This window comes from Verrucomicrobiia bacterium, from assembly GCA_035629175.1.
GTDB lineage: Bacteria > Verrucomicrobiota > Verrucomicrobiia > Limisphaerales > DASXHY01 > DASXHY01.
The window spans coordinates 1-57,671 of record DASPIL010000047.1 but is presented as its reverse complement, the minus strand read 5'-3'; the positions used below and the strand labels follow the sequence as shown (position 1 = coordinate 57,671).

Annotated in this window: 47 protein-coding genes and 1 pseudogene (1 of these 48 running past the window's edge); 16 read left to right on the top strand and 32 right to left on the bottom strand. The window is 58.4% G+C overall.

The window, feature by feature from the left end; translation table 11 throughout:
- The 6 genes from VEH04_08095 to VEH04_08070 all read right to left on the bottom strand — a co-directional run.
- Positions 1-231: the 5' portion of a hypothetical protein gene (locus tag VEH04_08095; GenBank protein HYG22726.1), read on the bottom strand. The gene continues 1,002 nt to the left of window position 1, outside the view; the window shows 231 of its 1,233 coding nt (coding positions 1-231); it begins with the start codon at positions 229-231; its stop codon lies beyond the left edge, outside the window.
- 52 nt (positions 232-283) lie between these two features.
- Positions 284-907, bottom strand: coding sequence for a penicillin-binding protein activator LpoB (locus VEH04_08090; GenBank protein HYG22725.1), 624 nt, complete (start codon positions 905-907; stop codon positions 284-286).
- A gap of 27 nt (positions 908-934) precedes the next feature.
- Positions 935-1,498 carry a YMGG-like glycine zipper-containing protein gene (locus tag VEH04_08085; protein ID HYG22724.1) on the bottom strand — a complete coding sequence of 188 codons (564 nt, stop codon included), beginning with the start codon at positions 1,496-1,498 and terminating at the stop codon, positions 935-937.
- A 160-nt stretch (positions 1,499-1,658) separates the two neighbouring features.
- Complete coding sequence (locus VEH04_08080; GenBank protein ID HYG22723.1) at positions 1,659-2,228, bottom strand: hypothetical protein; 570 nt, start codon at positions 2,226-2,228, stop codon at positions 1,659-1,661.
- Positions 2,225-2,680: a transcriptional regulator NrdR gene (gene nrdR / locus VEH04_08075; GenBank protein HYG22722.1), complete on the bottom strand. Its 456-nt coding sequence runs from the start codon at positions 2,678-2,680 to the stop codon at positions 2,225-2,227. Before nrdR ends, VEH04_08080 begins: the two co-directional genes overlap by 4 nt.
- Before the next feature lie 227 nt (positions 2,681-2,907).
- Positions 2,908-3,837 carry an MBL fold metallo-hydrolase gene (locus tag VEH04_08070; protein ID HYG22721.1) on the bottom strand — a complete coding sequence of 310 codons (930 nt, stop codon included), beginning with the start codon at positions 3,835-3,837 and terminating at the stop codon, positions 2,908-2,910.
- 180 nt (positions 3,838-4,017) lie between these two features.
- Between VEH04_08070 and VEH04_08065 the strand changes: the two genes are divergently transcribed.
- Positions 4,018-4,617 carry a gamma carbonic anhydrase family protein gene (locus VEH04_08065; GenBank protein ID HYG22720.1) on the top strand — a complete coding sequence of 200 codons (600 nt, stop codon included), beginning with the start codon at positions 4,018-4,020 and terminating at the stop codon, positions 4,615-4,617.
- On the opposite strand, the gene VEH04_08060 is transcribed toward VEH04_08065, so the two are convergent.
- From VEH04_08060 to VEH04_08045, 4 genes are all read right to left on the bottom strand, one after another.
- Entirely contained in the window at positions 4,571-5,569 is a 999-nt protein-coding gene (locus tag VEH04_08060; GenBank protein ID HYG22719.1) for a phytoene/squalene synthase family protein, read from the bottom strand. The genes VEH04_08065 and VEH04_08060 overlap by 47 nt on opposite strands.
- A 90-nt stretch (positions 5,570-5,659) precedes the next feature.
- The gene (gene argH, locus VEH04_08055; protein ID HYG22718.1) at positions 5,660-7,060 is read right to left on the bottom strand and encodes an argininosuccinate lyase; all 1,401 of its coding nucleotides are present in this window, start codon (positions 7,058-7,060) and stop codon (positions 5,660-5,662) included.
- A gap of 105 nt (positions 7,061-7,165) precedes the next feature.
- The gene (locus tag VEH04_08050; GenBank protein ID HYG22717.1) at positions 7,166-7,705 is read right to left on the bottom strand and encodes a hypothetical protein; all 540 of its coding nucleotides are present in this window, start codon (positions 7,703-7,705) and stop codon (positions 7,166-7,168) included.
- Positions 7,706-7,712: 7 nt separating this feature from the next.
- Positions 7,713-8,366, bottom strand: a complete 654-nt coding sequence (locus VEH04_08045) for a hypothetical protein (protein HYG22716.1) — start codon at positions 8,364-8,366, stop codon at positions 7,713-7,715.
- 109 nt (positions 8,367-8,475) lie between these two features.
- Between VEH04_08045 and VEH04_08040 the strand changes: the two genes are divergently transcribed.
- Positions 8,476-9,318, top strand: a complete 843-nt coding sequence (locus VEH04_08040) for an alpha/beta hydrolase (GenBank protein ID HYG22715.1) — start codon at positions 8,476-8,478, stop codon at positions 9,316-9,318.
- A 42-nt stretch (positions 9,319-9,360) separates the two neighbouring features.
- On the opposite strand, the gene VEH04_08035 is transcribed toward VEH04_08040, so the two are convergent.
- The 10 genes and pseudogenes from VEH04_08035 to ubiE all read right to left on the bottom strand — a co-directional run bounded on the left by VEH04_08035 (position 9,361) and on the right by ubiE (position 17,470).
- A complete protein-coding gene (locus VEH04_08035) occupies positions 9,361-9,705 on the bottom strand; it encodes a histidine triad nucleotide-binding protein (protein ID HYG22714.1) in 345 nt (114 codons plus the stop codon).
- A gap of 101 nt (positions 9,706-9,806) precedes the next feature.
- Positions 9,807-11,087, bottom strand: a complete 1,281-nt coding sequence (locus tag VEH04_08030) for a 6-phosphofructokinase (GenBank protein HYG22713.1) — start codon at positions 11,085-11,087, stop codon at positions 9,807-9,809.
- Between the two features lie 361 nt (positions 11,088-11,448).
- Positions 11,449-12,234 carry an MBL fold metallo-hydrolase gene (locus VEH04_08025; protein ID HYG22712.1) on the bottom strand — a complete coding sequence of 262 codons (786 nt, stop codon included), beginning with the start codon at positions 12,232-12,234 and terminating at the stop codon, positions 11,449-11,451.
- A gap of 106 nt (positions 12,235-12,340) precedes the next feature.
- Positions 12,341-12,784, bottom strand: a complete 444-nt coding sequence (locus VEH04_08020) for a dihydrofolate reductase (GenBank protein HYG22711.1) — start codon at positions 12,782-12,784, stop codon at positions 12,341-12,343.
- Positions 12,770-12,967, bottom strand: a pseudogene (locus tag VEH04_08015) (dihydrofolate reductase). Before VEH04_08015 ends, VEH04_08020 begins: the two are co-directional and overlap by 15 nt.
- Positions 12,968-12,976: 9 nt before the next feature.
- Positions 12,977-13,771: a thymidylate synthase gene (locus tag VEH04_08010; protein ID HYG22710.1), complete on the bottom strand. Its 795-nt coding sequence runs from the start codon at positions 13,769-13,771 to the stop codon at positions 12,977-12,979.
- 52 nt (positions 13,772-13,823) lie between these two features.
- The gene (locus tag VEH04_08005) at positions 13,824-14,711 is read right to left on the bottom strand and encodes a TraB/GumN family protein (GenBank protein HYG22709.1); all 888 of its coding nucleotides are present in this window, start codon (positions 14,709-14,711) and stop codon (positions 13,824-13,826) included.
- Positions 14,712-14,788: 77 nt separating this feature from the next.
- On the bottom strand, positions 14,789-16,216 hold the full coding sequence (locus VEH04_08000) for an ammonia-forming cytochrome c nitrite reductase subunit c552 (GenBank protein ID HYG22708.1): 1,428 nt from the start codon (positions 16,214-16,216) through the stop codon (positions 14,789-14,791).
- A gap of 3 nt (positions 16,217-16,219) precedes the next feature.
- Complete coding sequence (gene nrfH / locus VEH04_07995) at positions 16,220-16,657, bottom strand: cytochrome c nitrite reductase small subunit (protein ID HYG22707.1); 438 nt, start codon at positions 16,655-16,657, stop codon at positions 16,220-16,222.
- Positions 16,658-16,696: 39 nt separating this feature from the next.
- Positions 16,697-17,470: a bifunctional demethylmenaquinone methyltransferase/2-methoxy-6-polyprenyl-1,4-benzoquinol methylase UbiE gene (gene ubiE, locus VEH04_07990; GenBank protein HYG22706.1), complete on the bottom strand. Its 774-nt coding sequence runs from the start codon at positions 17,468-17,470 to the stop codon at positions 16,697-16,699.
- Positions 17,471-17,664: 194 nt separating this feature from the next.
- On the opposite strand from ubiE, the gene VEH04_07985 reads away from it, so the two are divergent.
- Positions 17,665-18,084 (top strand): response regulator, encoded by a 420-nt coding sequence (locus VEH04_07985; protein ID HYG22705.1) that lies wholly within the window; start codon positions 17,665-17,667, stop codon positions 18,082-18,084.
- A gap of 14 nt (positions 18,085-18,098) precedes the next feature.
- Here VEH04_07985 and VEH04_07980 read toward each other — a convergent pair whose 3' ends face one another.
- On the bottom strand, positions 18,099-19,094 hold the full coding sequence (locus VEH04_07980) for a lysylphosphatidylglycerol synthase transmembrane domain-containing protein (protein HYG22704.1): 996 nt from the start codon (positions 19,092-19,094) through the stop codon (positions 18,099-18,101).
- 141 nt (positions 19,095-19,235) lie between these two features.
- Here VEH04_07980 and VEH04_07975 point away from each other — a divergent pair, with 141 nt between their 5' ends.
- Positions 19,236-19,439 carry a DUF3185 family protein gene (locus VEH04_07975; protein ID HYG22703.1) on the top strand — a complete coding sequence of 68 codons (204 nt, stop codon included), beginning with the start codon at positions 19,236-19,238 and terminating at the stop codon, positions 19,437-19,439.
- Between the two features lie 142 nt (positions 19,440-19,581).
- On the opposite strand, the gene VEH04_07970 is transcribed toward VEH04_07975, so the two are convergent.
- Positions 19,582-20,001, bottom strand: coding sequence for a BON domain-containing protein (locus VEH04_07970; protein ID HYG22702.1), 420 nt, complete (start codon positions 19,999-20,001; stop codon positions 19,582-19,584).
- A 123-nt stretch (positions 20,002-20,124) separates the two neighbouring features.
- Positions 20,125-22,356, bottom strand: a complete 2,232-nt coding sequence (lptD, locus tag VEH04_07965) for an LPS assembly protein LptD (GenBank protein ID HYG22701.1) — start codon at positions 22,354-22,356, stop codon at positions 20,125-20,127.
- A 205-nt stretch (positions 22,357-22,561) separates the two neighbouring features.
- Here lptD and VEH04_07960 point away from each other — a divergent pair, with 205 nt between their 5' ends.
- On the top strand, positions 22,562-22,789 hold the full coding sequence (locus VEH04_07960) for a hypothetical protein (GenBank protein HYG22700.1): 228 nt from the start codon (positions 22,562-22,564) through the stop codon (positions 22,787-22,789).
- Positions 22,790-22,823: 34 nt separating this feature from the next.
- Here VEH04_07960 and VEH04_07955 read toward each other — a convergent pair whose 3' ends face one another.
- From VEH04_07955 to VEH04_07930, 6 genes are all read right to left on the bottom strand, one after another.
- Entirely contained in the window at positions 22,824-23,828 is a 1,005-nt protein-coding gene (locus VEH04_07955) for an oligopeptide/dipeptide ABC transporter ATP-binding protein (protein ID HYG22699.1), read from the bottom strand.
- Entirely contained in the window at positions 23,825-24,850 is a 1,026-nt protein-coding gene (locus tag VEH04_07950; protein ID HYG22698.1) for an ABC transporter ATP-binding protein, read from the bottom strand. Before VEH04_07950 ends, VEH04_07955 begins: the two co-directional genes overlap by 4 nt.
- The gene (locus VEH04_07945; protein ID HYG22697.1) at positions 24,807-25,754 is read right to left on the bottom strand and encodes an ABC transporter permease subunit; all 948 of its coding nucleotides are present in this window, start codon (positions 25,752-25,754) and stop codon (positions 24,807-24,809) included. The genes VEH04_07950 and VEH04_07945 overlap by 44 nt, the downstream gene beginning before the upstream one ends.
- Positions 25,755-25,756: 2 nt before the next feature.
- Positions 25,757-26,674, bottom strand: a complete 918-nt coding sequence (locus tag VEH04_07940) for an ABC transporter permease subunit (protein ID HYG22696.1) — start codon at positions 26,672-26,674, stop codon at positions 25,757-25,759.
- Positions 26,671-28,326 carry a peptide ABC transporter substrate-binding protein gene (locus tag VEH04_07935; GenBank protein ID HYG22695.1) on the bottom strand — a complete coding sequence of 552 codons (1,656 nt, stop codon included), beginning with the start codon at positions 28,324-28,326 and terminating at the stop codon, positions 26,671-26,673. Before VEH04_07935 ends, VEH04_07940 begins: the two co-directional genes overlap by 4 nt.
- Before the next feature lie 133 nt (positions 28,327-28,459).
- Entirely contained in the window at positions 28,460-29,359 is a 900-nt protein-coding gene (locus tag VEH04_07930; GenBank protein HYG22694.1) for an AraC family transcriptional regulator, read from the bottom strand.
- A gap of 235 nt (positions 29,360-29,594) precedes the next feature.
- On the opposite strand from VEH04_07930, the gene VEH04_07925 reads away from it, so the two are divergent.
- From VEH04_07925 to VEH04_07885, 9 genes are all read left to right on the top strand, one after another.
- Positions 29,595-33,368, top strand: a complete 3,774-nt coding sequence (locus tag VEH04_07925) for an immunoglobulin domain-containing protein (GenBank protein ID HYG22693.1) — start codon at positions 29,595-29,597, stop codon at positions 33,366-33,368.
- Between the two features lie 62 nt (positions 33,369-33,430).
- Entirely contained in the window at positions 33,431-35,710 is a 2,280-nt protein-coding gene (locus tag VEH04_07920) for a GH92 family glycosyl hydrolase (protein ID HYG22692.1), read from the top strand.
- A gap of 147 nt (positions 35,711-35,857) precedes the next feature.
- On the top strand, positions 35,858-38,896 hold the full coding sequence (locus VEH04_07915) for a two-component regulator propeller domain-containing protein (GenBank protein ID HYG22691.1): 3,039 nt from the start codon (positions 35,858-35,860) through the stop codon (positions 38,894-38,896).
- Positions 38,897-38,904: 8 nt separating this feature from the next.
- On the top strand, positions 38,905-39,537 hold the full coding sequence (locus VEH04_07910; GenBank protein HYG22690.1) for a response regulator transcription factor: 633 nt from the start codon (positions 38,905-38,907) through the stop codon (positions 39,535-39,537).
- Between the two features lies 1 nt (position 39,538).
- Complete coding sequence (locus VEH04_07905; GenBank protein HYG22689.1) at positions 39,539-41,800, top strand: glycoside hydrolase family 2 TIM barrel-domain containing protein; 2,262 nt, start codon at positions 39,539-39,541, stop codon at positions 41,798-41,800.
- A gap of 183 nt (positions 41,801-41,983) precedes the next feature.
- Positions 41,984-46,414 (top strand): autotransporter-associated beta strand repeat-containing protein, encoded by a 4,431-nt coding sequence (locus tag VEH04_07900; GenBank protein ID HYG22688.1) that lies wholly within the window; start codon positions 41,984-41,986, stop codon positions 46,412-46,414.
- 239 nt (positions 46,415-46,653) lie between these two features.
- Positions 46,654-47,514, top strand: coding sequence for a prepilin-type N-terminal cleavage/methylation domain-containing protein (locus VEH04_07895; protein HYG22687.1), 861 nt, complete (start codon positions 46,654-46,656; stop codon positions 47,512-47,514).
- A 42-nt stretch (positions 47,515-47,556) separates the two neighbouring features.
- Positions 47,557-50,142, top strand: a complete 2,586-nt coding sequence (locus VEH04_07890) for a DUF4965 domain-containing protein (protein HYG22686.1) — start codon at positions 47,557-47,559, stop codon at positions 50,140-50,142.
- A gap of 64 nt (positions 50,143-50,206) precedes the next feature.
- A complete protein-coding gene (locus tag VEH04_07885) occupies positions 50,207-52,735 on the top strand; it encodes a beta-L-arabinofuranosidase domain-containing protein (GenBank protein HYG22685.1) in 2,529 nt (842 codons plus the stop codon).
- Between the two features lie 32 nt (positions 52,736-52,767).
- Here VEH04_07885 and VEH04_07880 read toward each other — a convergent pair whose 3' ends face one another.
- Both VEH04_07880 and moeB read right to left on the bottom strand, forming a co-directional pair.
- Positions 52,768-53,352 (bottom strand): YqgE/AlgH family protein, encoded by a 585-nt coding sequence (locus tag VEH04_07880; GenBank protein ID HYG22684.1) that lies wholly within the window; start codon positions 53,350-53,352, stop codon positions 52,768-52,770.
- 27 nt (positions 53,353-53,379) lie between these two features.
- Positions 53,380-54,528, bottom strand: a complete 1,149-nt coding sequence (gene moeB / locus VEH04_07875; GenBank protein HYG22683.1) for a molybdopterin-synthase adenylyltransferase MoeB — start codon at positions 54,526-54,528, stop codon at positions 53,380-53,382.
- A 148-nt stretch (positions 54,529-54,676) separates the two neighbouring features.
- On the opposite strand from moeB, the gene VEH04_07870 reads away from it, so the two are divergent.
- Entirely contained in the window at positions 54,677-56,176 is a 1,500-nt protein-coding gene (locus tag VEH04_07870; GenBank protein ID HYG22682.1) for an ATP-binding protein, read from the top strand.
- Positions 56,177-56,213: 37 nt separating this feature from the next.
- Entirely contained in the window at positions 56,214-57,095 is an 882-nt protein-coding gene (locus VEH04_07865; protein HYG22681.1) for a LysR family transcriptional regulator, read from the top strand.
- Positions 57,096-57,143: 48 nt separating this feature from the next.
- Here the strand turns inward: VEH04_07865 and VEH04_07860 are convergent, their stop codons facing one another.
- Positions 57,144-57,545, bottom strand: a complete 402-nt coding sequence (locus tag VEH04_07860; GenBank protein HYG22680.1) for an NYN domain-containing protein — start codon at positions 57,543-57,545, stop codon at positions 57,144-57,146.
- Positions 57,546-57,671: the final 126 nt, after the last annotated feature.

The window sequence follows — 57,671 nt, the reverse complement described above, 5'->3', positions numbered from 1 at the left end:
GGCGGCGGCGGCGGTGCGATACTGCCAGAGAACCTTGTCCTTGGCGGGTCCGCGTTCGATCGCATTCGGGCCGTCCACCATCAGATTGCCCGTCAGCACAATCGCGGGCTCTCGTGTCGTGGCACAACCCGTGAGCAAGCCTGCGGCAATTGCCGCAATGAACAACCTGCGGATCGGCAGACGAGCGATCCCGCTGGGTTCGCTTCCTTGACGTGCAATGTTGCCGCTCATAAAAGAAGCGCCAGGCCTTGGCCCGGCGCTGTTCGGTTCAAACGCGAAATGTTCAACGATACGCCGCGTCCTCGAGACCCTGCTTCTTAATCTCCGCGGCGTCTTCCCAAACGATGTCCGACGTGCGGGCATCGATCAGCTGGAAGCTATAGAGGATATAATCGCTCGTGCCTGCCGTGGTGCGGGTCGAGAGGCCCTGGAGCGTGCCCGTGAGGAAAAAGTCGGCCCCACGGAATTCAACCAGGTTGGGATCCGCGCTGGCGGTCACTTGTCCCGACTGTTTCATAGCGCGCTCCCGTTCCAGCGCCTGCATGCGATCACGTGCGAGGAAGAGCACCTTGCCTTGCGCCTTGCTGTTCAATTGCACTCGGATGCGCGTCAGGAAAATGTCCTTGTTGATTGGGAAACGCGTTTCGTTCTTCACGGGATCCAAAACGACGCGTGGCGTGCCCTGCGCATTGGCGATCTGGGGAATGCCCAGAATGCTGCGGGCCATCTTGTCGGTCACCATGACCAGATCCTGGGATTCCACGCCCGTGCCCGCGACGAATCCGCGTTCGTCCGGACGCATCTCGGTTACCGGGACGCCGGATGGATTCTTGACACCAGTGGAAGCACAGCCAGTGGCAATTGCGGCAATGGCCAGTGGAAGCAAGTAGGAACAATATTTGATCATAAACTTGGATTCGAGGAGTGGGCCCGATCACCGGCCGAAGAGGCTGTTCGCACTGGTCATGGATCCCGCCGGCGCATAAGCGGGAGCGCTCTGGATCCGAGGTGCGGCCGGAACTGTGGGCGCGTCGTTTATCGTTTGCGCGTCGGGAACGCTGTATGAAACAGAGGGCGCGGACTGGAGGTCGCGTTCGCGCGCACGAGCCCGGCTTTCCGCGACTCCGCCCAGGACGAGTCCCGCGGCTGCGCCAATACCGGCGCCTTCCCAACCCTGGCGATGCACGTTGTGGCCGATTATCCCGCCTGCAAGCGCGCCCAGCAGCGTTCCCGCGACCGCATAGTTTGGGCGGCTGTAAGAATAATCCGGGTAGGCGTAGCTGTATGTGTACGCGGGCGACACGGGATAAGCGTATGCCGGATAATAGGAATAATGCCGATAGGCCGGGTAGCCGAAGTGAACCGAAAACGAGGAATGTGAGTGATGCCGGTGGTGACGGTGCCCGTGCCCCCAATGCCGATGGCCAGGGCCGCCCGCATATGCACTTGGGCCGAGGCTCAACAGACAAACCGCCGTTAGTAGCTTGATTCTTTTCACAACGAACGTTGGACGCCGCTTTGCCCCTGAAATTCAAAGCACTGCAGACGCCTGACCGCAAGCAACTTAGCGCAGGTCGGCCGGAGAGCAATCACGGGGAAGGTGGCGAAGGTGGCGCAACGCGCTCGACCGCGTCTTTGGAGGTCGGCGCCTTGTGCGGCTAATCGACCAACAAGGCGCACTCGAGGTGCGGGGTTTCCGCGCTGAGACATTCGCGCAGGAACTCCAGAATCTTCGCTTCCAGCGATTGGCATCGCGGCGTCCACCTGCGGGCGCCCGTCAATTGCTTCACGCAAGGACGCAGCCTGTGAAAGCGCACGATCCGTGGCTCCTGCCGCAGTTGAACGCGCAGCTCGTCCCGCAGGCGCGGGAAGAAAAACAGTTCGCCGCCGAGCGCTGATTCCTGCGCCAGCTGGCAAAGATCGGCACCGGTTTTCGGCACGACTTCATCTTCACTCACAGGTTCGGCTGATTCCGTGTGAACCCTGTATCCGAAGCTCCGCAGCACTTTTTCCAGCGCATCTGCGAACTCAGCCACCGTGACAGTCTCGCGACGGAGTTCGTTTCGAAAATAGTGAAACACCGCCTGCGACGCTTGCTTTACGAAATCGGCATCCAACAATTTCGAGCTGCTGCCCATCAGTTCGATGGAAATGGCTTCCGCCGAAAAAGGGATGCTCTCGCCTTCGGGGGTTTGGAACAGCAGGCAGTCCGTTGAAAGTGCAATCATTGTTGAGCCTCCAGCTTTTTGACTTCGTGGACGAAGTCAGTGGCTTCCTGAAACCGGCGATAGACACTGGCGAATCTCACATAGGCAACTTCGTCGACCGGGCGAAGTCCTTCCATAACGAGTTTCCCGATCACCTCCCCAGGGATTTCCCGCTCATAGCGATTCGTCACCTCATCGACAATCCGGTCCACCAAATCCTCGATGATCTTGGGGCTGATCGGCCGTTTCTGGCATGCCTTGCGAATACCCGAGAGAAGTTTGTCGCGGGAGAACTCCTCATGCCTGCCGTCACGTTTGAGGACCATCAGGTTTTCCCGTTCGATCTCCTCGTAGGTGGTGAAGCGATTCCCACACGCGATGCATTCACGGCGACGGCGGATTGTCGCTCCCTCCCGGGAGGCTCTGGAATCGACAACTTTGTCGTCCTGGCAACCGCATTTCGGACATCGCATAACGCTACACCGCTAATTGTGGCACGCCGGTTTCTAACACACTAAATGTTGAGGCGTCAAGGGATTCGCCTCCGGACCGCGGGCGTCAGCCTGCTTCAGCGGGAAACGTGCGAAACGGTTGGAACTCGCCCCATGCCGGATCCGCTTTCGACATCGTGAGGTGTGAACGCCGCGGTCCGACGCGCAGGATTCCTGGAAGCGTCCTGATCTTTGCGTTCTGTGCCGCCTTAAAACACGATTGGGACTCCTTCATCAAGGATGCGCACCTTGTCGGAGACCTTTTGCTCGCCCGCCAATTCCATCAGCCATTGCGGCGGTTCGTCCATGTCCTCAAATGAAAGCCGGAATGTTCCGTAATGCATTGGCACCAGCTGCTGGGCGCCGAGATCCTTGAACGCCTTCATTGCCTGGTCGGGACCCATGTGGACGCGGCGAAACGTGTCTGGATAATAGGCGCCGATCGGCAGGAGGGCGATTTCCGGGGGCATGCGCCGTCCGATCTCCTTAAAGCAGTGCGAGTAGGCGCTGTCGCCCGCATGATAGATGCGGCGGCCTTGGTGCTCCAAAATGAAACCGCCGTAGCCGCGATGATCATCGCGCAACGTTCGCGCGCCCCAGTGCTTGCTTGGCGTCAGCGTCACCTTCCAATCCGTGTGCGAGAAGCTTTCCCACCACGCGAGCTCGATTACACGTTCAAACCCTAGGTCAAGCGCGAGGTCGCCAACGCCCCAAGGCATGACGCCAATCTTCGGATGCGGAAGCCGCCGCAGGGATGGCTTGTGAAAGTGATCGAAGTGGGCGTGCGTCAGAAGAACCAGATCAATCGGCGGAAGATCCTCGATGCGCAAACCCGAGCGTTTGATTCGCTTCAGGAGAAAAAGCCAGTTCGCGAAATTGGGATCGACCAGCACATTTAAATCCGTGAACTGAATCAGGAATGACGCGTGCCCGATCCACGTGATCGCGACCTGGCCGTCTTGCAATTTCGGAAATGCGGGCTGCCGATGTTCTCCTTTCCTGCGCGTGAGCAGGGTTTTCCAAACCATTTCATGAAAGAACGTGCGCGGATTGAAGTGGTTCGAAGGAGTCAGTTCCTTGAACGAACGCGGCAGACGCTTTCGTTTTGCCGGCGATCGCTTGGATGGCTTTCTCGTCATACGTGCCGCTTCATTCTCAACCACTCTGAATAAATTTCAAACTTTGACGTCGGAAACAACACCTGCCGTCTTTTCGGGTTGGGTTCTAAGACGGCGGGCGGAGGAACTGAGGTTAAGCCCGCCGGGTCAAACCGGCGGGTTTTTTGTTTCCAACGCGCTTCTCGTGTGTAATGAACAATCATGTGCAAGCTTGAAGAACAATTGCAGACCTACCTCTGCCAACCGCCCCGGCTTGGTAAAGACGTTTACATTGCAAAAGGAGCCATCGTTGTCGGCGATGTGCAACTGGGCGATCACTCCAGCGTCTGGTACAACGCCGTGCTGCGCGGCGATATCAATCGCATCGTTGTGGGCCATCACTCCAACATCCAGGACAACGCCGTTCTGCACCTTGCCGATGATTTCCCCTGCATGCTCGGCAACTACGTGACTGTTGGCCACTCCGCCGTGGTGCACGCGTGTCACGTTGGCGACGAAGTGCTGGTGGGCATGGGGGCGATCATTCTCGATGGCGCCGTTATTGGCGAGCAGTCGATCATTGGCGCGCGGGCTCTTGTCACGCAGGGAACCCGGATTCCTCCCGGATCAATGGTCCTGGGCGCGCCCGCCAAGGTGACGCGGGCGCTCACACAGCAGGAGCGAGATGGATTGAAATATTGGGCGGAAAAATACGTGGCGAATGCGGCATATTGCTTGAAGCGCCAAATTGGCGTTGGCGGCGTGGTGCCAGGGCCTAAATCGAACGCGCAAGGTTCCGCCACCGTGCCAGCGGATAGGTGACCAGGGATCGCACCAGAATTTGACGCACTTCAGCACGGCTGATTTTTATTCGCTGACTGGCATCCAGCACGTTGGCGGCGCGCAACCGCTTGAGCGTCTTCATTCCAATCAAAATGGGCCACGCGCACGCCAGTCTCAATCGAAGCTCGGATCGTGGAATCAGGTTTGTATATCGCCATCCCGCTTCCAAATGCGCCTGGGCGTCGTCCACCAGCTGATGGAACACGGGACGCAAACGGGGTGCGGATTGGGGGTCCAGCAAGTCGCTGGGTGCAAGTTGAACCAACTGCAACATGTCGGACGGAATATAGCAGCGCCCCGAGCGCAGGTCGGCGGGCAGGTCGCGAAGGATGTTCACCAGCTGCAAACCCTTGCCGAAGCGGACGCCCAGCATTTCGTAATCAGTTTGCGAAATTCCCTGGTTGGTGAGGAATTGCGATCCTCGAAAATGATCCTGCAAACAGATCTTCGTCCAAAACTCGCCGACACAACCGGCCACGCGATACGTGTAGTCATCCAGCTCCTCGCGCGTGCGGAGTGCCACAATCAAATCCGCGTTCGCGCCTGCGAAACGTTTCAGGTCCAACACCTGGCCGCTCGTAATGGTGTCGAGGACCTTGCGGATCAAGGCACGATCCTCCGCGGAACTCTGCGCAAGAATGGCGAGAGACGTTTCGACATGCTCGAGGAGTTTGCGTTCTGGCTGCGACTCCTGGTTCCGGGAAAGGTCCATTACGGACAGGGCATCCGTGCGCGTCCCAACAATTCTGCCTCGCAATTGTTCCAGCAAATCCAGCCGCTGTTCCAGGGAAACCAGGGTGGTGTCCGCAACGGTGTCGGTGGTGCGTGCGAGCAAATATGCGAGGCCGATCTGTGGACGGATGTCGGAAGGCAAGACCCGCAGCGTCAGGTAGAATGAACGCGAAACCTGTTCCAACAGGTTTGTGAGCATTTCGCGTGACGTCGGCGGATTCGGCACGCCTGAATCATCGCGAACTCCCCCGCACAAATCCAGCTTGCAGCCGATTCACTCCAGCTCAGCTCAGCTCAAGCGCTTGCGCCACGCTGCAATCTGCCGGGCCACTTCCTTTGATCCGGGAGCGCCCGTCAGCTCGCGTCGTGTCATTGCCTTGTCCAGATCAAAGCTTTTCAGCACATCAGCCTCGAACAAGGCGTCAACCGATTGATATTCCTGAAGGCTGAGAGCGTTCAATGGTTTTCCGCTTTTTTCCGCCAATGCGACCAACGCGCCCACGGCATGATGCGCCTGCCGGAACGGCATGCCCTTGCGCACGAGATAATCCGCCAAATCCGTTGCCAGCAGCGTGGAATCGGCGGCCGCAGCCCGACACGCCCGCGCGTCGACTTCGATGTTTCCCAGCATCGCGGCGACGATTCGAACCGTCGCGCGAACGGTGTCGACGCTGTCGAACAGGCGCTCCTTGTCCTCCTGCAGGTCGCGGTTGTAGGTCATTGGCAGACCTTTGAGCAACGTGAGCAGCGACACGAGATTGCCAATGACGCGGCCGCTCTTCCCGCGCGTGAGTTCCGCGATATCCGGATTTTTCTTTTGCGGCATCAATGACGAACCGGTGGTGTAGGCGTCGGAAATGCGAATGAAGCTGAATTCGCTGCTCGCCCACAGGATGAGATCTTCAGCCAGCCGGGACATGTGCACTGCAAGCAGGGCAGCGTGCGCGCAAAACTCGACGGCGAAGTCGCGGTCGCTTACGGCATCCATTGAATTCTGGGAGATGCGCGGCTTGCCTTTGTTGTCAACGAATCCGAGTGTCACCGCAACGAGCGCGCGGTCGAGTGGAAGAGTCGACCCCGCAAGCGCGCCTGCGCCGAGCGGACAGACATTCAACCGTGAGAAGCAGCCGCTGAGGCGATCGACGTCGCGATCGAACATCTCTACATACGCGAGAAGGTGATGTGCGAAGTAAACGGGCTGAGCCCGTTGAAGATGTGTGTAGCCCGGAATGATGACGGACCGATTGTCGTCTCCGAGTTGAACAAGCGCCGTTTGCAGGGACTTGAGCTCGCCTACGAGCTGCAGCAGCTGGTCGCGCAGCCAGAGCCGAATATCCAGCGCCACCTGGTCGTTGCGCGACCGACCCGTGTGGAGCTTCGCGCCAGCAGGCACACGCCGCGTCAATTCGGCCTCGATGTTCATGTGAACGTCCTCGAGCTCTGGTTTCCATTTGAACGTTCCCGATTCAATTTCGCGTGCGATCGCGTCCAGGCCGCGGCTGATTGCCGCGAGCTCCTCGCCGGTCAGGATGCCAATTGACTTCAGCATGTTCGCGTGCGCGAGCGACCCGAGAATGTCGTAACGCCAGAGCCGCCAATCGAAGGAAATGGATTCCGTGAACTGCGCCACGTCGGAAGCCGGCCCTCCGGAAAACCGTCCGCTGCGTGAGACTGGAGAGGATTTTTTCATCGGTAACTTGTCGGCGAAATGTGCTGCGCACGCCGCTAAAAGTCACTTTAAAAGGCGGCTGAAAACGCGGTTGTTGCGCCTGCCGGGACGTAGCGCAGACAACGGTTACTTGCGGAAGAAGAAACTGATGATGCCGAGCAGCATGATGAAAAGGAATGCAACGAGGAAAATGAAACGATTGCGCGCAACACGTTTCTCATAACGCATCGGACGGAGTCCCTGAATGCCGCCAGCCGCGAGGTAATTGACGAGCTTGGGATTGCTGGCCGAAGGCCCGCTGAATTGATTCCGAATACGCCGCAGCAGCGCGGGCAGATCATATTTCCGCACTCCAAGGCCATTGAAATGTTCGGGCGTTGTCGGCGCTTCCGCGCGCGACTTCAAACGTCCCTGGTCGATTTGCTCGAAGATCGGCTCCGCAGTCGCCGACGGCGCGGTCGTGGAAACAGGTGGCGCAGCGGGGTCGTTATGGCTGATGGTGCGGCCATCGGGCAGCGCAGTGGAACGAAGCCCGGACGACTTGCGTTGCGGACTTTGCAACTGCGAATCGAGCTGCCGAATCTGCGCCTCGAGCGCGGCGATCTCATCGCTCAGCGCTTGCGCGCGCTCGGACACGGGATCAGATTTCTTTTTGAACAGCCCCATTTGTTCATCAGCGTTGCATCATCAGCACTGCCACGAGAATGGCGAATCCAATCACGAGGGCGACCGCGATGGGCCAGGTCAAAGCCAGCCCGTACTGGCACAGTGCCCCAAAACTTTGATTCGGCAGAATGGAGGCGGGAGCAGCGGCCTGTGGCGTCTCACGCTGCGCGGATTGTCCCGACAGGACGGGAAATTTCAGGCGGGCGCTGTTCCATTCCATGCGCGCATTCTCAATGGCCGTCAATGCCCGTGTCAGCTCCACTGCAAAATTATCCTTGGTCCAGCTGGTTTCGTTTGTCGATTCAACCCGGCCCAGTGCATTGCGGAATTCCGCAAGCGTGGCGGCCATCTGTTCAGCGTCACGCCGTGCTGCGAACTCCGATTCCTCAAGCAGGCCGATGCCGCGCGTGAGATTCTGGATCATCTCCTGGCGGCCTGTCTGGAACTCAATCTGGCGGCGGCGCGTTTCCTCCAGGCCCGCTCGTTCGCGCTCGAGATCCTCCTGTGCGCGCTTCAGTTCGGCGAGGCGTTGCTGCGCCTCCAAAACACGGCTGTCCACTTCCTCGCGCGTGGGCGCCCGCAGCGAACTCGCGGGGGCTGCGGCTTTGCGAACCTGGAAGTCGTTGTCGACGAAATCCGCCGGATCAAATTCTGAAGCCATGACTGGATTCTAATTTTGGTCGGCTCGAAGTAAAGCGCCGGTTGGTTGAAACTCAGGGGTAGAACCCTCCATGGTGGTCACGTCAGCAAGGCTGTGGCACAGTGCGGCGATGAAACATTCCCGCTTTGCGCGACGCACTCTCGTGCAGGCGATTGCCGGCTTGATTCTATTTCTTATGTTCTTCCGCTGGTTCGAACACAGTCAGGTTTATCATCCCACCCGCAGCCTGGACCCGGCTGAAAAGGAGTCCGCGCAACCAATTCAGGACGTTTTCTTCAAGGCGTCCGACGGTGTTCAGCTCAACGCATGGTTTTTCCCCGCCGCATTGAACGCGCCGCGCAGGGATCTCGCGCTGGTGCTATGTCATGGCAATGGCGGGAACATCAGTCATCGCGTCGATCTTTGTCTCCTGCTGCGTGAACTCGGCATTAACGTGCTCTCGTTTGATTACCGCGGGTATGGCCTGAGCGAAGGCCGGCCATCAGAAGAGGGCACTTACAAGGACGCCCAGGCTGCGCACGCATGGCTCGTGCAGAACGGTTTTCCGCATCAACGCATTATCGCTTACGGAGAATCGCTGGGCGGAGGAGTGGCGAGCGAACTCGCGGCCCGGGAACCCGTCGCCGGCCTGGTTCTTCACAGCACCTTTACAAGCATTCCGGATATCGGTTCGGAATTGTTTCCCTGGCTGCCCGTGCGACTCCTGTGCCGCATTCGATACAACACTCTGGACCGGCTGCCACGCATCAAGGTCCCGGTTCTCGTGCTGCACAGCCGCACCGATGAAATGATTGGCTTCGCTCACGGGGAGCGGAATTTCGCGGCAGCAAACGAGCCGAAACAATTTGCCGAAATCCACGGCGGACACAACGACCCGCTCGGCGCTGATCGCGATACCTTTGTGCGCGCGATCGAATCGTTCCTCACGTTCCTGCCCCAGGCGACTCCCTAATGCCTGAGTGGCGGGCCAGGGTTGCGGGACGACGCGGGTTTTTCAACCTGGTGGCCAGGCGAGTTTGCGTCCTCCGATGATATGGCAATGCAGGTGGGGAACGGCTTCGCCCGCGTCGGGGCCGTTGTTGAAGACGAGACGGAATCCGCCCTCGGCCAGTCCCAGGCTCCGTGCTACCTCGCCCGCTTTCACCATCAGATGACCCAGCACCTGATGATCCTCGGGTTTCGCTTCGGCAATTCGAGGAATCGGTTTCTTCGGAATGATGAGGACGTGAGTGGGCGCCTGGGGTTTGACGTCGCGGAACGCGATCACGAGTTCGTCTTCGTAGACAATGGTCGCTGGAATCTCACGCGCGATGATTTTCTCGAACAGGGTCTTACTCATGATTGCGAGAACTTGCTCGGAGAACTTTCAAACGTCAACGAAGCTGTAAAGCAAAAGGCCCGGGGGGAACTCCGGGCCTTTTGCGAAAACCGCGTTGTGAATCAGGCGCGCGGCGCCAGCTTCTTTTCCACTTTGGATTTTTCGAGCGAAACGTATTTCGGCAATCCGCCCTCCATGGGAACCTTCACTTCGCCTTCGATCAACGGACGCGCGTATTCCACGAATTTTTCGTTCGGCAGAAAACCGTCTTCGCCAATCCAATCCTTCGGGATGAAATGTTCGACATTCGCGATGTCTTCGAGCGGTTGCAAACCCGTTGACCATTTGATGGACCCGTCAGCTTGCACGTCGCGAACAATCTTCACCATGAAACCACTTTGTCCTTCGACCGCGGCCTTGACGGCGGCAACCCCGCAGGCATGCGCGTTATTTGCGTCGGTGGCGCTCGCAATGTGCGCGGCAGCACGCTGTGCATAGCCGAGCATGACGGTGCGCGTCTTCAGGTTCATCTTGCCCTGGATGATTTCCTTGAGCTTCTCAGCGGCGCCGGCGAGAACAGCGTGGCCGAAGGCGTCGAGCCGTGTTTTATCCGCGCCGATTTCCTCACCCTGCTCGTTCTTCAATCCTTCGCCGACCACGACTATGCAATATTTGTATGCCGCAACGGTTTCCTGCACCTTGGCGAGGAACTTCTCCTCGTTGAAGGGTAATTCCGGAAGAAGGATGATGTGCGGCGCGTTTGCAGGATTTCCCTGCTTTGCGACCACAGTTCCGGCCGCAATCCAGCCCGCAGCGCGCCCCATGACTTCAATAATGCAGCAGGATCCGTCATCGGTTGCCATGCTGCTGACGTCCGTCGCGACTTCGAGCACGGTCGTGGCGCAGTACTTCACGGCCGAGCCATAACCCGGACAGCTGTCGGTGTGGGGCAGGTCGTTGTCGATGGTTTTCGGAACTCCGATGACCCGCATATCCCAGGCGCGTTTGACGGCTTCGAGATGAATCTTGTGGGAGGTGTCCTGTGAATCGTTGCCGCCCGCGTAGAAGAAATAGCGGATGTTATGAGCCTGAAAGACTTCAAACAGGCGATCCATGTCCTGGGCCGCCTTTTCTGGCTTCTTCTTGAAATCGATCTTGTAACGGCAGGTGCCGAGGGCCGCGGCGGGCGTATAGCGCAGACCCTCGATTGTGCGAGCCTTCTCGTCATTGATATCGATCAACTCCTCATTAAGGATGCCGAGGATGCCATTGAGTCCCCCGTAGATTTCCTCGATAGACTCGTGCTTGCCGGCTTCCTGCAATACGCCGGCCACGCTGGCGTTAATGACTGCAGTCGGTCCGCCGGACTGCCCGACCAAGAGATTTCCAACCAATTCAGGCATAAAATTTCGTTTTCAATAATAACAACCGTTCCACTAAAGCGTCCGCCCCGACAAATTGGAGCGCACCTTGCCAATCCACACGCCGGGTGTAAAGGCGGAATTCCTCGAAGGATCGAGGCGCCGGCGTGGCACAGGTTTCCGAACCTGTCCTGTCTTTGCCTTAGCCTGCGATGCTGACCGGGCCATATCCCTGCCTCGCGGCGGCCGGACGCCTCAACGCCGAGCAGCTGATCCGACAGGCCGGGAGAACTCGGCAGCGCAGCACCGCGACGAATTTAAGTCCTTCAGAAAACCTGTCTGAACCTGCCTGCCCTGAACTTTACGAGGCAACGGCGTGTTTGCAAGGTGGAGTTGATGGGACCTATTCGATTGCGAAGGTTCCGCCGTCCCTGGCAAACGTGTGCCGCACCCCAGGCAGAAGCTTTTTCCCGAGTCGCTTCAGTTTCGGCACATCGTCCCAATTCTCGGAGCCCAGGTGCACGAAGATCACCTGTTTCACGGGCCGGGTGCGAAGGTATTCAAACATCTGCTCGGGGGCAAAGTGCGACATCTCACAAACGAGAAGGTCGAGCGGCTTTTCAAACAGGGGATCGAGATCCTCCGGTGTTCCGAGGTCGGCGCTGTGTCCCACGCGCATTCGTTTGCGCTCCAGCAGGAAGCTGAATGCGGAGAACACGTGCGGATGCTTTGTTTGAAACCGCGTCTTCAGCCCGTTCAAATGAGTGGTCGGAAACGGGGTGACCGTTACATCCGAGACCGAAAAAGGCTTCGCCGGCTGGAGTCCAAAGAACTTCCGCTTGAACGGCAGCAGTTCGTCAAACAACAGCCCCGCTTCGAACATCTGTTGCAGCGGATGGATGCCATGTGACGGCATGAAGATCGGCAGGTCACCCTGGCGTTGCTCGAGCCAGAAGCCCTGCATGAGCATGAAGAGTCCGCCAAAATGATCCGCGTGCAGGTGCGACAGCAGGATTGCATTGATCGAATCGTAACTGATCCCGCTCGCCTTGATGCTGCGATCGACGGGTTCGCCGCAGTCGATGAGGAGGGATGTCTTGCCGAAGCGGTAGAGGGTCGAGGCGTGATTGCGATCGGCGCAGGGCCAGCCATCGCCCACCCCGAGGCAAGTGACGGAACAGGATTTCATTTTCTGCGGCGCATTGTGGGGAGACCCTTCCAGGCAAACAAGGGAAGAAAGTGCAAGGATCGGGAGCGGCTTCTGTTGGGGAAAGAACGCCGGCAGGAGCTTGGAATCATCTGTTATTCAGCCTGCCGGTCCCGCTGGCTTTGCGCGCCGAAATGCGGGTCGAACCGCGCCGCACGTAATGAAGAATCCGAAACTCAGGGGTGTCGCGAACCTCTTCGGCAACGTCGAACAGGTGCTCGAAGGGGGGGAAGAAGGCGTCGCCGTGAACCTCCCGCTTCACCAGGGTGAGGAACAAATCCGAGCACATCGGCAGGGACTGTTCGTAAATCTGCGCGCCGCCGCAGATGAAAACGTCGCGCGCGAACTCGGCTGGATCCAGCTTGAGAAGGCTCCGTTGCAAACGCAATTCGGTTCCCTTGCTTCCTGGGACCTTCGGGAGGTGCAGTTGCTTGGGGCGACGAAGAGAACGCGCTCGCGTGCCCAGCGTGAAGCCGGCAAAAAGTTCCGGGAACTCCCGCCGCAAGCGTGCAGGATGCCGCGTCAGGACCACGTTCGTGCGCTGCGGCAATGGCTTGCCCAGGCTTTCGAACGTCTTGCGCCCCATCACCACCACATTGCCGAGCGTGAGTTGCTTGAACCATTTGAAATCCTCAGGCAGATGCCAGGGGATCCTTTTGCCATCGCCAATCACCCGGTTCAGCGACATCGCAGCGATGGCTTTGAAATGTTTCACGATGGTTGATCACACCGCGATTGGGGCCTTGATTCCCGGATGGGGATCGTATCCAAGGAGTTCGAAATCTTCGAAGCGGAAGTCGCGGATCTGTTTGACCGCGGGATTAAGTTTCATTCGCGGCAGGGGCCGGGGTTCGCGCGTGAGCTGCAGGCGGGCCTGTTCCAGATGATTGGCGTAGAGATGCAGATCGCCAAAAGTGTGGACGAACGTTCCGGGTTTCAAGTCGCACACCTGCGCCACCATGAGTGTGAGCAGCGCGTAACTTGCGATATTGAATGGCACGCCAAGGAAAAGGTCCGCACTCCGCTGATACAGCTGGCAGCTCAACTCGCCGTTCTGAACAAAGAATTGAAACATGGCATGGCACGGCGGCAGGGCCATTTGCTCAATTTCTCCAACGTTCCAGGCGCTCACAATCAGCCGCCTGCTGTCCGGGTTCTTCTTGATCTGTTCGATCACCTGGTCGATCTGATTGATGGATCGTCCGTCGGCGGTTCGCCAGTCGCACCATTGCGCGCCATACACGCGGCCCAGGCTGCCTTCGGCGTCGGCCCATTCGTCCCAGATCGTGACGCCGTTTTCGTTTAGATACCGAACATTCGTGTCGCCGCGAAGGAACCACAGCAACTCGTGGATGATCGATTTGAGATGCAGCCTTTTCGTCGTGAGAACGGGGAAGCCGCCGGAAAGCGGAAAGCGGGCTTGGGCGCCGAACACCGAGTAGGTGCCTGTGCCGGTGCGGTCGGGTTTGAACCTTCCTTCGTTGAGCACCAGGCGAAGAAGATCGAGATACTGCGTCATCGCTGGCGAGAATAAGTTCCGAGCCGCGAAATGCAATTCGGAACCCGAAGCGCTACAGCTGCTTGAGCTTCGCGCCGCGTTTCTGCAGCAGATCCACGAGCCCGTCAGGACCCACGAGGTGTCCCGCGCCCACGATGACGACACTGTTGGTGCCGCTATCGATCAGCTTTTGCACCTCGGGCAACCAGCGGCGATTCCGGTCAGTCAGGAATTTGCTGTAGATTCCCGGCGCGTCGCGCATCGATTCGTTGAGGACTTTCTCGAGCATTTCAGTGTTGCCGGTTTTCCAGGCGCTCACCATCTCATCGAACACCTTTTCCGTCTGGTCGATCTGCTCAAGCAGGCTCTTCATGAAATCTTCCCCTTCCGCTTTGCTGAAGCCCGTGATCAGGTCGATTTGAAACTCAACGGTTTCGAGCGGAACAATGGGCTTGCGGTCCTTGCGCGCCCGGTTGAAGAAGTGCTGGTCAATTCCGAGCTCAGGATCCACCCCAAGTTTTTGCAGCTCGACCACGGCGAGGGTCATCGCAGCCAGGCTTGGCTTGAGTTGATCAAACATCATGCCCGGCAAGCCTGCCGCCTCCACTCGTTTGCGAAAATCCTGGTACACCTTTTCGGATAATTGGTCCTTCAACGTTTCTCCAGGAGGAAGGGCTGCCTTCGACATCATTTCGAACTGGGTCGTGGGGCGTTGCATTCGTTCGATATCCGTTTCGAAAACAACAATTGTCGAATTGGTGTAGGCCAGTTCCAGCACTGGATCGAGCGGGTAATCTGACGGCTTCAACAGATGAACCGATCCCATCAGGTAAACCACATTGCTTTTTCCTTCAGCCCGCCACAGCGAATGCAGGTTTCCGGCAGGAGAATTCGTCTGCGAAAAGGCGTGGCCTGCCAGCCCGAGAATGGCCAGCGCGAAAACTAAAACCCTGGTGTGCATGGCTGCAAAATTACGCCGCTCCGAATCCCCAGGCCAACACTTTCGGACCTTGGTTCGGCCTGATTCCGTGGTTGAACCTATCGCGCTGCGGCTGCGCGTTCAGCACCTGGTGACGGGGAACCACGCAAGGCGTTCTGGCCCTTGCGCGAGAAATCGATGGACTCCGCGAGAATGCGCGCGGCTTCCTGTGGCGCATGAAAACCGGTCGAGTTCTCGGCCTCCACGTAATCGAGGTAAAATTGCGCCTTGCGCTGAAAATCCTGAGCCTGCGCCAGCTGATTGGTTGGAGTGCCCGCTGTGCGAGCGCCCTTGATGTCGTTGATCAAATCCATCAGCGCATCCATGGCAAGATTCCTCATGCCAAATGTCCGCGACTGGATGTTTTCGACGCGCTGTTTCAATTCCGCCTCGGGCCAGCGATGACACGTCTGGCAGGCCTTGTTGATATTCAGGAGAGGGCTGCGCACATGATGATCGCTCACTTTTTGGGCACCCATGCGTGTGTAGGGCATGTGGCAATCCGCGCAGGCGACACCTGACCTTGCATGCACGCCCTGGTTGTACATCTCAAACTCGGGATGCTGCGCCTTCAGCGCAGGAGCGTCGGTCTCGGCGTGCTGCCAGTCTTTGAATCCGATTTCATCGTAGTAGGCCAGGGCGTTCTCGACCTTCAGACCCTTCGACCACGGATAAACCAGGCGCTTTTCAGTGCCGCGAAAATGGTATTCAACATGGCATTGGCCGCACACAAAGCTACGCATTTCCTGCCGCGTTGCGTCGCGGTTCACGTCGTAATCCTTCACTCCCTGGCTCGCCTTGAGCGCCGCCATGCCTTCCATGAATGCTGGCCGCGTGATGCGAAGTTGCATGTTGGTTGGATTATGGCAATCGATGCACGCGACCGGGTGTTCGACGAGTTTTCGTGCCTCTGCGAAACTCAACTGGTTGATCTTCTCAAAGCCTTTGGTGATGTCGCCATCCCCCGCCTCTTTGTAAGCGGTATACATGGAGGAATGACAGTTCAGGCATGTGCCGGGTTGAGGGCGCTGTTGCCGTCCCGTGAAGGTCTGGTCGTTGAGCATGTGCGCGTGGCCCCGTTCCTCGCGGAAATCGATTGAGAACGCATAACCGGCCCACATGGTTTTCAGTCTCGGATCCTCCTCCAGTTTTGACTGGGCCACGACCGATCGGGGATCCGCCTCTGATGGGGTCCGCGGCAGTGCTTCGCTGCCGCCGTAGCGCGTGCGCACCTGGTCGACGGTTCGCAGATACTGATCATACTGAAAGGGGAAATTCTTGCCCCAGATCGCGGGATCCACGGTGTCGTCGGTCAGCTCCACGACGCGGAAGAAGGGGTTCTTCGCCTCCTGTTTGTGCTCCATGATATTCACGAGCAAGGCAAGGCCAGCGACGGCGACGAGGGCCGCAATGGCTGTCGCAGCTGCAAATTTTAGGAAGGGGCGGTCTGGCTTGCCGGGCTGGGATTCCGCTGGGTCTTTCTTCATAAATCAATGCATGTGGCCGACGCTTGCGTGGCAGCGTGTGCAGGAAGTCTGGTCCTCTTTTCCACCATGACCCTCGATCGTCTGCACAATGTCTGCGTGACATTTGCGGCATGCGTTTTCCGTCACCTGACGGTTCCGCTCCGTGATCTGTACGGGGTCGGGATGGTTGCCTGTCGTGAAATAAAAGGAATGCCAGAAGCCATTTTGGGCCTTGGTGTAATACTTGCCGATCAGGTTGCTGGGTGTGTGGCAGTCATTGCACGTCGCCACGTGACGATGACTGCTCTTGATCCAGGCGTCGTATTGATCCTGCATCAGGTGGCAATTGGTGCACGCCTCGGGGTTGTTGGTGAGGTATGACGCGCCTTTGGCGTAGATGAATGTGTATGCTCCCACTCCCAAAGCGAGCCCCATGGTTGCGCCGAGAACGATGCCTGCCAATGTTGATCGCTTTACCACGACGCGCGAGATTAACGAGTTTCAGCTGCGTTTGCCAAGGTGGGTCTTTAACGAGTGGGATGCGGCGGCGACTGCCGGTTTTTCGCCATAGTTGATGCTCATGACGCCACCCAGGAAGTTCACCACTCGAACATTGTGCATGCCGAGTTCGCGCATCTCCCGTTCAACACCCCGCTGTCCTGGATAATGTTTCAAGGACTCCAGGATGTAGGCATATGCGGCGGCGCTCCCCGCGAAGGCCCATCCGAGCAGTGGCACAACGGCCTTTAAGTAGGTGAAATAAATCCAGCGCCACGGCGGGCAATCCGGCTTCCCGAACTCCAATACCAGCAATCGCCCCCCTGGCTGCGCTACTCGCAACATCTCATGCAAGCCCACTTTCCAGTTCGAAAGATTTCTCAGACCATATCCGACAGTGACGACCGCAAACGACTGATCTTCGAAAGGCAGCTTCAGGGCATCGCCTTCAATGAAGGAAATTTTGCCGGCGCGGCGTTCGAACGAAGCCGGCCGATGACGCGCGACATCGAGCATTGCCGGGGTGAAATCGAGGCCAACCACGATCCCTCCGGCCGCGGCCGCCTGGATTGCGATGTCTCCCGTGCCGCAACAAACGTCGAGCACCTGCGTGCCCGGTTTAATTTGAGCCAGCTCGACCACGCGGCGTTTCCAGAATCGATGCAATCCGAAACTCTGCAGGTCATTGATGAAGTCGTAGCGTCTTGCGATGCGTGCAAACAAAGCGTTCACGCGCGCGCCGCGTTGATCATCCTGCCGATAAAATTCGTTGCCCATCCGGCGCGAGAGCATTGAAACAAAACAAGTCCAAGGCGACTCATTTCGGTACAGTGGTTGCAAGACCCGGAATTCCCGTTGTCGTGCGCCGCGGATGTTCTTCCGCGAGGGTTGAGTTATGCGGGGAGCTTTGGTAATTTTTCACCGCTGGCTTGGATTGTGCTAAAAACTGAAGCTCCGTTTTTGGGGAACCTATGAACCGCAAAAAGATTTTAATCGTCGACGACAACGAAGTGATCCTGAAGACGCTTTCCTTGAAGCTGAAGGCGAATTACGACGTCATCACTGCGGTCGATGGTTCCGAAGCGGTCGCGGCCGCGCGCACCAAGAAGCCGGACATGATCCTGCTCGACATTGGTTTCCCGCCGGAGGTTTCGGGCGTTCCATGGGACGGCTTTCGCATCATTCAATGGCTGAAGCGAATGGAAGAGGCCAAGGGCATTCCTGTCATTATCATCACGGGTGGCGACGCAGCAAAGTATCGGGACAAGGCGTTTGCAGAAGGGGCTGTCGCGTTTTTCCAGAAACCCGTGAACAACGACGATTTACTTGCCACGATCAAGCAGTTGCTCGACGCGCCCGCGCCCGCAGCCACACCCAATCCTGCGCCTTAGCCTCACGGCGTAGATCAACGGGGCACGGCCGCCAGGACGCTCCGGAAGGGCTGGCGCATTTCATGGCGCAAGGCCTGCCACCAAAGAAGCGCGGCTCCCGCGACGGCCCAGATTAAACTCACCGCTGCAGCAAGGAGTGAAGCGGCCACGGCTGTTGCAGGGTCGACATGATACAGGCTGAAAAGCGTTACCGCTGCGGTATCCCTGACTCCCAGCCCGGCGAACGTTATGGGCAATGCGCTGATGATTGAGATCAGGGGGAAAGTCCAGGCGAGCCGCGCCCAAGGAATCGGTTCGCTGCTCACTGCTGCGAGGCACAAAGCGAGCACGCCACTCAACGCCGCTTGAACGGCGATTCCGCACGCCACGCCGCTCCACAGATCCGCCCGCGAAGCCAGCAGCCGCCGGCCGCCGGCCTTCAGCGTTCGAAGGAAATGTCGTTGCGGCGAATCCTGCGGAGAACGTTTGAGCCAAAAAATGGCTGCCGCTGCAATCACGATCACACCGGCCAGCCACCCGGCGGACCAGCGAAGTGAAACCTTGCCCGCCTCGCCGAATCCGCCGCCGCTGAAGCCCAGCACCAGGGCAATACTCATGAAAAGCACGAGACCGCCCAGACCCAGGATGCGATCGAGCGACGAGGCCGCCAAGGTTGTGGTTACGGGAACGCGGTGCCAGCGGGAATAAAGAAGTGACTTTGCGGTGTCGCCCCCCGCTGCGCCCAGGAGAATCGTGTAAAAGAAATGCCCGATCAGGGCAATTAAAGCCGCTGCCACAAACCGAACGCTGGCGCCGCTCGCGCGAAGCGCAATGCGCCACCTGGCTGCAGCCGGAATAAACAGCGCACCGAAGATCAAGACGGCAAGTGCAAACCAGGTCCACTGCACGGAATGAAACTTCGCAGCAAGCGCCTTAGCCTGAATTTGCTGAACGATGAAAAAGAGACCAATGACTGATGCGCAAACGGCTGCGAATTTCAGCCGTGAGACCCATTTCCGCTTGAACGACATGGTTTCACTTTAGTCCAGCAACCCGGAATGCAAATGGGAAAGTTCCCCTGCCAGAAACGTTAAAATCCGCATCGATCATAACTTACGGTAGTGAAACTGCGCATTGAGCGGCGTGCAATGGCACGCGAATTTGGGCCACGTATGAGCAACATCCTGGGCCTTGCCGTATTCGCGACGGGCATTGTTCTTCTGATCATCGGCTTCAACGAATCACAGGCGTTTGCGGTCGAGGTGTCTCGCGCGCTGGCCGAGAATTCGTCAAACCGGTCCATGTGGTTGATCCTTGGCGGAGGCGCGGCCGTCATCAGCGGGTTAAGCCTGGCCGTGCGCAATCGGCCGATTTAAAAGTCTTTTCCGCTTTTCTCGTCTCGCTCGAGCGGGCCGTTCTTTTCGTTCCCGGCCCCGATTCGCCCGCTTGCAGGTTCCAAAAAGAAAAACGCGCAAGAGGAATCTCGCGCGTTCAGTTGGAAGTAATCTGTAATTTAGATTAGTCGTTTATCTGTCCGCTCTGCCCCGCGGGGATTGGACGGGGTTCATTCAGCTGGTTTGTCCGGCCTGTGGCGGTCAGACCTGTACCGGTGGTCGGCTTGAGGCTGATATTATTCACGACCTGAGTGACGCCAGTGACCTGCCGGGCAATGTCTCCCGCGCGTTGCTTCTGTTCGTCGGTGCTCACGAACCCACTCAGCTGGACAACGCCCGCGAATGTTTTCACATCAACGTCGGTGAACTTGTAAATGGGCTCCGTTTCGAGTCTGTCCTGAACATCGCGGGTGATCATTTTGTCATCCAACGTTCTGCCCGCGGTGCGGTCGGAGTGGCGGCTCGATTCGCAGCCTGTGAGGGCTGTAATTGCCATCAGCGCGCTCGCGCCGCCAATAAGTGCTAGCTTTTTAAGATTTCGCATAGTGCATTCCTTTCGCGTTCACCGTTGCCCACGGGCTATTGACGTTCCATGGGGTTTTTTACCCTGAATTGGCGCGAGATGTTGAAGGGAAGCCGCAACCTGTCCCAGTGAAGGAACGCGTGATCAGCGACCCAGCAAGGAGCGGCGCTCGATGGTGTCGCTGCCAAGGCCAAACCGCGGAGCCGCTTTCAGCGAGAATGTGAATGCGATGAGGAAGTCATCCGACTGCGCGAACTCATCGCGCATTCCGACGGTTAATGCGGCAGTCCAACTGCGCAGGTCGCGGTAGACGGTGTAGAACTGTTCCCGCAATTGGGATCGCGACACGTCATAATAATGGCTCGCTCGAAGGCCCCAGTTTTCGTTCACGCGATAATACAGCGTTGTCCGCATGATGTTATTCCCCTGGCCCAGCCACGTGCGCGCGTCCGGGTGATCCGAACGCAGGAAGAAGTGGCCGACGCTGAAACTCCAGCGGTCGTTTGGCTGCACCGAAACGTTGTGCAGTGCCATCGTCCAATCTTTCTCGTTGATGTCATACCGCGTCTGGGATTGCAGCGTCAGCCAGGACCGCGGCCGAAGAGAAAGGTCGGAGTAGATATCCGAAAAAGTGCTGCGATAGTTCTCCGCCTCTGTCGTGCGCGGACGCAGACGCCAGTCCGTGTAAAGCTGCCAATCCAGCACGTCAACCACTTCGGTTTCGCGATGCGTCTGCAGCTTGTTTCGAAGTCCGAAGCGGATGACGTTGCGGCTGTCTACCGCATCGATGGCGTTGTAATCCGGAAATTCATTTGGCAGCAGTCTCAGGCTCGGAAACTCGTAATCAAATTGCGGCAGTTCGCTCGGCCGGTAGTTGGGTTCCGACACAAAAACGTAATTGGCGGAAGGCACGACAATGTGTCGCAAACCGTCGAGATCGAGCGGCTTGCTCATGAGGGCCGGCCACACGCGGGAAGCCTTGAAGGACACCTCGGCGCCGGTGTTGAAGACGCCCCGGTAAACGTCTCCCTGCCGGCTGCCTGCAAGGGCGATGTCTTCACCCGGCCCGTTCACCTCCGAATAATAGGTGAGGCGCCCGCCGGCTCGCGGCGTGACGTTTAGCCAGCCGAAAAACGTATGAGGCAGCAGCAGTTGATGATACGTATCAGCGCGGGCTGCTTCGTAATTGAGCCCGCCGCCAATGTTGTTGGTTTCGGCCAACAGCCGGCGGTAGAAACCGGCTGAGCTTTCACTTTCATAGTAAATTGGCGTGGCGCCGAGTTGCTGGCGAAACCCACTGAGCCGGACGTCAGGCAGGCGCTCGACCGTTTCATAGAACGTGTTGATGCGCGGCTGTGCCAGCACATCAAGGCTGAAGTTCTGCCAGAAGCGGTTCACCTCCACAAACGTGTTCGGCTGAGGATTGTCGCGATAATCACTTTCGAAAAAGTCGCGAATGACACCGGGATCGTTCTGGTAACGCACCATCGACTTCACATTGAAGTTGGTGAAGGGGTTCGCCTGATAGGAGAAGTCGAAGCGCTGACGGTTGTCGCGCACAGGCGCAAGCAGGCCGTTGGTGCGCGGATCGTCGTCGCGGGTATAATAATAACGCAGCGCTGCATCGCCCCATCGTCCGAGATGGACATTCACGTCAGGCCCGACTCCGACTCCGCGCTTTTGGCGGTAATCGAGATGGAATTCGCCGTCGAGATGTTCGTTCGCGATCCACGTGTAGGTGCCCAGCAGGTAAGGTCCAAAGCGGCTTCGATAGCCGGGTGTGACATTCAGGTTGTTCGCGTCGGGACCAAGACTTCGAACGTAGAACGGAAAGTAGAAAATCGGAACCCCTCCCGCGTACAGGGTCGCATGGGTGGCTTCGATCCGTTTTCCGGGAACAATGCGGATGTGGCTGGCGCGAATGCCAATGGCCGGTTCCCAGACGTCATCGGCGGTGATCAAGGCATTGGTGGCTGTGTAGACCTGGTTGGTGAGATCTGCCTGCAATCCCTGGCCGCGCGCGAATACCGGCGAGCGTCCAGCCCGGAACCGCTCTGTCATCATCTGGCGAGTTTTGAAATTGTATTCGATGTGATCGCCGGTCCAGATCATGGCGTCCTGCTGGATCCGCACTTTTCCTGTGGCGGATACATCGCCCGTCCGCTCGTTCAAGACCACCCGCTCCGCGGTGAGCACGGCGCCCTGCGATCGGATCACCACGGAATTTGTCACCACGGCGATGCGGCGGGTCAGGTCGAACATGGCATCCCCGGAAACAATCTCCACCTGGTCCTCGGCAAGTTCGGCGGATGCTCCCCTGACTGTCAGAGCCGAAAGAAGGCAACAGAGCGCAATGAAAAGGCGGATTGATGTCATCAGCGGCGGCAGCTTTGCAAAAGGTGGTGTGAAAAAAAAGCGCAAACCGAGAAGTGCGGCTTCAGCAGCAACCACACGCGCCGATGTAATTCCGTGGCGCGAAAGGCAACGACGCGCTGCCGACCGCGGCCGATGCGGAATCGAACGGCGGCATTTGAACTGCAGTTGCCGGAACTGGAATTTTGCGATGGCTACCCGGATGAACATGCTGAAACTGCTGCAGGAGCTGCGGGGCTTCTCGGAGCTCAGCCGCCCCCATTCCAGCCCCAAGCCCTCTGCCCTTTATTTGATGCAACTCCGTCGTTCGCGTGCGCAGCGGCCAAAGTATCGCTTGGTCATCCAGATCGATCTCCAGGATGTCGCGACCTTGCCAACTCCTGTAAAGATCACGCACATCACTCCCAATCCCACCGCTGAACAAGCTACGGTTTGAGCAGCACGCCACAACGACGCTCTCTCACCTCGTTCTAAGCCACGGGAACACTTCCATTGATTTCCCGCATGCGAATGCACGCGGCTTCCTGGTTCTCATCGAACGCCTCCAGCTTCGGCACCACCTTCGAGCAATCATTCACCGCAAACGCGCATCGCGGATGAAACGGACACCCTGCGGGCGGATTCATTGGTGAAGGCGGGTCGCCTGAAAGAATGATCCGCTGACGTTCCCGTTCACGCTCGGGATCTGGCACGGGAACGGCGCTGACCAGCGATTTTGTGTAAGGATGCAGCGGCCGTTCCATCACCTGCATTGCGGGTCCCAGCTCCACGATTCGCCCGAGATACATCACGGCAATGCGATGCGAGATGTGCTTCACGACGGACAGGTCATGGGAAATGAAAATGAGGGTGAGCTGCATCTCGCGGGAAAGTTTCCCCAACAGGTTGATGATCTGCGCCTGGATGGAGACATCGAGGGCGGAGACCGGTTCATCAGCCACGATCAGTTTCGGTTCGACTGCGAGTGCGCGCGCGATGGCTATGCGTTGCCGCTGGCCGCCGGAGAATTCGTGCGGATACTTTCCCGCGCCGCGCGGCGACAAACCGACCTTGTCCATGAGTTCGCGAACTTTCCGCGGCAGGTCGGTTCCAGAAACGCGCCGATGCGAACGGAGCGCTTCCCCGAGAAGATCGGACACCGTCATGCGCGGATTCAACGAGGCGTAAGGATCCTGGAAGATCATCTGGAAGTCGGCGCGTGTCGCCCGCAAAGCGTTTCCCCGCAGCGCGGTCAGGTTTCGCCCCGCAAGAATGACTGCGCCTTCAGTGGCTGGAACCAGTTGCAGGATGGTTCTGCCAAGGGTGGATTTACCGCACCCCGACTCCCCGACGAGCCCCAGAATTTCCCCCTGCTGCAGGGTCAATGAAACGCCGTCCACTGCCCGCACCACGCCAAGTTTGCGGCGAAATATCAGGCCGCGTTCGACGGCGAAGTGCGTTTTGACATTCTCAAGCTGAAGCAGGGGTGTGTTCATCCCAGTTGGATTTCGTTGCGTTGTACGCGCACGCATGCGGAACTCTGCCGCGCGCGAACGGGTTCCAATGTCACGGGCGATTCACAAGCGGGTTGTGCAAAGGAGCAGCGCGGCACGAACGGGCAGCCGCGGTTCTCCCGGGATAAGTCAGGCGGCAGCCCGGGAATTGTGAACAGCTCTTCGCCTTTCTTCTGAAGCGCCGGAATTGAGCGTTGAAGCGCGCGGGTATAGGGATGCGCCGGATGCGAGTAAAGCTCCTGCGTCGGTGCCGTTTCCACAACACGCCCCGCATACATCACCATCACACGCTGGCAGAACCCCGCGACCACTCCGAGATCATGAGTAATCCAGATCACAGCCATGCCTCGCTCCTGCTGAAAACGGCGAACCAGTTCCAGAATCTGCGCCTGCACTGTAACGTCCAGGGCCGTTGTTGGTTCATCAGCGATCAACAGTTCCGGCTGCGTGATCAGCGCCATGGCAATCATTACCCGCTGCCGCATGCCGCCGGAAAATTCGTGCGGGTAACTCCGAAGCCGCCGTCCGGCATCCGGAACTCCCACTTCCGAGAGCGCCTGCGCCGCCCGCTTCAATGCCTCGCGCCGGCTCAGGCCTTCGTGAATCAGCAGCGGCTCAATCAACTGATCCTCAATGCGCAAATAGGGGTTCAGGGACGTCATGGGATCCTGAAAAATCATCGAGATCCGCTTGCCGCGGATCGTCCGCAGCACGCGTTCCGGGCAGCTCAGAAGGTCAACTCCGTCGAACATCGCGCGGCCGCCTTCGATTCTGCCCGGAGGTTGCGGGATCAATCGCATGAGTGAATAACAGGTGACGGATTTGCCTGAGCCCGATTCACCTACAATGCCAAGGGTCTCTCCTTTCTCTAGAGAGAACGAGACGTCATTCACAGCCCGCACCACTCCGTTGCGGAGGTGAAAGCTCGTTCTGAGATGGGATACTTCGAGCAGCATCAATTCAATCCTTGGAAGCCCGCACATCCAATGCGTCGCGCAAGCCATCCCCCAGGAAGTTCAGCGCGAACAGCGTCATCGCAAGGGCGACGCCCGGATACAGCAGCAGCCAGGGGTATTCCTCCATGACTTCCGCGCCTTCCTTGATGAGCAAACCCCATGAGCTCATGGGCGGTTGCACGCCCAGCCCAAGAAAGCTTAGAAAAGCCTCGAGCAGCATCACGGCTGGAATGGTGAGGGTGGTGTAAACAATGATGGGGCCAAGGATGTTCGGGATCATATGGCGGAAGATGATTCGTCCCGGACGCAGTCCAAGGGCTTGCGCCGCCTCAATGAATTCCTGCTTGCGGAGCGACATGACCTGGCCGCGAACAATGCGCGCCATCGTCAGCCATTCCACCGCGCCAATGGCTCCAAACAAAAGAAGCAGGTTGAACGGAATTCCCAGGCGGTCGAGCCATCGGAATTCAGCCTCGAGGTCGCGGAAAAAAACCATCAGCAGAATCACGAAGATGGTGAACGGCAGGGAATAGAGAATATCAACGACGCGCATCATCACGGCATCGAGCTTGCCTCCGACAAACCCCGCAATCGCGCCCCAGAATACACCAATCGTGAGCGATACGAACGTGGCACACAGTCCGACCATCAGAGAGACGCGTCCGCCGATCAACAGCCGCGCGAACTGATCCCGCCCGAGTTTGTCGGTTCCGAGCCAATGACTGGCACTGGGCGGGGTCGCTCCGAGTTCAAGGTTTTGGCCGTAGTAGGTTGTGGAAACGACGATCGGTCCGATGAAACACGCAATGCTGAGGATGATCAGGAACACGGCGCTGGCGACCGCGATCCGATTGCGCGCGAGCCGATGCCAGGCGTCGAGCCATAATGACGAACCCTGCTCCGCGGCAGGCGCTTCCCTCGGAGCAAGGTTGGGAATCTCAGCGGCGGGCATGCTTATTCAAATTTCAGTTTCGGATTCAGCCACACCAATACGACATCAACAATCAGGTTCAGGAGCAGAATGAGCGTCGCATAGAAGAGAACGGTTCCGAGGACCATTGTGTAATCCCGGTTGAAAGCGGAGAGCACGAAAAAGCGGCCGAGGCCGGGAATGTTGAAAATGCTTTCAACAACGAAGGACCCGGTGAGCAGCCCGGCTACCGCGGGTCCGAGGAATGAAATCACGGGGAGAAGGCCGCCCTTCAACGTGTGCTTGAACAGGATGCGCGAGGCCGTCGCGCCCTTGGCCCGCGCGGTGCGGATGAAATCCTGGTTGAGAATCTCCAGCATGCCGCCGCGAGTCAAACGAGAGACGTAGGCTGCGTAATAAAAACCAAGCGTAAGCGACGGCAACACGCGATCCTCGGGAAAAAACCATCCGCCTGGGTTGAACCACCCCAGTTTCAGCCCAAAGTAGTTGCTCAAGAGAGGCCCGGTGACGAAGGTCGGCACGCAGATCCCTATCATCGCAATTGCCATCGGAATGTAATCGCTTGCCGTGTTCGGCCGCAGTGACGCGATCAGTCCCGAGAGAATCCCCAGTGTGAGCGCAACCCCCAATGCGAAGGCTCCCAACTGAAGCGAGACGGGAAATGCTTCCGCAATCAGTTCGTTGACCGTGCGCTTGGGATACTTGAACGATGGCCCAAGGTCGCCGCGCAGCAGGTTCTTCATCTGGAGCACGTATTGTTGCCACAGCGGTTTATCGAGTCCGTAGTGCGCCTCCAGCTTGCGTACGATTTCCTCGGGCACCTTCTTGTCCTCGTCGAACGGACCCCCGGGCGCTAGGCGCAGCATGAAGAACGTCGCTGTCGCAATGATGAACAAAACTGGAATTGCCTGAAGCAGCCGCCTGAACACAAACTGGATCATCGCGCCGGAGCCTCCAGGTAAACGTGTTTCCACGGGTGCATGTCCAGGACTGTCGGAAAAAAGTTGCGGACCGCCGGGTGGATCAGCGTGGGCCGCGTGTAGAAGTACAGCGGAATGAACGGTAGCTCATCCAGGAATATCGCTTCAGCCTGTTGGAATATTTCGAATCGCTGCACTGGATCCGCGGTTTTCGCAGCTTCAGCGATCAACCGATCATACCCGGCATTGGACCATCCGGTTTCATTGTTCCCACCGTCGGTGACCACCAGTTCCAGAAAGGTGTTCGGATCGGGATAATCTCCTCCCCAGCCTGCGCGGGCAACGTCGTAGTCAAGTTTCTCAGTCGTGGTCAGAAAGACTTTCCATTCCTCATTTCGAAGATTGACCGAAATCCCGAGGTTCTGTTTCCACATCTGCTGTATCGCCTCTGCCACCGCCTTATGCCCTTCGTGAGTGTTGATGAGGATCGTGATGGGGCGGAAACCCTTTCCGTCGGGAAAACCAGCCTCGGCGAGCAGGCGCCGCGCATCGTTAAGGGTTCCCGAGAGCCGGGCCCGCGGCTGGTAACCCAGGATGCCAGGTGGCGTGAAGTGAAACGCGGGCACCTGTCCGCCCCGCGTGACACGGCGCACGATCAGGTCGCGGTCAATGGCGAGGGCCAGGGCTTTCCGCACGCGTTTGTCGTTCAACGGGGGCCGTGTCGTGTTCAAGCGGTAGAAGTATGTGGAAAGGATCGGTTCTGCGCGGAAAACTTCCGGCCGATTTTCACGATAGACCTCAATCTTCGTCTGCGGAACATCCTTTGTGAGATGCAGCATCCCCGCGCGAAACGCCCGCTCTTCCGCATCCTGGTTTTCTGTCGGATAAAAATAAATCTGACGCAGCTTCACATTCGCGGCGTCCCAATAATTGGTCGAGCGTTCCACCAGCACATGACTGTTGATCTTCCACTCCTTCAATCGGAACGCCCCATTTCCGACGAAGTTTTCCGGCAGTGTCCAGCGATTCGCACGGTCCACGATGCTTCCATGTCGCCGAATCGTTGGGAGATGCACCGGGAACCAGGAATTATGCATGATCAGGGAGAGGAAATAGGGGGCTGGGCTGTGCAGGGTGAGTTCCAGGGTAAAGTCATCCAGGGCACGGGCGCCGACCTGGCTGAAGTCCTTTATTTTGCCCAGGTTGAAAGCCTCGGCGTTCTTGAGCGGGAACAGCATGTTGGCATATTTTGCCGCGAGTTCCGGTTGCAGCATGCGCTCCAACGACCCTGTAAAATCATGGGCTGTCACGGTATCGCCGTTCGACCAGCGAGCGTTGCGCCGCAAGTGGAACGTGTAGATCAGGCCGTCGGGCGACACATCCCATCGTTCTGCAACTCCAGGCAGCGGACGCAGGTCGTCGGGCGCCTCCGAAACCAAACCTTCAAAGAGCGCCATCAGGATCTTGTGCTCTGGTTCGCCGGTGGTCAGATGCGGGTCGAGATCTTGCGGGTCTGTGCCGTTCCCGGCGTGGAGCACCTGTTCGGCGATGCCAGATTCAGCGCGTGATTCGCGTCGCGAGCAGCCGTTCGAGAGAAGCGCCAGCGTGGCCAGCAGCAGTGGAAAACCAAAGCGGCACATGACCAAAACTCGAATGCGGCGCGCGGACAGCATCAGGTGACTGCGATTAAAAGGCTGGAAATTTTTCAAATGTCAATGGCGCGGCGCGTTCGAGGCCATTGTCGTTGTTCGCGTGATGCATAGGCGCGCCGCGGAGCAGCGGGCGGTTTTTGAAACGCAGTTCGCGTCAGGGCGGCGTGCTGCCGTTGCCTTGCTTTGATGCCGCATCGAGCATCCGGGCACGATACTCAACAGGAGTGTTGTGCGTGATGCGCTTGAACACGCGGCAGAAGTACGGCCCGTCGCGAAAACCGCTGCGCAAGGCGACATCTTCAAGCTTCAAGTTGTAGTGGCACAGCAGGAACTTGCCCCGCGCGATGCGCACATGCGTGAGGTAATCGATGAAGGTCATGTGGCCATGCCGATGGAAGATGCGTGACAGGTGGTTCGGGCTGACCCCGAACTGGTGCGCGACGGAATCCCGTGTGATGTCGTTCTGGTAATTACTTTGGAGGTAGACGCAGATGCGCTCGAACAGGCCCTGACCTCGATTGTCGGTTGCCGGCGCGGGTTGCTCGCACACCAGCCGTTCCACGCATCGGACCAGTGCGCGGGCCAGCTCCGGGAAAGCATCGGCCGGCTCCCGCGAGGCCTGCAGTTCAAGCATGGCCTCCACGATGTAAGGAATTGGCCCATTCACTGGCGCGGGGACCGCGAACTTGTGCGCCAGCAGCTGCGGCGTCCCCGCCCCCTTGGCCGTGACGATGCTGACTCCCAATTGTTTCTTTCCGAACAGGAGCGAAAGGACTTCCCCCTTGCGTTCCCACGTCGGAAGGTTCCAGCAGTTGGGTGCCGCAAAGAGTGCGCTGCCCGGGCGCAACACAGTGGTCTCCACGTGGCCGTTTAACTCCATCTGGTTTTCGTAACACCCTGAAAGCGGGATTTCCAGGCGAGGGAAGGTGACAACGTGGCTGAAGGGCGGCGGATGGAGCTGGCGATCGCACACATACACCTCGTGAATCGGATGACGGCTCAACAGCTTCTGCGGCCAACCCTCAGGCTGCGAGTTCATCTTGATCGGTATCATTCTATTTCTGATTCAGTGCTGCGGCGCCGCAGTGTGCATTTCAGTTTTTTTTCCATCAAGCAACGCTCAAACAGTAACGGTTTGTTACAAAAGTGCCATAAAAGGTACATTATTATCCTTTGAGCACAAATGGATGCGGGTCCACGATTCTATCGTTTTTATGAGCCGTCCACCCGGTTTGTATCTGCTCATGTTTGTCTGCAACGCCTGACCGGCGTCCAATCCAGTTTAAGTTGTGAATCGAAATCGAATAATCTCATTTGCGGTCGGCCTCATCGGTGCGGGTTTTGTCAGTAATGCCTCCGCTGCATCCATCAGTCTCACCAACAACGATGCGGGGGGCACCACGAGTTTCAACCTTAAGGGACACTGGGATTCGGATGCTGCGCCGAATCCTGCGAACGATTATGTGGTCCAGAATCTTCTGCTCCGAACGCCGCAGGACAACAACTCCTACACGTTCCAGGGTCGCTCGTTGACGATCATCGGCGACGGGTTCAGCGGCTTGCTTGCGTTGAAGGGAACGGCGGGCGGCGGCAGCACGTACACCTTCGGATCCAGCGCTGAAACCGGGCTGACGCTCGACGGCGGAACGATCGGAATGTGGAACGGAACTCTTCAAGTGGTCGACGGGTACATTAATCTCACCGCGAATGGCGGCCAGCTTGATCCGCAGGCCAACGCCCCCCTGACGATTGCAGCAGATATCAGCGGCCCGGGAGCTCTCCGCATTGGCGCCGCGGCAGCAAACGGGGCAACGGGTGGACGTGTTCTGCTGACGGGCACCAACACTTACACGGGAGGCACGGTCCTCAACGCACGGGACACTCTCCAGCTGGGTGGCGGCAGCACACTGGGTTCGACAACCGCGCCGTTGACAATTGAAAACAGCAACAACAACCGCGGTTGGGGCACGCTGGACCTGAACGGCACCAGCCAATCCGTCGGCAGCCTGAGCGGTGGCGGCGGAACCATCCTGAACAACGCTGCCGGAACTGCCAGTACTCTCACCATTGGTAATGGGAATACGGGCGGCGGCGAATTCATGGGCAACTTGGTGAATGGAAATGGAAACCTTGCCCTTGCGAAAATCGGAACGGCAACCATCTCGCTTTCCGGCACCAACACCTACACCGGCGTCACGACGATCAGCGGCGGCACGTTGCAGGTTTCGCGCATCAACAGCCCGCTGGCTGGAAATGGACGGCTCGTGCTGATGCAATCGCCCACCAATGTTATTTCCCGGGTTGATGGAACGAACGGTTTCACTGGAACCATTGTCGTCAAGGCTGGCTGGCTCACGGCTGCCACGAATGGCTCGTTCGGGACGAACGACATCACCGTGGATCCGGCCTATATTTTGGACGCGTCCTTCAGCGGATTTGCGGTGGACGGTCCTGCTGTGTTTGAACCGGGCTACAACGTGAACAGTGCCGGCACGCTGACGTTGATCAACGGAGGCCGGATGGCGCTCCATCAAAACTGCGCGTTCGCAGCCGTAAACATTGAGGGCACGCCGCTCGCGCCCGGCACACACTTCTACTCCGCGCTCGCAGCAGCTTATCCGAACACATTCCTGCCAGGCGGTTCCGGGGCCATCACCGTGCAACCGTTTGGAACACTGCCACCCATCGGTCCCCTCGTGCAGGAACATCCGGCAGACCTCGCGCTCTATGCCGGACGTACTGCTTCGTTCAGCGTCAGCGCGGTCGGAGAAGGAACGGTTTCCTATCAGTGGCGCAAGGGCGGCGTCAATCTCGCCAATTCAGGCACGATTTCGGGAGTCAACACTCCGTCGCTCCTCATCAATAACGTTGCCACGGGAAACGCCGGCAACTACGACGTCGTTGTATCGAATTTCAACGGCTCCTCCACCAGCGTGGTGGCCCAGTTGACCGTCGTTCTCCCTGAGGATGCGGTGGGGAACTCCGTCCTGGGGGTGAATCCGATTGCGTTCTACCGCTTGAACGAAACGGAAGACACTTCGACAGGAACCGCGGTGGCGCACGATTTTGCGGGCGGGTTCAACGGCGTATATGGTGCGATCACGCTGAACGCCCTCAGCGGAGTTTCCGGGCCGGCCCCGGAGATCGGATATCCAGGCTTTGCCAGCCCGAATGGCGCGGTGCAGTTCCTTCAGGGTTACGCTGACTCACAAATAACCGTGGAGCCGTGGCGCATTACGACCAATTCATTGACGATTGTCGCCTGGATCAATCCTGCCGGCCCGCAGGGGTCCGCCAACGGCATCGTCTTCCATCGCGGAACCAATGTGGCTGGATTCAATTACAGCACAGCCACGGACGTGAATGGAAACTACACGCTCGGGTACACATGGAACAACGACGCGAACACCTACGGATGGAACTCGGGAGTTATCGCGCCGCAGAACGTGTGGTCGCTGGCGGCATTGGTGGTGACTCCGACGAATGCGACCATTTACGTGATCAACACCAGCAGCCTGGTGAAATCCAGCCGTGCATACACTCACGTTGCGCAGACCTTCAACGGCACCACGATGATCGGCAACGACCCCTTTGCACCTGCAAACCGCGGGTTCAACGGGACGGTGGATGACGTGGCGATCTTTGGCGGAGCATTGAGCGAAAGCCAGCTTACCACACTGTTCTCTGCGGGTTCAGGCGTTTCTCTGTTCATCCCGAGCATCACCAGCGAGCCAGCATCCCAGAACCTCTATGAGCAGCAGACTGCGACTTTCACCGTCGTGGCCAGCGGCACGGCTCCGCTCCATTATCAATGGCAGAAGTGGAACGGAAGTGAGTATGCCAGCATTGCGAATGGTGGCCGCATCTCGGGTGCGACCAGCGCTTCGTTGACCATCACGAACATCACTGCGGCAGACGCGGGCGATTACGTCGTCGTCGTGACGAACAGCCTCGGCTCCGCAGTGAGCGCAACCGTGACGCTCAGCGTGATGCCGGCAAGCCCCGCGGAAGACATCACGCTCTCCGTGGTTCAGGGCAATCCGCAGGACTGGAACACGGGTGAGCATTGGAGCGACGGCTTGGCCGCATCCAACTCGGCCGTGGCAAAACCAGGAAGCCGTTATTTCATCGCTTCGACAGGCGCAATGCGCACGCCTGCGACAGGCGCAAGCGCGGCGTTCCCGGGCGAGATCCTGACTGTGCAGGGGAACGGTGTGTTCGCCAATCCTCCAGGAACAGGTGCGGGTGCGGTCATCCTCAAAGGATCCAACCCGAGCACCGTGCATTTCAAAAAGCTCGTGATGGCAGGCGGCCAGTTGTTCAACTTCATCAACTCCGGCGGCAGCGCGATCCTGACGGGTGAAATGAACGTCATTGCGAACACGCCGATCTTTGCGACGGAGGACACCAGTTCCCGCTCAATTACCCTCCAAAGCCAGCTGACTGGAAATGGCACGATCGAGTATCGCGCGCATCCCAACAGCAACTTCCAGTCAAACTGGGTCGCGGCATTGAACATCGCGGGCGCGAACAACACCTATTCCGGCACATGGAACATCGTGGTCGGAACCGTCATCGGCAGTGGAGCCGGCTCGCTCGGAACAAATAATATCCTAGTTGGGGCTCAGGGCGCTTTGCAGGCCAGCTATGACATCGTCAGCCCCGCGGCGACCCTGACGCTCAACGGGCGCCTCAACCTGACCCGCAATCACACGTTCGGGAAGGTTGTCATCAACGGAGTTGAACTTGCCGCCGGCACCTACACCGCGGCCCAATTGAACTCCGCGTATCCTGCGAACTTCCCTGCATCGTGGCGCGGACAAACCGGAGCGCTGGATGAGACCACGGCTTCGGGCAGTCTCACGGTGCTCAGCGGCGGTGTTCCCGCCGTGAACGTGGGAACCAGCTTTGCGGGTGGCAAGTTGAACCTGACGTGGTCGCAAGGGAGCTTGATGGAATCGACAAATCTGGCTGGGCCGTGGACGACAAACTCGGCGGCGACATCGCCCCATGAAGTGACGCCGGCCGGGCCGCAGAAGTTCTTCAAGATTTTGGTTCGATAGGACGCAGGTGGTTGGATCCCAGACGGCCGGGGCAAAAGCCCCGGCCGCTTTTACAAATACTCATGAAATACCTGAATGTTTCGCTCACTCTCCTGGTGCTGCAGTCGGTTGCGGCTGTCGCCGGTACGAACCTTGTATCGCTTGCCAATCCGCTGCAGGGCACCGATTCCACCCATGGTTTCTCGCATGGCAACACGTATCCGGCGATCGCGGTGCCATTTCCCATGAACAAGTGGGCGCCGTACACACAGCCTGCCAAGGATTCGTTCTTCTATCAGTACCGGCAGAATCGCATTCGCGGCATTCGCCAGACTCACCAGCCCAGCCCGTGGATCGCCGATTACGCCAATTTTTCGCTGATGCCTGTCTTCGGAAAACTGGCGGTTAGGGAGGACGACCGAGCGTCGGAGTTTCGCCATGATAATGAATTGGCGCGTCCCAGTTACTACAAGGTGCGCCTCGACACCTGGAAGGCGACGGTTGAAGTCACCCCGACAGAGCGCGCCGCAGCGTTTCGTTTTGCTTTCGACGAGGCGGGCGACGCTTATGTAGTGCTCGACGCATTTGCAAACGGATCCGTGGTCGAAGTCGTCCCGTCCGAAAACAAGATCATCGGCGTGTGCCGCAACAACAATGGCGGCGTTCCAAACAACTTCTCGAACTATTTCGTGGTTGTATTCGATCGGCCTTTCACGAGCCATGGAACATGGACACCGCAACAGGTGCAGGAAAACGGCACCCGGCTCGCAGGCGCTCATGTGGGGGCGTACGTGAAGTTCGATACCGCCAGGGGCAAGGTGGTTGAATGCCGGGCGGCTTCTTCGTATATCAGCCCCGCGCAGGCGGAACGAAATCTTGAACGGGAGATCGGCTCATCCCGGTTTGAGGCCGTATTGCAACGCGCTGATGCGACGTGGAACGAGGCTCTCGGCCGGATCCAGATCGAGGGCGGCACGGAGGAACAGCAGCGGACATTCTATAGCGCCCTTTACCGCAGCGTCATCTTTCCGCATCGGTTCCACGAGTATAACGAACGCAACGAACCGATTTATTTCAGTCCTTACGACGGCCAGATACATCCCGGATACATGTACACCGACACGGGCTACTGGGACACCTTCCGAGCCTCGCATCCACTGTATAACATTCTATTCCCGGAGATCAGCGGCGAGATCATGCAGAGCCTGCTTGCCGCGTACGAGCAGAGCGGGTGGCTGCCTTCGTGGTCGAGTCCGGGACATCGCGCGTGCATGATTGGCAACCATGCCTTTTCGCTGCTTGCTGATGCATGGGTTAAAGGCGTCACCAACTTCAACGCTGAGCAGGCTCTCGAGGCGATGATTCACGATGCGACGACTCCCGCACCCAAAAATTGTCCGTCCATTGGGCGGGATGGCGCGGAGTATTACTGGAAGAACGGCTATGCTCCGTATCCTGAGGTTCGGGAAGCAACAGCGAAAACTCTCGAGTACGCCTACGACGACTTTTGCCTCGCCCTCTTCGCGAAAAAGATCGGCCGGGAGAGCGAGGCCGGGCGGTTCGCGCGCAGCGCAATGTATTACACAAACGTTTTCGACGCCGAGGCCGGCTTTGTGCGCGGGCGCAAGGCTGATGGATCGTGGAACGAGAAATTTGACCCGACTGAATGGGGCGGCCCCTTCACTGAAGGCAACTCATGGCACTGGACCTGGAGCGTGTTCCAGGATGTGCCGGGCTTGATCCGGCTGCTGGGCGGCGACGACGCATTTGGTCGAAAGCTGGACGCGGTTTTCTACACGCCGCCCGACGTGAATGTCGGCAGCTACGGAAACATGATCCACGAGATGACGGAGATGGTGGCATTGAACATGGGCCAATACGCACATGGCAATCAGCCGATCCAGCACATGATCTACCTGTATAACTACGTGGGGCAGCCGTGGAAAACGCAGGCCCGTGCACGCGAAGTCATGAGCCGTCTTTATCATGCGACCTCTGACGGTTTGTGCGGTGATGAAGATACGGGCCAGATGTCGGCCTGGTATGTTTTCAGCGCGCTCGGTTTTTATCCCGTCACTCCTGGAACAACGGAATACGTGATCGGAAGCCCGTTGTTCGATCGGGCTGTCATTCAGTTGCCAAATGGAAAAACTTTCTCAGTGACAGCGCGCGGCAATGGACCGCAGCGCCCCTATATCCGAGGAGCCACGGTTAACGGCGCTGCTCTGCAGAAAAATTTCCTCACCCATGATCAAATCGCAGAAGGCGGTGAGGTGATCTTCGAAATGACATCGGCGCCGGATTACAAATGGGGCGCGGGCAAGGACGCTCGGCCAGGATCAGCGATGGATCTCCTGCGCTAGCGGACCCTTTGCTGCAGGAAGGTGCGGCATCCGCGGCAAGGTGTTTGCGCATCCCGCCGTCGCAGCCTGCCCTTTGCACTGGCGCGCCAACGGTAGTGGTCGATAGTGTGACGCGATGCAGCCACGTCACTCGGCTGCTTCGTGGTCATGATGTTTCGCCTTTGCATCTTGCTTTCGCTGTTCTGCGTTCCCTCCTGGGCAGGGGGGGCGCCTGTCCCATTGTTGCCGCAGGATTTGACCGTAACGATGTGGGACAAGAAGAAGGGCCTGCCTGATGACATCGTAACTTCCGTACTCCAGGCCAAGGACGGCTACCTGTGGGTTGGGACAGCTTCAGGACTTGCACGTTTCGACGGCGTGCGGTTTGTTCCGTTCACGACGGCGGTGAATGTCACTTCGTTGTGCGAAGACGGTTCAGGACGCCTTTGGATCGGAACGCAACGGGACGGATTGCTGGTTTTTGCTGAAGGCGAGGTTCGGCGGTTTCAACCGGGCAAACGCCTGCTCGAACGGACGATCAACAGCATCGCTCAGGATACGCAGGGCGGAATCTGGATCGCCACGCCGAACGGGTTGTATAGGGTTCACGGGGAACAAATTATCCGCTACAGCACGGCCGATGGGCTGCCGAACGACTTCGTGACTAATGTCAGTGGCGCGCGTTCCGGAACGGTTTGGATCACGACGCGTGGCGGGATTTGCCAGTTCAAGGATGGACGCATCAATGCCTTTCCGTTTCAGACAGACAGCCCGGGCCGCAGCCCGGAGTCCCTTGGCGTTTATGAGGACAGACAGGGAAATCTCTGGGCGTTCGGCGACACTTACCTGGTCAATCTCAACGAAGGAAAGCATCTCAACCATTTCGGCAGCGGCAATCTAACCTCGTCCACCCGCATCTGGAGCTTGTGCGAGGGCAGCGGTGGCGAGCTCTGGATTGGGACCAGCGGAAAGGGCCTCTATTGTTTTGCCGATAATCAATTTGTGCCCGTGTCCCTGGGTTCGGGCGGCCTGGATAGCGATGTTCGGGCGCTGTGTGAGGATCGAGAGGGGAACCTGTGGCTGGCAACGCACGGCAGCGGCCTCGCCCGCCTCCAACGCCGGAACATGCGGCTCCTGACCGCTGGCAGCGGCCTTCCGGACAGGCCTGCGAACAGCCTGGCCATCGCGGACGGACGCGCGTGGGCGGGATTCGAACGAGGCGGAATTTTTTGGGGAACGGCCGAGAACCTCCAAATATTTGCCAATGAAAACAGCGTGCCGTTTCAGACCATGGTGTCGTCGCTCGCCGTGGCCGAGGATTCGAGTTTGTGGGTGGCAACGCCAGGCGCCGGCCTGTTCCGTTTTGCGGGGGCGGCAGCCACCCGATTCACCACCGCACATGGGCTTTCTGACGATCGCGTTTTTGCAGTCGCTGCTGATGTCGCGGGAGCCATCTGGGCCGGCACCGCGTCGGGAACAGTGCACCGTTTTGAAATTGGAGCTCAGCCGGCAACCTATGGAATCGAGGAAGGACTGCCGGCCGAACCGGTGACGACAATTCTTACAACGCCTGCAGGTGAGCTGTGGGTAGGATACGCGAATGGCGGGGTTTTCTCCGGGACGAATGGCTTGTTTCATCCCATGACGGATCCGCCCGCATTCGACGGAAAGGCAATTCGCTCCATGCATGTCGACGAAGAGGGGCGGCTTTGGGTGGGAACGTCCTTCGGCCAGCTCGGCTGCCTTGCAAACGGCCGGTTCAAGAGCTGGGATATCAATCCAGGAAATCCCGAGCATGCGATCTGGGGAATCGTGCACGATCGAGTGGGCGATCTTTGGCTGAGCACGGCGAATGCCGTCTACCGGTTGAATCGACACGAGATCAGTTCAGCGCTTGCGGGGGTTTCGGCAGTGCGACCGCAACTGATTTACCGTTCGGAAACCATCTCTGCCACTGGGCCGAATTTCGGCTGGCCGAAAGCGGTGCGAACAGGTGCGGGCGAACTTTGGTTCGCGCTGGCTGGCGGCATTGCTGTCTTTGATTTGCGTTCAGCGATGCTGGATCGCGTGAAGCCGCCCATCCTGATCGAGGAGGTTGCAGTCAATAACACGGCGTTGCCTTGGGAAACAGTGAATGGCGCCACGTTGACAACCAATCACGCGCGCACGGTCAGGCTCGCCTCTGATCTGCAGTCGCTCAGGATCCAATTCACCGCCCTCCGTTTCTCCGAACCTGAGAAAATCAGATTCAGGCATCGGCTGGATGGCTTTGATCCTGGATGGGTGCGCAGTGGTGGAGGTTCCCGATACGTTGAATACGGCCGTCTTCCGTATGGCCGCTATACGTTTCGGGTGCAGGCCGGATTGCAGGACGATGCGTGGTTTGCAGACGAAGCGGTTTTTGATTTCGAAATTCCTGTTCCATTGTGGCGAACAGCATGGGCAATCGGGTTCTACTCTCTTGCCGGTGTCGTGGGAGTGGCTTGCTCCGTTCGGATCGTTTCCAACCGCCGCTTTCGACGACGCCTCGCCGCGCTCGCGCAGCAACAAGCGATGGAGCGCGAACGCATGCGCATTGCGCAGGACATGCACGACGAAATTGGATCCAAGCTGACGAAGATTTCTTTCATGAGCGAACGCGCCAAGGGTGAAGCCGACGGCAACGAGCGCGTCGCCGAAAAGCTGGATTCCATTGCGCGGACTTCGCGGGATTTGCTTCAATCGCTGGACGAAATTGTCTGGGCGGTGAATCCCCACAATGACACGCTGGAGCACCTCGCCGCATACCTGGGGCAGTATGCGACGGAGTACCTGCAGAACACGTCGGTGCAATGCGAGCTGCGGATTGCACGGGGCCTGCCCGATCACCCGCTTTCGGCTGAGGTGCGCCACAACCTGTTTCTCGCATTCGAAGAATCCTTGAACAACGCCTTGAAACACGGCGAAGCATCACGCATTCAAATCGACATGTACGTGGAAGGCGGCCGGTTCACGATCCGCGTTGCTGACAACGGCCGTGGCTTTGAAGTCGAGCAAGCGTTTGCATCCCTTGCCGCGACCCCCTCTGCCGGGGCTTCCAGCCGCCGAGGCAATGGGTTGCGGAACATGCAGGCGAGATTGGATGTGGTAGGCGGACGATTTGACATGAAAAGCGAACCGGGCAAAGGAACCGTCGTGACGTTTTCCGTTCCGCTGGCAAGAACCTGAATTGAACCATGCAAGCGCCAATCACTGTTTCAATCGTCGACGATGAAGCCGAGCTGCGAGAGAACATCGCTGGCTATGTTGGGGCGGCACCCGGCTTTCGCTGCCTGAGCGTTTTCGGGAGCGGCGAAGAGGCGCTGGAACAATTGCCGAAAGAACAGCCCGACGTCGTGCTGATGGACATCAATCTCGGCGGCCTGAGCGGGATCGAGTGCGTGCGGCGGCTCAAGCCGCTGATGCCAAAGACCCAGGTGGTGATGTTGACGGTTTTCGAAGACACCCAGAAAATCTTTAGCGCGCTGGCCGCGGGAGCCAGCGGCTACCTGTTGAAGCGCGTCGCCCCGGCAAAACTGCTTGAGGCAATCCGGGAAGTGCATGAAGGCGGTTCGCCGATGTCCGCTCCGATAGCGCGAAAAGTCGTCCAATCGATGCAGGCGCCCACTCCCCACAAGAGCGAGATTGGCGAGTTATCGCCGCGCGAACGTGAAGTTCTGGATGGTTTGGCTGAAGGGCAGGCTTACAAACAGATTGCCGACCATCTTGGGGTCAGCATTCATACCGTCCGGAACTACATCCGCAGGATATATGAAAAACTTCACGTGCGCTCCTCGGGTGAGGCTGTGGCGAAATACCTGAGGCAGTGACATGGTTTGCCAGGGTCTCATTCTTTGCAGTCACCGCGCTTTGTTGTTCATGGCGTGCTGGACAACTCTCTCATGGCTGGCGGGGGCCCAGCCCGCAACCGAGTGGCGGCCTGCCTCGGGTCCTTTGCTGACGCGGTGGGCCGCTGATGTAAACCCTGCAAACCCCCATCCGGAATATCCGCGCCCTTCGCTCGTCCGCGAATCATGGACAAATCTCAACGGACTCTGGGATTTCACCATTGTTCCAGAAAATACATCGGTTCCAACCCAGTATACGGGACGCATCCTCGTTCCTTTTCCGGTCGAGTCTGCGCTGTCGGGAGTCATGCGCCGCCTGGATGAGACCGAGACGCTTTGGTATCGGCGTGCATTTACGGTTCCGGCCGGGTGGAAGGGCCGCCGCGTTCGCTTGAATTTCGGCGCGGTGGACTGGCGGGCACGGGTATTTATCAATGGCCGGTTTATAGGGCAACATCGCGGCGGGTACGACTCCTTCTCCTTCGACATCACTGATCGGCTGACCTGGTCTGGCAGGGAGGAGGTGATCGTGGGAGTTGATGATCCGACCGAGGCGGACCAGCCCCGTGGCAAACAATCGCGTGAACCCGAAGGAATCTTCTACACGCCGAGTTCGGGTATCTGGCAAACCGTCTGGCTCGAACCTGTGAGCAAACAAAGCATCGACGATTTGGTTTTGGTTTCGGACGTCGACGCCGGCAGCGTTCGCGTGAAGGCAGTCGTGCCGCACGCCACGGCTAAATCTTTGGTCGAAGTGATCGCGTTTTCGGGCGGGCAGGAGATTGCCCGCGCGACGGCGGCGCCAAACCGCGAATTCGATCTCGTCATTCCAACGCCGCGGCTTTGGTCGCCCGATGATCCCCACCTTTATGACGTTCGTGTCACATTGCGCGATGCCGATCGCGAGTTGGATTCGGTTTCCAGTTACTTTGGGATGCGCAAGGTGGGCCTCAGGAAAGATGCAGGCGGAGTGATCCGGATAGAGTTGAACGATCGCTTCGTGTTCCAGGCGGGCGCACTCGATCAGGGATTCTGGCCCGACGGCCTTTATGCGGCTCCGACGGATGCAGCGTTGCGCTATGACATCGAGGTGCTGCGTCAGTGCGGATTCAACCTGGCGCGCAAGCATGTGAAGGTGGAACCGGCGCGATGGTATTATTGGTGTGATAAACTAGGCTTGCTCGTCTGGCAGGATATGCCCAGTGGCAAAAACAACAGCGCTGAAGGACAGGCCCAGTTCGAGATCGAACTCCAGCGAATGATTGAGACCCGGCGGCATCACCCCTCGATCGTCCTATGGGTTCTCTTTAACGAAGGCTGGGGACAATACGACACAGAACGCCTCGCAGCCTGGGTGAAGGCGTTCGACCCGTCACGTCTGGTTTCAAACGCAAGTGGCTGGACCGACAAGCGTGCGGGTGATGTGTTCGATGTTCATAGTTATCCCGGTCCCGATGCGCCTCCGTTGGAGGCTGGGCGAGCCAGCGTGGTGGGAGAGTTTGGGGGAATCGGTTTGGGCCGTCCCGGGCATACCTGGTCGGATACGTTCTGGGGATATCAACAGATGCCCGATCAAAAGGCGCTCACCGAGACATTTACGCGTTTGTGGGATCGCGCCCACCTGCTGAAGGATTTCTTTGGCCTCACCGCCGCGGTTTACACCCAAACGACGGACGTCGAGACCGAATGCAACGGCCTGATGACATATGATCGGGCGGTCATCAAGATGGATGTCGAGGTGATGCGTGATGCAACGACGGGGAAGGCCCGCCGCCCGCCTTTCGAAATTATTGCGCCGAACATGCTCTATGGCCGTGTCCTGTGGAAGTTCACCACGAGCCGCCCTGCGGCGGAGTGGAACCAGACTGATTTCAACGATGCCGCGTGGAGCGAAGGGCTCGGTGGATTTGGAACGAAGGAAACTCCGGGGACACTGGTGAATACAGCTTGGGCCACTTCCGACATCTGGCTTCGCCGCGAATTTCGATGGGACGGTGGCGATCCTCGCAAGCTGCGATTGCTCCTTCACCACGACGAGGACGTGGAGGTTTATTTCAACGGGGTGCTCGCGGCGAAATTGTCGGGCTTTGTGACCTCCTACCAGGAAATTGAGATACTGCCGGAGGCTTTGGCTGTGCTTCAGTCGGGATCGAACGTGCTCGCCGTGCATTGCCACCAGTCGCGCGGAGGACAATACATCGACGTTGGAATCGTCAGAGTGGACGAGAATTCCAGCACGCGCTGAGCGCCTTTTCACAAGCTTCACGGGACCCGCAGATTCCAAGTCTGCGCGACGGACCGGTTTCAGTGCTGTGGCCATTTCATGCCACATGACATTCGTTCAAGCAGGAGTAACGTCATCGTCACTCTGACTCGAAGTCGACAATTCCGGCAACCGAAACGCAAAACTTCCAGTCGAAAACCTCATATGGATCGGAAAACCTATACCTTTAATCGCAAAGCTCTCGCGGCATTGCTGGCCCTTACCTCGTCCGGGCTCGTCTCACAGGCCGCAGATTTCTTTTGGTCCGGCGGAACCGGCACCTATAACAATCCTGCTGCCTGGGGCGGCACGGTCCCTGGCACCAACGACAACGCCATCAATGCAAGCGGGATCAATAATGTCGTGCAGATCAATGGCGGCGACCCGGATTGGACGGTGAACGATCTGTCCGCAGGCGGCGCGACCAATGGCGCGGGAGCATACGCGCAGAATGGCCAGACCCTGAACGTGCGCGGGTGGATGCACATCGGCGACGGAGAAAACTCGGTCGGCGCGTACACCCTGAACAATGGCACGCTCAACGTATTGGGCGGGCGGTTGTTCCTGGGGGAACGCCCCGGAAGCACCAGCACGCTGAATATTAACGGCGGTGTTCTCAACAAGTCGGGCGACCTTTTTGTCATCGCAGATGGCGGGTGGAATGGCCCGGGCGCGCGCACGGCCGTTGTCAATCAGAACGGCGGCGTTGTAAATTCATCCAGCGAAATCTGGATTGGCCAGGTGGCATTGGCGGACGCGACTTACAATCTTCATGCCGGCGGCACCATCAATTCCTCAAATTGGTTTGTCGTCGCTCGCGCCGGTGCCACGGGCGTTATGAACATGGACGGCGGCGTGGTCAATCACGTCAGCGGCGGCCAGCCCGCCTTTATCGTCGCTGACGGTGGCGGTTCCGTCGGAACGCTCAATCACAGCGCTGGAACAATCAACTGCCTCAACACCGCCGAATTCTGGATTGGCAATGGCGGCAGTTCCAGCGGCACCTATAATTTGAGCGGCAGCGCGACGCTCAACGTGAACAACTGGATCGCTGTCGGCCGCGGAGGCACTGCAGTCCTGAATCTCTCGGGTGGCACGATCAACAAAACCGGTGGCGGAAACGTGGTTATCCCAGGGAATGGCGTCGGGGCGGTCGAGCAGACCGGCGGCAGCTTTAACGTCACGGGCGGCGAAGTCTGGCTTCCGGAAAATGGCAACGGGGCCTGGAACATCAGCGGCGGCACGGCATCGGTTGGGTTGGTTTCCATTGGACGCGTAGGCGGATCAGTCGGCGTGCTCAACCTCAACGGCGGCGTCTTCCGCGCGGCGGAAATCACGACCGGCAACGTGGGCGCATTCAGCACGGTCAACTTCAACGGTGGCACGCTGCAGGCCGCCGGAAACAACAACAACTTCCTCCACGACCTCACGCTCGCCAACGTTCAGCCAGGCGGCATCGTACTCGACTCGCAGGGCTTTGATATCACCATCTCGCAGGCTCTCGGCGACGCCGGCGGCGGCGGCTTGGTAAAGAATGGCACTGGCACTGTGCGGCTGACTGGCGCAAACAGTTACCAGGGTTCCACAGTCGTGAATGCCGGCCGGCTCTTCGTCACATCTAACACCGGCGGCGGAGGCGACTACTCGTTCGCGAACAATACCACCCTTGGCGTGACGGTTCTCCCGCCTGTATTCCAATTGAACATGGCCAATCTCACCCTGGGCACAGGCGGTAACGTCGCGCTCGATGTCGATCTCGGCTCATTCGGGAATCCCACGGCCGCTCCGATTAATGTTGTCAATCAACTCGCAGTGAATGGAACCGTCGCGATCACTCTTGCCGACACCATGCCCCAGCTGGGATCGTTTCCGTTGATCAAATACGGGGCGCGAACAGGCTCAGGAAACTTTGTCCTCGCGTCTGTTCCCGTCGGCGTTGGCGCCGCGATCGTCACCAACAATGTCGATGGTTCGATCGACATCCAGATTACTTCCGTGAACCTCCCGCGCTGGGACGGACAGGCGGGCGGAAATTGGGATATCGGCATCACCACAAACTGGGTGAACATCGGCACCGGCACTCCCACGACCTTTGGCGATGGCAATGCTGTGGTGCTCGATGACAACGCGCAGGGTACGACCACCGTCAATCTCGTGACCACGGTCAGCCCCAGCTCGGTAACGGTTAATAACAGCGCGCTGGATTACACCCTGACGGGGTCGGGTCGCATCAGCGGTGCGGCACGGTTGACGAAGCAGGGTTCGGGAACCCTCACGATTGCGAATAGCGGCGGCAACAACTACACGGGACCCACGATCGTATCGAACGGCGTGCTCAGCGTGAATAGCCTCGCCAATGGAGGCGCCGCCAGTTCGATCGGGGCGTCGACCGCCGATCCTGCCAATCTCGTGCTCGGCAATGACAGCACCCTCCGTTACACGGGGCCTGCCGCCGCGATCAATCGCGGATATACCGTTACGGGCACCAACAGCACCTTCGATTTGCAAACGCCGCTGAGTCTCGCGGGAACCGTTGTGGCGGTTCCCAACAGCGCAACCGTCAAGCGGGGGCCGGCAACGTTGACCTACTCCAATGTGGGATCAAACACCCTTTCAGGCGCGCTCTCAGGCGGTCTGAATCCCGGCTACCATGTCGCCCAGGGCACCTTGGTCTTCAATGGCACTGGAAACGGCCAGACAAACCGCGTCATGAATGAGATGTGGGTCGGGGGTTCGCCTGATTTTGGCGCCAGCCTGGTCGTCAGCAACGCGACACTCCTTATCGATAGCTGGCTCGGTGTCGGCCGGGGCAATGGTTCGATCGGCAATACGTCATCTGTTTTGCTCCACAACGCCCGCGTCAGCTCGGGCGCCCTGTCGCTCGGTTATGCGAACAATCTGCCAGGAAACCTGGCGTCCCAGGTCCTCACATTGAGCGGCGAAACGGTTTACACCAATCGCGGTGAAATGAACCTCAGCGAAAGCGAAGGTTCTTCGGCAATCGTGACGATTCGCGATAATTCCATCCTGGGTTCATCCGGCCGGTTGCTGATTGGGCATAGGAACGCCTCCACCGGCAGCGTCACAATCGCCAATTCAGGCCGCTTGATCGTCAATTCCTATATGTCGATTGGCAACGAGACGGGTGGTATGGGATCGATGCAAATCCGCGACAACGCCAGCCTGCGGGTGGCTACTGACCTGAACGTGACGGACACCGGTTCGAGTGCAGGAACGCTGACGCTGCAGGACAATGGCAGCATTAGCAGCGGTCCCGCCTTCATCGGCAAGGCTGGCGGCACCGTAGCAACGTTCAATATGTCAGGCGGTCTTTTCACTGTCCGGGGCTCAGGCCAGAACTTCCGTGTGGCTCAAAGCGGCGGAAGCACAGGCACCGTGAACCTGTCGGGCGGCACCATCTCAGTCGGTTCGGAAACGTGGATTGGTGAAGCCGGAAATGGAACAATGAATCAAACTGGTGGGGCGGTCTGGTCCACCAACTGGGTCACCATCGGCCGAAATGGTGGAAGTACCGGCGTCTATAATATCTCAGCCGGATCCCTGAACGAATTGAATTCAGGCAACCGCCTCATTGTGGGAGAGAACGGAAACGGCACGTTGAACATCTCTGGATCGGCGCAGGTTACCGCGGCGGGTGAGTTTCTCGTCGCAGGCGCTGGCGCTGGTGTCGGAACAGTCAACCTCGACGGCGGAACTCTCACAGCCCCGCGCGTTTACGGTGGAGCTGGAAACTCGACGTTCAACTTCAACGGCGGCACCTTGCGCGCCGCAGGGAACGTGGTGTCGGAATTCTTCGGCACCTTCACCACAGCCAGCGTGAAGAGTGGTGGCGCCATGATCGACAGCGGCAACAACACCATCAACATTGGCCAGGCGCTGCTCGATGGCGGTGGCAATGGCGGTCTCACCAAGCTCGGCTCGGGAACGCTGAACCTGAATGGTGTGAATACCTACGCGGGCGCAACGCTGGTCAATGCGGGAACGCTCGGCGGCTCAGGCACGATTGCGGGTCCCGTGAGTGTCGCCGCCGGGGCGCAGCTCGCGCCCGGAGCTGGAATCGGCACGCTCACGATCAACAACGCGCTCACGCTGGCGGGCACCAGCACCACACGCGTCGAAGTCTCTGCTGACGGAGGCTTGAGCACAGACCGCGTGAACGTGTCAGGAACCGTCACTTACGGAGGTTCGCTGATCGTCTCCAATGCCGGAACCAACGCGCTTACCGCTGGCTCCGTGTTCAAGGTGTTCAATGCAGGAGCCGTCAGTGGCAACTTCGCGTCTGTCACGCTGCTGCCCACAGGAACTGCGACGTTCAATCCGGCCACCGGCGAAGTGACCATCACTTCCGTTGGCGCGCCAATCCTGAATCGCCCGGTTCTCTCTGGCGGCAACCTGATCCTCACCGGCACAGGCGCGCCTGGCGCTGCTGTTACGCTGCTGACCACGACGAACCTGGCCAATGGAGTTTGGACGACGAACACGGCGGGTGTGTTTGATTCAAACGGCGTGTTCTCCAATGCGATCCCGGTGAACGTCTCGGAACCCGCGCGTTTCTTCCAGATTCGCCAGCCGTAATCAACCGGTTGGGAGTTAATACGAATTCGCAGAGGGCGCTCCCGGGCGCCCTCTTTCGTTGTACGGAACCCGGTTCTGTGCAACCTTTCCGCCGCGGGGTCATAAGTTGGAGGGAAACGTTTCAACGCGTTCGATGTGGCCGTTTCATGCCACATGACGGAAGCCGCTGCTCCGATTATCTTGATGACGCTGTGATACAAAGGCTCAACCAGCCTCGCGCTGAAAGCCAAATTAAGCCTATGCAAGTCCGTTCTATTTCAACATCGATCCCCTCCCGGAAGCGGAGTGGCTTCACCTTGATCGAACTCCTGGTGGTCATCGCGATCATCGCCATTCTCGCGGCCATGCTTCTGCCCGCCCTCGCGAAGGCGAAGTCAAAGGCCAAGCAGACGTCCTGTCTGAACAGCCTGCGGCAGATCGGCATTGCAACCGCTATGTATGCAGATGACTTCAAGTTTTACCCAGGCTGCCTCTGGAACTTTGGAGCAAATTATTCCTATGTCTGGCCCGAACGCCTTTCCGGACAAATGAAGAACAACCGCAAGGTGTTTCATTGCGCGGCCGCTGATGCAAATGCGTCGTGGGATCGGCAGCTCAACACCGGGGTCAAGGGACTGGGCGCGCAGAAGATCCCACCCGCCGTTGGCTACGACCTGGACGGAATCAGCAACAACACCCGGTTCTCACTGGGCTATAACGATTGGGGCCTCTCGCAGGGCGGAAACCTCGGACTTGGAGGCGACATCAATTCGGGCGCAGTCGAATCACCTGCGCGCCTGGTCAAGGACACGAGCATTCGCCGGCCAAGCGAAATGATCATGCTCGGTGACAGCAAGCCCGATGGCTCCTTCGACGGAAGCATCGATCCGAACACGAACAGCAATGACAATCGCCAAGGCGAACAGTGGCCATCCAATCGGCATAATCGCCGCACAAACCTGATGTTCTGCGATGGGCATGCGGAGTCTGCCCTGCGCAAGGATGTGATTGATCCGAAGAACGTGACGTGGCGCGCGCGCTGGAATAGCGATGGCGATCCACACCTGGGCGTTGGCGATTGGGATGTTCCTGCAGCCATCGAAACCAAGGTTGATCAGTAATCGACCGCAATCAGCCGTAACACTCTGCTCTTTTTCCAACGAATGAATAATCCGAAACGATCCTTCTTGTCATGGCTCGCCGCCGCATTGGCTTTCGTAACTGCTGGTTCAACAGCGCCAGCTGCGACCACGTTGCGTCCGCCAGCCGTTCCGCTTGTTGCGTGCGATCCGTATTTCAGCATCTGGTCGCCCGCCGACAAACTGAATGACGCAGATACGGTTCATTGGACAGGCAAGCCGCATCGGCTCACGAGCCTTGTGCGCATCGATGGCCAGACGTTCCGGGTCATGGGCAGCGAGCCGTCGAGCGCGCCTGCTCTCGAGCAGACCTCGGTGCAAGTGCTGCCGACGCGGACGATCTACACCTTTGCAGGATCGGGCGTGCAGCTCACGATGACTTTTATGACGCCTGCCCTGCCGGAGGACATGGATATTTTGTCACGCCCGGTGACCTACATCACTTATGAAGCGAAGGCGACCGACAGCCGCACGCACACCGTCGAAATCTATTTCGATGCGGCGAGCGAACTGACGGTGAATGTGCCGCAGCAGGAAGTCGTTTGGGGCGATGAAAAAATCCGGGGGCTCACCACATTGAAGGCCGGTTCGAAGGAACAGCGGATTCTGGGCGCCCGCGGCGACGATATCCGCATTGATTGGGGTTATTTGTACGTCTCCGCTGTGAACGATCAGAAGCCGGAAGCGATTCAGGCTGGGGCAATACAAGTGCGCAACGCATTCAGCCGGAACGGCAGCATCGCGCAAGTTGCCAAGGCCGCAGCGGCTGCCGCTCCTGCTGCAACTGCACCCGTTTCAGCGCTTGTCCTGCCCGTTGGCAAAGTCGGCGAACGGCCAGTCTCTCGCTGGCTGATGGTCGCCTATGATGACATTTACTCGATCCAATACATGAAGAAGAATCTGAGACCGTATTGGCGCAGGGACGGTTGGGAAGCGGCGGATTTGTTAAGGGCATCAGCGAAGGAATATGCATCGCTGCGGAAGCGATGCGAAGCGTTCGACAGGGAGCTCATGGCCGACATGGAAAAAACCGGCGGTGAAAAATACGCGATGCTGACCGCGCTCGCCTACCGCCAGTGTTTTGCGGCCGGGAAATTTGTCGCCGATGAGAACGGCCAGCCGTTGCAGTTCTCGAAGGAGAATCATTCCAATGGCTGCATCGGGACTTCGGACGTCTTCTATCCGATGGCACCGCAGTTCCTGCTCTTTGGACCGAGCGTGGCCAAGTCATTCATCGTGCCGTTCATGAACTACGCCGCCAGCGATCGCTGGAAGTTTCCGTTCGCACCGCATGATCTCGGCACTTATCCGCACGCCAACGGACAGGCTTATGGCGGCGGCGAGAGGAGCGAGGAAAATCAGATGCCCGTCGAGGAAAGTGGCAACCTGCTGCTTCTGTTCGGAGCGGTGGCTCAAATGGAAGGCAATGCCGGCTTTGCGAATCTCTACTGGCCGCAGCTTGAGAAATGGGCGGAGTATCTGAAGGCGAAAGGATTCGATCCCGAGAACCAGCTCTGCACGGACGACTTTGCAGGCCACCTGGCCCACAATGTGAATCTGAGCGCGAAAGCCATCTGCGGACTGGGTGCGTTTGCCAAGCTGTGCGACCTGCGCGGCGACAAGGCGCGAGCCGAAGAATACTGGAAGCTCGCTCGCGAGTTCGCGCAACGCTGGGTGAAGGAAGCCTCAAACGGCGACCACTACCGGCTCGCATTTGATCGTCCCGGCACCTGGAGCCAGAAATATAACCTGATCTGGGATCGCATCCTCGGGCTCAATCTGTTCCCACGCGAGGTCGTGCAGAAGGAAATGGCGTTCTATCGCCGCACCCAGAACAAATACGGGCTGCCTCTCGACAATCGCCGCGATTACACGAAGCTCGATTGGATCACCTGGACGGCAACGCTCACGGAAAATCGCGCAGACTTCGAGGCGCTGATTGATCCCATCATTCGGTTCCTCAATGAAACTCCCGATCGTTCGCCAATGACCGACTGGTACGAAACGAAGACTGCGAAGAAGGTTGGCTTCACTGCGCGGCCCGTCGTGGGCGGCGTGTTTGCGAAGGCGTTGTATGACCAGCAGCTCTGGTCCAAGTGGGCGAAGCGCGACGACACCAAGGCACGCAAGTGGGCGCCGATGCCCGTGCCTCCAACCGTCAGTGCTGTTGTGCCCGCGGCCGACGGATCCCCGGCGATGTGGCGCTACACCACGAGACGGCCTGAAGGCGACTGGAGCAAGCCATCATACTCCGATGCCAGCTGGCGCCAGGGCCGAAGCGGCTTCGGAACCGAAGGCACACCCGGGGCATTCATTGGAACACTGTGGAACACACCCGAAATCTGGCTGCGCCGCGAGATCGAGATTCCGGCCGACAAGCTGAAGAACCTCAGTCTCTGGGTGCATCATGATGAAGACGTGCAGATCTACATCAATGGCGTGCTGGTCGTCCGCAATTTCGGATACACCACATCCTATGACATCTTCCCGCTGAGCGACGCTGCGAAGGCTGCGTTAAAGCCTGGGCCAAATCTGATCGCAGTCCATTGCCGGCAAACCGGCGGCGGACAATACGTTGATTTGGGGTTCGTCAATGTGAAGAACAACTGACCTGAGTTTCGACATCCTGTCGCTCCGCGAAAGTGAGCGGCAGGATTTTCTTTTTCAAGCTCTCGTGAACTTCATCATTCGACCCGCGGTTGCCACCGTGCTCGTCCTCGGGAGCTTAACTGCCAGTGCGGCCGAAGTGCCATCGGCCGCCGATTTGCCTCCCACGCGTGCGGTGACAAATCGCGCTCCGCTGCAGCTCACCCCATTCGCGCCCTTGCCGCTCGGCAGTGTGCAACCGCTCGGCTGGCTGCGAACGCAGTGCGAATTGCAGCGCGATGGGCTCACGGGGCACGCGGAGGATCTGTACGCCGACTTCAGCACGAACAGCGCGTGGCTCGGCGGCACGGGAGAGAATTGGGAACGCGGGCCATATTACTACAAGGGACTCTTGCCGCTGGCGTACGTGTTGAATGACAGCGGACTCAAGAAGAAGGCGCAGAAGTGGTTCGACTGGGTGTTGCAAAGTCAGAGGCCCGACGGATTTATCGGCCCCGCCGCCAACAATGACTGGTGGCCGCGGATGGTCGCCACGTATGCGTTGCGTGATTACTACGAAGCCACCGCTGATGCGCGGGTGATCACTGTTCTCAGCAATTACTTCCGGCACATGTCGGTACATCTGCCTGGGCGTCCGTTGAAGGAGTGGGGAAAGGCGCGCGCTGCGGATCAGATGGACGTTGCGCTTTGGTTGTACAACCGTAATGGCGACACCAACCTGTTGCCGCTGGTCAGGCTCTTGAGAGAACAGGCTTATGATTGGGTCGGGATTTTTCGCTCCAACGCTTTCACCACGTTTGGAACGGACTTCCATCCGAAGCACAACGTCAATGTTCAGCAGGCTTTGAAGTTTCCGGCCGTGTGGTTCCAGGTGTCGCATGATCCCGCCGACCGCGATGCTTTGCGCATTGGTTTGCATCACCTGATGCGTGATCATGGTTTGTCGTTCGGCATCAATGGCGGAACAGAATTTGTCGCGGGTAATTCCACAATCCAGGGTGTTGAGTTGTGTTCGACCGTTGAGGCGATGCTCAGTCTTGAAACAGCGGTGCAAATCACAGGGGACGTTGAGCTCGCAGACCGCCTCGAGCGAATCTCATTCAACGCGCTGCCGGCCGGTTTGGCCAATAACATCAAGGCGCTCCAGTATTACACCCTGCCGAACCACGTGAACGCGCTGCATGGCGGACACGGTTTCAACCAGGATTACGCCAATGGCACGCTACCCGGCCCGAACTCGGGCTACCCTTGCTGCCGCTGCAACTTTCACATGGGCTGGCCAAAGCTCGTCCAGAATGCCTGGGCAGCGACCAGCGATGGCGGATTGGCAGCAATTGCGTACGCACCCTCTGTCGTGACCGCATCAATCGACGAACAGCCCGTTCGAATCACTGCCGAAACTGCCTACCCGTTCGAGGAGGAAGTCCGGTTCACTGTGAATTTGGAACGACCGGCCCGCTTTCCGTTGGTGCTGCGAATGCCGGGTTGGTGCGCGCAACCCACCGTGACCGTGAATGGCGAGTCGCAGCGCGATCTCAAGACCAACAGCTTTCACCGGTTGCAGCGCACATGGAAGAATGGAGATGTCGTGGTTGTGCGTTTGCCGATGTCGGTCGAAACCGTATCTGGCCCGAGTCGATCTATTTCTGTACGCCGCGGCCCGCTTGTTTTCGGATTGAAAATCCAGGAGGAGTGGAAGGTGCGGACCGCCGACAAGCATGAACAAGGTTTCGACGAGTTCGAAGTCATCCCCCTCACGCCGTGGAACTACGCCCTCGAAATCGACACCACGCATCCCAATCGGTCGTTCGTGCTCCAGCGGGCTGCGGTGCAGTCGAACCCCTTTGGCCCCAATGGTACGCCGATCACGCTGCGTGCGCAGGCGCGGCGTGTGGATGCCTGGACGAATGCATGGCGACAGGTGCATGCATTCGAGCCCCCCATCAGTCCTGTCGCATCGGCGAACGAGCTCGAACGAGTGAGTTTGATCCCGGTCGGCGCACAGCATCTGCGAATCAGCTGGTTTCCGTGGCTTGGAAAGCCGCTGCCTGCCCCGCGGCAGCTGCACGAAAACTTTGACGCGGGTTGGACGGAACGCTGGACCGTGTTCGGTGGGAACTGGTTGGTGGATGAAGGCGCGCTGAACACGGTTCCGGCCTCCGCCAACGGTGCGAAGGCTATTGCCATGGCAACCGACTTCACCAATTTCACGTACGAAGCTGAAGTAAAGGTCACATCAGCCGGAGACGCTGGGCTGATTTTCCGCGCCAGCAAACCCGACATTGGGGCGGATGCATACCGCGGCTATTACGTTGGCATCAGCGCCGAACGCAATCAGGTCGAACTGGGGTTGGTGAACAACTCATGGCAGTCGTTGCGGACCGCTCCGATCAACATCGCTGCAGAGAAGTTCCACGTGTTGAGAGTCGAAGCGAACGGCCCGCGGTTGCGAGTGTTTGTCGATGGCGGCTTGCAACCCGTGATCGAACACCACGACTCGACTTTCTCCAGCGGAATGGTCGGGGTGCGGAACTATTGCCCGGATGAAAAGCGGTCCATTGCGGCTTTCAGGAAGCTGACGGCGGCCGCCCGTTGATTGCACACTGTCGCCGGCAGGGCGCAAGTTCGTTAGTTCGACGAGGGGTCCTCTGGCATCTGCGAGAGCAGTTTATACTTCCAGCCCTTTTGCTCAAGGATCGCCCGCCAGAGTTTTGAGGGATCGGGCTCAAAGACGAGGTCTATCGACGCAGGATGGGTGAGCCAGGCTTTGCGCTTCAGCTCGTCTTCCAATTGACCGGGACTCCAGCCGGAATAGCCCGCAAACATCTTGATCCTTCGAGTGGTCGAAAACGATTCTCCGATTTCGAGAAGCGTGTCGAGCGAGTGGCCGAGGCTGAGATTAGCCATGACATTGCCCTCCGGCAGGAACGCGTCGGAATGCAGGTAGCTTAGGGCGGTGGGCTGCACGGGACCGCCCAGAAAAAGCGGGCACTCCTTTAAATTTTCCGGCAGGTCGGCCACCACCATGTCGCCGACCTTGCTGCCTGTTGCACGGTTGAGCACGAGCCCAAACGCGCCCTCGGCATTATGCTCGCAAAGGAGGATAACGGTTCGCTGGAAAAACGATCCACCGAGATCTCCGCTGTCGAGGAGCAACTGACCCTTCAGGTATTTCGACTTTTCCGCCATAGCTGACGCCGCAATCTCGCGCAAAGCGGCTTCAGGGGCAATTACGGAAAGTCAATACTTGGGAACGGCAGCGTCCACTTCCTCCGACCAAGCGGTGATCCCGCCCTTGACGCTCTTGAGGTATTTGAATCCCTGCTCGCGCAGAAACTGAAGTGCCTTCATGGAACGAACCCCGGCTTTGCAATGGATGTAATACTGCTGGTTCGGATCAAGCTCGGTGAACAGCTGGTTCAGCTGGCTGAGCGGGACCAGCGGAACGCCCTGGACATGTGCAATCTCGTATTCATCGGGTTCGCGCACGTCGATGACCTTGATTCCCAGTGCAGGATTCTCCAGCGCCTGCTTCATGTCCTGAACCGTCACCTCATCTGGATTCGACTGTGGTTCGGCAGGTTCGGGCGTGATGCCGCAGAACATTTCATAATCGATAAGTTCCTTGATGGTCGGATTTTCGCCGCAGAGCGGACACGCGGGATCTTTGCGCAGCCGCAACTCCCGGAATTTCATGTCGAGTGCGTTGAACAAGAGAAGGCGCCCGACCAGGGACTCGCCCTTGCCCAGGGCCAGCTTGAGGATCTCAGTCGTCTGAATGCATCCGATGATCCCGGGCAGGACGCCCAGGACGCCGCCCTCGGCGCAACTCGGGACCATTCCAGGTGGCGGCGGCTCGGGATACAGACATCGATAGCACGGTCCGCCGAGGTGCGGCGCAAACACGCTCGCCTGGCCTTCGAAACGGAAGATGGAGCCGTATACGTTCGGCTTGTTCAGCAGCACGCAAGCGTCATTTGTGAGGTACCGCGTCGGGAAATTGTCTGTGCCGTCCACGACGATGTCGTACGGACGGATGAGATCGAGGGCGTTTTCGCTGCTGATACGCGTTTTGTGAAGGACCACCTCAACATTGGGGTTGATGCCGGCGATGGTTTGCTGCGCGGATTCTGCCTTCGACCTGCCCACGTCAGAGTCCGTATGCAGGATTTGTCGTTGCAGATTTGAATAGTCAACGGTATCGAAATCCACGATTCCCAGCTTGCCGATTCCAGCTGCAGCGAGGTACATGGCGATGGGTGAGCCGAGGCCCCCGGCGCCAATGCAGAGCACGCTGGTGGACCGGATCTTTTTTTGGCCGGCCATGCCGACCTCTGGAAGGATCAGGTGTCGCGAGTAGCGGCGGATTTCGTCGTTGTTCAGTTGCATACGAGCAACGGAAATTAGGGCAGGCGCTGAATAATGCAAGCCGCGCCCCAAATGACGGTGGCGGGGCACACGGGCGAAGGGCCCGTTCCGGGAAAGTTTCCTTGAGAACCAAGGCTGAACCCGTAAGCTGCGAGTCTGAAAAGTCGTGATGAAGCTCGACGAAGTGTTTGCCCTCGAGAATGCCGGCTGGCCTGCGTTGCTGGTCAATGACGCCTGCACGATCCTGCGTTCCAATCAGACCGCCCGTAAACTGTTCGGAACAGCCCTTGAAGGCGCTGCGCCGCTGCTGGGCGCGATTTGGGCCCCTGAAAACGGTCCCGCTCCCCAACAATTTCTGGCCCAGTGGGAGCGATCCCCGGCCGCGACGGTTTCGCTGAAGTTTCGCGTCAAGGGCGGCGGGATCAGTTCGTTCTCGGCGTCGATCTGCTCCTTCATGCGCGAGGAGCAGCGATGTTTTATTTTTCAGCTCCTGCCCGATTGGTCCTTTGCCGCGGATCAAAAAGGTTCCCCCACGGACTTCACCCTTGCCCAAAAACACAAGCTCGACGTTGCACTGCAGCTGGCGCGAACGGTCTCCCTCGACTTCAATAACGCGCTAACCAGCATCCTGGGGTACACATCGCTGATATTGAGCCAGATGGAGGCAACCAATCCCTGGCGGCATCTTCTCGTGGAAGTTGAGAAATCGGCTGCGCGCGCGGCGGAGGTGGCCAACGATCTGGGCACGTTCAGCCGGCAGGACAAGGAAGCGAAATCGCAAGCCAGCGGGAACCTTAATTCCATCGTTCAACGCGGCACGGAAATCATCCGGGGTTCCACGACCAAGCAAATCACGTGGAGTGTTCAGCTCGAGCGCAAGCTGTTCGCGACCCGTTTCGACGAAGCCAAGCTGCAGCAGGCCGTGGTCAAGGTTCTCGAGAACGCAAACGAATCAATCGCCGGCAACGGCCGCATCACTGTCCAAACGCGCAACGTGGAGTTATCGCAGGGAACCCAGGATCGAGATCTGCGACTGGCGCCGGGGACGTATGTTTGCGTTGAAATCAGCGATACGGGATCAGGGATTCCAGCCGATATCCTGGCGCGAGTTTTTGAGCCGTTCTTCACGACAAAAAAGGCGGCTGGGCACCGCGGGCTGGGCCTTGCACTGGTGTATGGCATTGTGACGAACCACGGAGGCGGTGTTGCAATCTCCAGCCAGCCCGGAGTCGGCACCTCGGTCCGAATCTATCTGCCTGCGGAGAAGCGGATTGTGCAGGACCACGGCCAGGGAACGGCCGACTTGAACGGCTCGGAAACGATCCTGATGGTCGATGACGAGGACCTGCTGCTGGCCGCGGTGCGCACGATACTTTCCGCTTACGGATATCGGGTGCTGACGGCGAACAGCGGACAGAAGGCGCTCGACTTGTTTGCGCGCCGCGATCCGCCGATCGACATGGTGATCACGGACTTGGTCATGCCCGCGATGAGCGGCCGGGAATTGGCGGAACACATACGCCGGATGTCGCCCGAAACGCCGGTTCTTTGCACCAGCGGCTTCGTTCGCTCTCCCAATCAGGAAGACGACCTGCCGTACTTGCAGAAACCGTTTACCACTAATGATTTATTGGCCAAGGTAAGGGCAGTTTTGGGGCGGGAACATTAGTTGACTTGCATTAGAGAGTTTCGTATTCAGTTTGCTTATGCAAATTGAAAGTCTGAAAGTTTTCTGTGACCTGGCGGAAACAGAGAGCTTTACCAAAGCCGCTCAAATTAACAGTGTCACTCAATCCGCTGTCAGTCAGCAAATCAGCTCCCTCGAACGGCAGTTCAAGTCGCTCCTGATCGAACGCAGCAAGAAGAAATTTCGCCTCACCCGCGAGGGGCAGGTTCTCTACGATTTTTCCAAGCAGATCATCCAGACCTACGATGCCCTTCATAGCAAGCTGCAGGAAATCAAGGACATCATTTCAGGAACCATTCGGGTCGCCACGATTTACAGCATCGGCCTGCACGATCTTCCGCCCTACATCAAACGTTTCCTCAAGGAATATCCCACGGTCCACGTTCACGTGGAATATCGGCGGGCCAACCAGGTTTATGACGATGTGCTGGGCAACGTGGTCGACCTCGGCCTGGTGGCGTATCCGACGCGGGATCCAAAGGTGGAAGTGATCGCGCTGCGAAAAGATCCCCTTGTGCTCATTTGTCATCCGCAGCATCCCTTCTCGAAGTATAAGACCACGAAGCTCAAGACCATTGCGGGCCAGAAGTTCATTGGATTCGAACCCGACATCCCCACGCGCAAAGCCTTGGATAAAATCCTGAAGGAAAACGCCGTTGAGGTGAATACAGTGATGGAGTTCGATAACATCGAAACCGTAAAGCGCGCCGTTGAAATCGACGCGGGCATTTCAATCGTGCCGATCAGCACGATCAGCCAGGAAATTAACAAGCAGACCCTCACCGCAGTTGAGCTGGAGGACGGCGAGTTCTATCGGCCTCTCGCCGCAATTTACAAGAAGAACAAGGTTCTCTCTCCCGCCATGAAGCAGTTCCTGGCGATTCTCAAGGAAGGGAACTGATCAGCCAGGTGAGCATCACTGCGCGCTGCCGGGTTCGGGGGCGCGTTTTTATTTTCGACGATTGAACCGCGTTCGTTCCCGGCGATTGTGCTCGGCGATATCTCCCCGAACCTCGGTCAACGTGCTCGTGACGCTGTGCACGAAGTTGAGGCAGCTGGACGCAAGACCGCCCATTGCGATCACGGTGTCTCGCTCGGCGTGGTCATCCGTAACAGCGAGCACCTCTCCATACGGTTGATACAGATGCGCCGCGCGCTCAATCATCTGGTCGGCTGTCTGGCCGGCGCGTGAAAAGAGAACCTCAACCTGCCCTTTGATCGCTTGCGGCCGTGGACCACGGGCAGGCGTGGATCCGTCAAAGAAGATGGTGATCGGCGTGCTGACGGCATCCTGATACTGCGTCAGAATGTGCACCAACTCGTCCCGTGCCTCCGCGTGGACAGTGACGATTATTTTTCACCAGTAATGCCAATTAAAAATCACCAGTGAGCCGGTAGCATTTGGCAGCGAGTTGGAGGCTGGCCGCAGGCCAGCCCTCCTCAACTCGGCAGCCAGATGATTACCCAACAACAATAC

What these genes read in the sequence shown, in the direction of transcription:
- VEH04_08090 (HYG22725.1), bottom strand. Translation starts at nt 907, where the DNA reads ATGATCAAATATTGTTCCTACTTGCTTCCACTGGCCATTGCCGCAATT.
- VEH04_08080 (HYG22723.1), bottom strand. Translation starts at nt 2,228, where the DNA reads ATGATTGCACTTTCAACGGACTGCCTGCTGTTCCAAACCCCCGAAGGC.
- nrdR (HYG22722.1), bottom strand. Translation starts at nt 2,680, where the DNA reads ATGCGATGTCCGAAATGCGGTTGCCAGGACGACAAAGTTGTCGATTCC.
- VEH04_08070 (HYG22721.1), bottom strand. Translation starts at nt 3,837, where the DNA reads ATGACGAGAAAGCCATCCAAGCGATCGCCGGCAAAACGAAAGCGTCTG.
- VEH04_08065 (HYG22720.1), top strand. Translation starts at nt 4,018, where the DNA reads ATGTGCAAGCTTGAAGAACAATTGCAGACCTACCTCTGCCAACCGCCC.
- VEH04_08060 (HYG22719.1), bottom strand. Translation starts at nt 5,569, where the DNA reads ATGCTCACAAACCTGTTGGAACAGGTTTCGCGTTCATTCTACCTGACG.
- argH (HYG22718.1), bottom strand. Translation starts at nt 7,060, where the DNA reads ATGAAAAAATCCTCTCCAGTCTCACGCAGCGGACGGTTTTCCGGAGGG.
- VEH04_08050 (HYG22717.1), bottom strand. Translation starts at nt 7,705, where the DNA reads ATGGGGCTGTTCAAAAAGAAATCTGATCCCGTGTCCGAGCGCGCGCAA.
- VEH04_08045 (HYG22716.1), bottom strand. Translation starts at nt 8,366, where the DNA reads ATGGCTTCAGAATTTGATCCGGCGGATTTCGTCGACAACGACTTCCAG.
- VEH04_08040 (HYG22715.1), top strand. Translation starts at nt 8,476, where the DNA reads ATGAAACATTCCCGCTTTGCGCGACGCACTCTCGTGCAGGCGATTGCC.
- VEH04_08035 (HYG22714.1), bottom strand. Translation starts at nt 9,705, where the DNA reads ATGAGTAAGACCCTGTTCGAGAAAATCATCGCGCGTGAGATTCCAGCG.
- VEH04_08030 (HYG22713.1), bottom strand. Translation starts at nt 11,087, where the DNA reads ATGCCTGAATTGGTTGGAAATCTCTTGGTCGGGCAGTCCGGCGGACCG.
- VEH04_08025 (HYG22712.1), bottom strand. Translation starts at nt 12,234, where the DNA reads ATGAAATCCTGTTCCGTCACTTGCCTCGGGGTGGGCGATGGCTGGCCC.
- VEH04_08010 (HYG22710.1), bottom strand. Translation starts at nt 13,771, where the DNA reads ATGACGCAGTATCTCGATCTTCTTCGCCTGGTGCTCAACGAAGGAAGG.
- VEH04_08005 (HYG22709.1), bottom strand. Translation starts at nt 14,711, where the DNA reads ATGCACACCAGGGTTTTAGTTTTCGCGCTGGCCATTCTCGGGCTGGCA.
- VEH04_08000 (HYG22708.1), bottom strand. Translation starts at nt 16,216, where the DNA reads ATGAAGAAAGACCCAGCGGAATCCCAGCCCGGCAAGCCAGACCGCCCC.
- ubiE (HYG22706.1), bottom strand. Translation starts at nt 17,470, where the DNA reads ATGGGCAACGAATTTTATCGGCAGGATGATCAACGCGGCGCGCGCGTG.
- VEH04_07985 (HYG22705.1), top strand. Translation starts at nt 17,665, where the DNA reads ATGAACCGCAAAAAGATTTTAATCGTCGACGACAACGAAGTGATCCTG.
- VEH04_07980 (HYG22704.1), bottom strand. Translation starts at nt 19,094, where the DNA reads ATGTCGTTCAAGCGGAAATGGGTCTCACGGCTGAAATTCGCAGCCGTT.
- VEH04_07975 (HYG22703.1), top strand. Translation starts at nt 19,236, where the DNA reads ATGAGCAACATCCTGGGCCTTGCCGTATTCGCGACGGGCATTGTTCTT.
- VEH04_07970 (HYG22702.1), bottom strand. Translation starts at nt 20,001, where the DNA reads ATGCGAAATCTTAAAAAGCTAGCACTTATTGGCGGCGCGAGCGCGCTG.
- lptD (HYG22701.1), bottom strand. Translation starts at nt 22,356, where the DNA reads ATGACATCAATCCGCCTTTTCATTGCGCTCTGTTGCCTTCTTTCGGCT.
- VEH04_07960 (HYG22700.1), top strand. Translation starts at nt 22,562, where the DNA reads ATGCTGAAACTGCTGCAGGAGCTGCGGGGCTTCTCGGAGCTCAGCCGC.
- VEH04_07955 (HYG22699.1), bottom strand. Translation starts at nt 23,828, where the DNA reads ATGAACACACCCCTGCTTCAGCTTGAGAATGTCAAAACGCACTTCGCC.
- VEH04_07950 (HYG22698.1), bottom strand. Translation starts at nt 24,850, where the DNA reads ATGGCTTGCGCGACGCATTGGATGTGCGGGCTTCCAAGGATTGAATTG.
- VEH04_07945 (HYG22697.1), bottom strand. Translation starts at nt 25,754, where the DNA reads ATGCCCGCCGCTGAGATTCCCAACCTTGCTCCGAGGGAAGCGCCTGCC.
- VEH04_07940 (HYG22696.1), bottom strand. Translation starts at nt 26,674, where the DNA reads ATGATCCAGTTTGTGTTCAGGCGGCTGCTTCAGGCAATTCCAGTTTTG.
- VEH04_07935 (HYG22695.1), bottom strand. Translation starts at nt 28,326, where the DNA reads ATGCTGTCCGCGCGCCGCATTCGAGTTTTGGTCATGTGCCGCTTTGGT.
- VEH04_07930 (HYG22694.1), bottom strand. Translation starts at nt 29,359, where the DNA reads ATGATACCGATCAAGATGAACTCGCAGCCTGAGGGTTGGCCGCAGAAG.
- VEH04_07920 (HYG22692.1), top strand. Translation starts at nt 33,431, where the DNA reads ATGAAATACCTGAATGTTTCGCTCACTCTCCTGGTGCTGCAGTCGGTT.
- VEH04_07915 (HYG22691.1), top strand. Translation starts at nt 35,858, where the DNA reads ATGATGTTTCGCCTTTGCATCTTGCTTTCGCTGTTCTGCGTTCCCTCC.
- VEH04_07910 (HYG22690.1), top strand. Translation starts at nt 38,905, where the DNA reads ATGCAAGCGCCAATCACTGTTTCAATCGTCGACGATGAAGCCGAGCTG.
- VEH04_07905 (HYG22689.1), top strand. Translation starts at nt 39,539, where the DNA reads ATGGTTTGCCAGGGTCTCATTCTTTGCAGTCACCGCGCTTTGTTGTTC.
- VEH04_07900 (HYG22688.1), top strand. Translation starts at nt 41,984, where the DNA reads ATGGATCGGAAAACCTATACCTTTAATCGCAAAGCTCTCGCGGCATTG.
- VEH04_07895 (HYG22687.1), top strand. Translation starts at nt 46,654, where the DNA reads ATGCAAGTCCGTTCTATTTCAACATCGATCCCCTCCCGGAAGCGGAGT.
- VEH04_07890 (HYG22686.1), top strand. Translation starts at nt 47,557, where the DNA reads ATGAATAATCCGAAACGATCCTTCTTGTCATGGCTCGCCGCCGCATTG.
- moeB (HYG22683.1), bottom strand. Translation starts at nt 54,528, where the DNA reads ATGCAACTGAACAACGACGAAATCCGCCGCTACTCGCGACACCTGATC.
- VEH04_07870 (HYG22682.1), top strand. Translation starts at nt 54,677, where the DNA reads ATGAAGCTCGACGAAGTGTTTGCCCTCGAGAATGCCGGCTGGCCTGCG.
- VEH04_07865 (HYG22681.1), top strand. Translation starts at nt 56,214, where the DNA reads ATGCAAATTGAAAGTCTGAAAGTTTTCTGTGACCTGGCGGAAACAGAG.